The following is a 57,671-nucleotide window of genomic DNA, read 5'->3' on the forward strand; positions in this document are numbered from 1 at the left end:
GACCGGGGCGGCGCCGCCACAGCGCCGGTTCCAATTCCGTCTGGCCGACGGGGGAGCGACCAGTCCCTTTGTCGCCATGGTCACGTCCGTCGTCGACGTGTTGCACGATGCCGACCGGTTGCGCTTCAGCATCCGCGCGAGCCGCCCTCTGCGGGTGTCCGTTCAGGTTCGCCTCAAAGGCCGGGCCGTTGATCGACGCTGGGCGCGATCGGTGTATGCGGAGCCGGCGGCGCGCATCGTCACGGTCTCGCTGGCTGATATGCGCGTGGCTGGAACAGGCGAGCGGGCACCGCTCGACCGCAGCCAGATCGACTCGTTGCTGTTCGTCATCGACACGGTCAACAGCAGACCCGGCGACGAAGGCACGATCTGGATTGAGGCGCTCGGCACGGAGCGCGGGGATCAGGTCCGCACGGTGAGCAGCAAGTAGATGGCGACTGCGGCGAACAGGATATTGGCGGACCATGCCGCCAGCATCGGCATGATCAAACCGCCGGTTCCGAGCGCCCCGAACACGCTGTCGGCGATGCGGTAGACGACCGCGAGGGCGATACCCAACCCGATGCCGTACATCGCGCCACGTCGGCCGGTTGTCACGGCAAACGGCACCGCGATGAGCATCATGATCAGCGTGACCCACGGGAACGACACCTTGCGATGCAGGGCCACCTCGTCCTTCACGACATTGAAGCCGACGGTCCGCATCTCGGCGATGTAGCGCTTGAGTTGACCGTACGTCATCCGGTCCGCGTCCACTGGCTCGGTGACGAAGAACTGGGGCGGTTCCATCTGGAAGCTGGCGGAGGGTACCGGCCTGAAACTGCGTTCCTCGACGCGGCGATCGAACTCGCGCGTCCAGCCGTCCTTGCCATCCCAGGCCACCAGGTCCTCGCGTCCCGTGGCGTGCCCACTGAAGGACGCCGTCCGGAAGAAGGAACGGCTCTGTATCCTCCAGGCCTTGCCAGCGAAGCGAAACACTGACAGGACATCGAGCTCGTTCCGCTGCGCATCGAAGAAGACGTAGTTGTAGATGTCGCCGTTCTTGGCCACCAGCCACTTGCGATTGCCTATGTCGAAGGTGAGTGGCGACCCGCCCCGAATCACGTGCAGCAGCGCGTCCGCGCGTTTGTTCGACGGGGCGAGAACCCGTTCCTCGAGCAGGAACAGCGCCCCGCCCGCCAGCAGCGCGAACAACGCCAGCGGAACCGTCGTGCGGTACAGGCTGATCCCGCACGCCCGCATCACGACAAGTTCACTGCTGCGTGTGAGCAGGCCAATGGTCACGAGCCCGCCGATCAGCACGGCCAGTGGGATGCAGAAGTACACGAACTGGGGCGTGGCCCAGTAGAGGTACTCGATCAACGTCTGGACCGTGGCCTGGCCCTTGAACAGTTTTTCTGAGAGCTCAATGAAGGTCGACACGTAGAAGATCGCCACCAACCCGGAAAACGTGACCGCAAACACGCCAAGGTACGTGCGACCCAGGTACGCATCCAGGATCGTCGCGCCGCGCGGAGTCCATCCCCGCGCCGACCGTTTGGCCCGCGGCACCCATCCTCCGGAGTCGTCAGCCTCGGGTCGTCGGCCAGAAAGCACAGCCAGCCACCGGAACGAACCGAGCCGACCAGCCAGCCGCGTCAGCTTCCCGACGATGGATCTCCAGCGGCGCAAGGTCGCGCCCCGCGCCAGCAGGAGCGCGATCCCCGCGCCTCCCAGGACGATATTCGGCACCCACGGCGCCAGCCAGGCCGCCATCAGCTTGCCCTTCACGGCAGACTGCGCCGTCGTCAACAAGAGGTAGTAGACGAAGATGACCGCAATCCCGAGAACGAATCCAGCCAGCTTGCCATCGCGCCTGGTGGTGAGGCCGAGAGCCACGCCCATCATCGCGAACACAAGGCACGCCACTGGTATCGAGAACTTCTGCTGGATGGCCATGACCTCAGCATGGGTCGAAATCCCCCGGCGAGCCAGTTCCTCGACCTGTTGCCGCAGTTCGGTGATGGTCATTTCCTGGGCACCTTTTTGGGGACCGTTACGCGGAAAGACCGTTTCCGGATCAAGAGTCAGGTGCAACTGCTGAAATCGGGAGATATCGTATTCCTCTGGTGCGCCGGCTTTGCCGGTGTGCGTACTGCCGTCCTCCAAGTAGAGCTCGACCATGCGTTTCTCGCGGTCGACGAAGAGCCGGCCACGCGAAGCAATGTAGACCACTGGGTTGGCGGCTACCGTGGTGTCGGCGAGGAACACGTCCCGCCAGCCGGAACCGTCCTTGGGGATGTCGCGGACGTAGAGGACGCGATTCGGGAAATCCTCAAAGAAGACACGGGGCTTGACCTCACTTTCGGTGCGCTGCGCCACGATCCGGAAGGTAATCTCCCTCGACGCCTGGTTCGCGTCCGGCAGCGCTTTGATGATGACCCAGGAGGTCACAGCCCAGCCAGCAAGGGCCAGGATGATGACCGGGCGCGCGACCCGGAAGATGCTCACGCCGCACGCCTGCACAGCCACCCATTCGCGGTCGGCGGAGAAGCGCCCGAGGCCGACCAGCACGCCGACCAGCAGCGCCATCGGGATCGTTACCGAGAGCGCCTGTGGAAGCAGCGTCACCATCAACCGCACGATCGTGCCGGCCGCGACGCCCTTGGCGATGAGCGGCTCGGCCAGCTTGACCAGGAACGGCATGATCAGGATGAAGGTGAAGACGAGCAGCGAAATCAGAAACGGGCTGACGATGCTGCGGATGATGTAGCGGTCGATGAGTCGCGGCATGAATGTGTTAGAAGAACGATACCACAGGCTGGACCAGCGGCGGTTCAGCGGGGTGGTTTAGGTGGTTCAACAGAAAGAGGGCGTGATTTCATCAACAGAGCATCAACAGGCCTGTTTGTCTAGTCATTTCCGCAACGTCCGATAATGTATGTTATGTTAACTAGGCGACGTGGTAATCCGGGTTCGGCTCGACACGCACTCCCCAACAATCCCAGTCGCTATTGGTCGCTCCCTTTCAATCCGGCCTCGCGCCACTGGTGGGATTCGTCACTCCGGCGAACGCCGGAATCCAGGCGGCAACGACTACTTGGTGTTTCGCAGTTCGTCGAGAATGCGTTCGAGCGCGCTAATGATCTCTGAACGTTCAACCGCATGCTTCGAAAACGTCATCCTCAGTTTGAACGCCTTGGTGGGCGCCTTGTAGTTGAAGGTAAACGCCCTGGGACGACCGCGCTTCGGTTTGGCGACCGCCTCGCGGGCTCGCTGACGCGTGGGTGCGGCGCCGTCGCGGGTAATCCGCTCGACAAGCGCCATCATTTTTCTCGGGTCTGACTCTCTAACTATCTGTAATAACAATGACTTAGACGTAATGTCTGCCAGCCGACACAGCGTCTTGACCTCTTCTGGCATCTTGTTGATGGCTAGCGTCTCGGTAATGGCCGTCCGAGACTTCCCCAGCCTCCTCGCAAGGTCCTCGTGCGTCAATCCCTGTTTGTCGGCGACCGCGTGCAGAGCCTCCGCCTCCTCAAACGGCGTCAGATCCTTCCGTTGGAGGTTCTCGACGAGCGCCAGTTCGATGACCTCGTCCTCGTCTACGTCTCGGATGACGACGGGCAACTCGGCGAGGCCAACCTGCACCGCCGCCTGATAGCGTCGCTCGCCGGCGATGATTTGATATCGCCCGCCCCTGGCCCGGACAATCAGCGGCTCCAGAATCCCCTTCTCGGCAATCGACGCCATCAACTCCGAGAGATCGCCCATGGTCTGCCGCGGCTGGTCAGGATTGGGATCAATCTGGTCGATGGCAACGAGGCGGCCGATCGGCGTTCCCGCGGGCGCCGACAACGTCTCGACGTAGTGTTCGTCGTGGCGCATCCGAATGGTCTCGGGCAGACCCGATCGCTTAGACACGGTCAATGACCTCCTCACACAGCCGGTAGTATTCGGTCGCCCCGGACGAATCCGGCGCGAAGCTGAAGATAGGCTCCTTGTAGGCCGGGCTCTCCTCGAGTCGGACGCTCTTGCTGATCACCGTCGCAAACACCTTCTCTCCAAACACCTGGTTGATCTGCTTCCGGATGTCCCGGGCCAGCGCCGTGCGCTTATCGTGCATCGTGATCAACACGCCGAGCAACCGCAAGTCTGGGTTCGCGCGGCTCCGCACCTTCTCGACAGTCTCGAGCAGGTCGTCGGTGCCTTCGAGAGCGAAGTAGGACGATTGAATAGGCACCAGCAGGTGTGTCGAGGCAACCAACGCGTTGACCGTCAGCAGCCCGAGCGTCGGCGGACAGTCGATGACGATGGCGTCGTAATCGGTCCGGATGGGCTCGATCCTGTCCTTCAGCCGGAAATGGGCGTCAAGTTCGCCGACCAGTTTGGCTTCGAGTTTGGCTAAGGCAATCCGGGCGGGTGCCACCGAGAGATTGGGGACGGTTGAGGCTTGGATGATCGACGCCAGCGGACACCCATTGTCGGCCATCACGTCGTACAGACTGAGCTCGGTGTGGCGCACGTCGAGATACGACATGCTGCTGTTGGCCTGCGGGTCCATGTCCACCAGCAGCGTTCGCTTGCCGCGGAGCGCGAGCGCCGCCGCCAGATTGATGGCAGTCGTCGTTTTTCCGACTCCGCCTTTCTGGTTGGCGATCGATACAATCATGTGGACTGGCCAGTCGAAAACGGCTTCATTCTAGGCGGGCCACGGAAAGGGTGTCAAGCAATGTACGAATTGGGCCTGCTTTCGGCGCGTACACTACATCTTGTACTTGCCGAGTTCCTCTGGATCCAGACTCTCGAGCCAGCGCTGGAGCCGGTTCGAGTCGGTCTTGTCTGGCGAAAAGTCGATGGCCTTGGCGTGGTCGATGACGTACTCCTCGACATAGATCGGTGCCTGTGTCCGGAGGGCTAGCGCGATGGCATCGCTCGGCCTGGCATCGATGGCGACGACCTCCCCTCCGCACTGCACGTAGATCAACGCGTAGAAGGTATTGTCCTTGAGGTCGGAGACGACAATCCGCTGCACGGCGGCATTCAGGTCCTTCAGCACGTTGCGCAGCAGGTCGTGGGTCATCGGCCTGGGCGTCGCGATGTTCTCGATTTGCAGAGCGATCGCATTGGCCTCGAACACGCCAACCCAGATGGGCAAAACCCGCTCTCCGTCCCGGTCTCGCAGGATGATGATAGGCATGCTGGTGATGGGGTCGACCATCAGTCCTTTGATCACCATTTCAATCTGCATGGAGTCTCCTGCGGCCACGCCGCTGACCACGTATCTCACGCTGACACAACGTAGGCTTCAGATTCTGCCCTGTCAAGATGTCTTTGACACCGCGCGGCCCCACAGGCTGTGCGGGCCAGCGCGCTCAATCAGCACCGACATCGTGGAACCCAACTGCTCCGGCGTCCCCGGGAGGTTCACCACGGTATTCCCCGTGGTTCGCCCGGATACCTCGGTGTCGCGCCGCCGGCTGACACTGTCGATGAGCACCTCGAAGATCCGGCCAACCTGGCTGTCGTGGATCGACTGCTGTATCCCCTTCTGCAGGCTTTGCAGTTCGCGAAGGCGCCGCGACTTGACGTCATCGGGCACATCGTCCTGCAGACGTTTCGCGGCCAACGTGCCCGGGCGTTCGGAGTAGCTGAAGGAGAACATGGAGTGGAATCGCACGCGTTCCACGAGCGAGAGCGTGTCGGCGTGGTCCGACTCAGTCTCGCCGGGAAACCCGACAATCATATCTGTCGAAAGCTGAATCCCTGGCGCCTTCGAACGGAGCTGGTCAACCAAGGTGAGGTAGTCGTCGCGGGTGTGCCGCCTGCGCATCGCCGTCAGCACGCGAGTGGAACCCGATTGCGCCGGCAGGTGCAGGTGCTTGCAGACCTTTGGAAGCGTCGCGATCGCATCGACGAGCCGGAGCGTCACGTGCCGCGGGTGCGGGCTGGCAAACCGGATTCGTTCCACGCCGGTCACGTCGCTGACGGCGGCCAACAGGCCCGCGAAGTCACAGGCCGGGTCGTCTGGTGCTTGATAGTGGTTCACGATCTGGCCTAATAACTGGACCTCTTTTCGGCCACTCGCGGCGGCTTGCGCCACCTCGGCGAGGATGTCCGCTTTCGGCCTCATTCGCTCGTGTCCGCGGGTGTACGGCACCACACAGAACGCGCAAAAATCGTTGCACCCTTCAATGGCCGTCACATAGGCCTTCACCGCGTCTGACCGACGCGCGATCCCCAGCGGAAACGACACGTCGTCGTACGGATTGATATCGATCTGCCGGTGCGAGGTCGCGATCGCCTGGTCCACCAGGATTGGAAGGCGCTTCTCGGCTTGCGTGCCGACGACCACATCGACGTAGGGCGCCCGCTTGAAGAGCGCCGATCCCTCCTGCTGCGCCAGGCACCCGGCGACAGCCACTAGCGGTTCGCGGCCCAGATGTTCCGATTCGGCGCGAATCTCGCCGATGCGGCTCACGACCTTGTCCGCGGCCTTTTCGCGGACGGTGCACGTGTTCAGGATCACGACATCCGCATCGGCCACGTCCGACGCGGGCTCGTAACCAGCCGATTCCAGGAGTCCGGCCATGCGCTCGGAATCGTGGAAGTTCATCTGGCAGCCGAAGGTTTCGATCAAGTACCGTCGCGACATCTATTTTCGCTTTCGCCTTTCGCCTTTCGCTCCACGTTCGCTTTCGCCCCCGCGAGCGGCAATCATCTCCCGCGCTGCCGAGCGCGCGCCGTCGGTGACGACCGCGCCGGCCATCATCCGGGCCAGCTCGTCGACACGGGCCTCCTCGCCGAGGTGCTCGATCGACGTGACGGTTCTCCCCTGCCGGACGAGCTTGGCCACACGGTAGTGACTGCCCCCGGCGGCGGCGATCTGCGGAAGGTGGGTGATACAGAGCACCTGGAACTCGCGGCCCAGCGACTGGAGCCGCTGCCCCACAACGTCGGCCACTCTCCCCCCGATGCCGGCATCCACCTCATCAAAGATCAACGTCTTGCCCGGCGAATCGGTCGAGGCCAGTGTCTTCAACGCGAGCATCATCCTCGACAGCTCACCTCCTGACGCGATTCGCGCAAGAGGCCGCAATTCCTCACCCGGGTTCGGCGAGACAAAAAACTGGGCCTGGTCGATGCCTCGCGCCGTCCACCCATCGTCGGTCGGGTCTGGAGGTTCGAAGCGAACCTCGAATCTGGCGCACTCCATCGCCAGTTCCGCCAATTCCTTTTCGAGGGCCGATGCAAAGGCAGCCGCTCGGGCGCGGCGAGCGCGAGACAACGACTCCGCCAATGCGCGGTACGCGTTGGCCGCAGAATCAAGACGACCTTCCAGCCGTTGCACCTGCTCGGCTGCCGACTCGAGCATGGTCAGTTCCTGTGCGCACTGGGTCTGTCGGGCGACAACCTCCCCTACCGTCGGTCCGTACTTACGCTTGAGACGCTCCAACGCCGCCAAGCGGTCCTCGACCTCGCCGAGTCTATCGGGCGAAGCATCAATGTGCGCGCCATATTCGCGAACGAACCCCGCCAATTCGTCGAGCTGCGCATCGATCGCATCGCGACTGTCGAGGAACGGCTGGAATCGCGGATCAAACTGCGCCAGCTCCCCTACTCGCTTCCACACGACGGCGATCGAGGTCACCACCGACAAGTCGTCGTCGTACAACCGGAGGTAGGTCTCGTCGCACAAACGCTTCAGCTTCTCGGCATTCGCGAGAAGCCGCTTGGATGTCTCGAGTTCCTCGTCTTCTCCGATGACCGGCTTGACGCGGTCAATCTCGCTCAACTGGAAGCGCAGGAACTCGGCACGGGCCTCTTTGTCACGCTCGACCCGACGCAACTGCTCGAGTTGAGTTCCCGCCGCGGTCCACTCATCAAACGCCTGCCGCACAGCCTCGCGCTCACTGGCGAGTCCGGCATAGCGATCGAGCAGATCAAGATGGACGTCCGGATCGAGCAGCGCCTGGTGTTCGTGCTGACCGTGGAGGTCGACGAGCGTGGCTCCCAGTTCCTTGAGTGCCGAGGCCGTCACCAGGACCCCATCGACGAAGCTCCGGCTGCGGCCCTGGGCGTTGACCTCTCGCCTGACAATGACCTCGCGACCCGAATGCTCGAATACCGCCTGGATGATCGCTATTTCTTCGCCAGTACGAATCACGTCCGCAGAAGCGCGGTCGCCGAGCAGGAGTCCAACCGCGCCAACCACAATCGACTTGCCGGCGCCGGTTTCGCCCGTCATGACGTTCAGTCCCGGCTGAAGTGTGACCTCCAGCGACTCGATGACAGCGAGGTTCCGGATGTTCAGATATCGCAGCATATGGGCCGCCGACTGGAGGGAGCCCGTCGCGGAACTCCCATGATATCACGGGTTTGACAGGGTTCGACTGCCATGGTACGCTTCATCGAGTTTGCTGTCGGCGCCCGCTCGCGGGCCGGTCGCCTGCACATTTGCCACCCGTGGCCGCAACCGGACATCCGGGAGGGGTACGAAAGCGTGACTGCCAATTCCATTGCCGGCGACGGCGTCATCGAACTGGTGCTTCGGTCGGGAGCCGTCGCGAAATTCGTCCTGCTCATCCTGGCCGCGTTCTCGGTCGTCTCCTGGGGGATTATCCTCCACAAGCTATGGCATTTCTATCGGATCCAGACACAGACCGCCCGATTCCTGGTTGTCTTCCGGCGCAGTTCGAAGTTCTCCGAGGTCCATGCCGTCTGCCAGAGTTTCGCGGCCAGCCCGTTGGTCGGGATTTTTCAGGCCGGCTACGCCGAGTTGAACACCCAGTTGAGGCAGTCCGCACAGCCTCCGGCCAGTCCTGGAGGGCCTCCCGCTCGTCCAATGCTGAAGAGCCTGTCTGCCGTTGATCGTGCGCTGCTGAGAGCGGCTGCCGTGGAAGTGACCAGGATCGAACGCAATCTGTCGGTGCTGGCGACGACGGCCAGCATCTCACCGTTTATCGGGTTGTTTGGAACCGTGTGGGGCATCATGACGTCGTTCCAGCGGATTGCCAGCGTCGGCTCCACCAACCTCGGTGTGGTGGCGCCGGGGATCGCGGAGGCCCTCATTGCGACAGCCGCGGGGCTGTTCGCCGCCATCCCGGCTGTGTACTTCTACAACCACTTCGTGGCGGACGTGAAGCGATTGACGTCGAGCATGGATGATTTTTCGCTCGAGTTCCTGAACATCGCGGAACGCAACTTCACATAGGTCGGGTCGCCCGGGGGGCGGCGCGCCATGGCAAATGTCAGTCCAACTGAGAGTGTCTCGATCGGACGCGGCGGAAGAGTTCGCCGTGTATCCTCGTCGCTCGCCGAGATCAACGTCGTCCCGCTGGTCGACGTAATGCTCGTCCTGCTCATCATCTTCATGGTCACCGCGCCGATGCTGCAGCGTGGTGTCGACGTCAATCTGCCTGTGTCGCGGCGGTCAGCGGCCATTACCGACGAACGCATCTTCGTGACGGTGCCTCTCAGCTACCGCCAGAATCACACGGTCAGACTTGGCGACGAGCCCGTCCGCGTTGAGCTGCTCGCCGAACGCATCCGGCAGGCGACCGATGGGCGCGCCGATCGCGATGTGTTTCTGCGCGGCGACGGCGGCATCCTGCTGCAGGAACTGATCGAAGTGATGGACCGGCTCAAGGAAGCCGGCGTGGAGAAGATCGGCATCGTGCTGAGGCTGCCGGAGGAACGCTAGCGATGGAGCCCGTCACCAGCGTGCTCATCGAGCGCGCGCACGATGTGCAGGGGCTGCCGCGCATGGTCACGGTCTCCCTGGTGGCGCACGGTGCGTTGATCGCCGTGCTCCTCCTCTTCCCGGTGCTTGGTCCTCCCCGCTCCGCGCAGGATCTTCAGCCTGTCATGACGATCTCGCTCGGCGGCGTCCCAGGTCCACGGGCGGGCGGGATGACGATGATGAGCAGGCCATCGCAAGGCATCGCCACATTGCCTGAGCCGGTGAAGCCGGCGAACGTCATCATGCCTCCGACAGCCAAGCCACCGGCGATGGTGTTGCCTGAGCGGGCGACCAAGCCGGTGAAGCCGACGCCGCGTCCACCCACGCGGCCGACCATTGAGGCGCCGCCTTCTGCGGCGATCACACCCCCGCGAGTGCCGTTCGGGGGAGATGCGGCGCAGACGAGTCCGAATCCGAACCGCGGCCTTGGGTTTGGTGGACTCTCGACAGGCGGAGGAGCCGGACAAGGTGGGTACCTCGACGTCGCCAACTTCTGCTGCCCTGACTACCTGGTGACGATGGTGCAACTGGTGCAGGGCAATTGGAATGCGCGCCAGGAAGTGGCCGGTGAGACGCTCGTGAAGTTCCGCGTTCTGCGAGACGGACGCCTCACCGAGATTGAGCTTGAACGGTCCAGCGGGTACGCGGCGCTCGATCTGACCGCGCAGCGGGCGTTGTTCCTGACGCAGCGGTTGCCGCCGCTGCCCTCGGCGTTTCCTGAGGATCACCTGACGGTCCACCTTCGTTTTCCCTATCAGCGGTGATGATGCGCCATCGAACCTCTTCACTCGTTGCGTGCGCGGCTGGCGTGGCCCTGTTCATCCTGGCCGCGACCACGCCGTTCCCCGCGGCTTCGCGCCTGGAGTCGCTCCAGACACCGCCTCCGCAGGCGCAGCCGCCCCAGCAGCAGTCCGAGATCGTGCTGAGCCTGAGCGGCGAGCCTGGCGCACGGCCGCGTTATGCCGTTCCTGATTTCATTGCGCGCACGGCCGATGCGGAGACCGCCGATGCCGCCAGACTGCTGGGCGCCGTGCTGTGGGACGATCTCGCCTTCGAGCGCGAGTTCTACATGGTCCCGCGTGACACGTACCGATCCATCCCGGCGGCAACCTCGATGCAGACCGTGCCGTTTGATCGATGGCGTGAGCTGGGTGCTGACGCGCTGGTGATGGGCAGCGTCGAAAAGACCGGCCCCACCACCTTCCGTGTTGAGGTTCGGCTGCTTGAGGTGCGATCCGGCCGGTCGGCCATGGCTCGCGAGTACAGTGGGTCGACATCGAACCCGCGTGTGTACGCGCACACCGCGGCCGACGAGATTCACCAAGCGCAGCGGGCGCTGCGTGGCGTCGCGCGCACGAAGCTCGCGTTCTCGTCCGATCGTGATGGCGATCGGATGGCGGGCACCGTGCAACAGCGTGGGGTCAAAGAGATCTACATTTCCGACTACGATGGCGCGAATCAGCGGCGCGTCACCGTCTCGAAGACCCTGAATCTCTATCCGACCTGGTCTCCCGATGCCCGGACGATCGCATACACGTCGTATCGCACGGGATTCCCCGACATCTATCTGTCGCTGATCTATCAGGGAGTCCTCGAGACGCCCACCGGGGGGAAATATCAGAACTGGCTGTCGGCGTGGTCGCCGGATGGCACCAAGCTGTGCTTTACGTCGACGCGCGATGGGCACCCCGAGTTGTACGTGATGAACCGGGACGGCTCAAGTCTCCGGCGCCTCACCAACAACCCGGCCAACAATACGACGCCCACGTGGTCTCCGAGCGGCACCCAGATCGCGTTCACGTCCGATCGCGGCGGGACGCCGCAGATCTACGTCATCGACGTCGACGGCCTGAATGTCCGCAAACTGACGAACGAATCCTATTGCGACCGTCCCACGTGGTCGCCCGCACCGTTCAACGAAATCGCGTATGCATCGCGGACAGGCTCGGGGTACGATATCAAGGTCTACACGCTGGCGACCCAGGAGGTCAGACAGTTGACGTCCGGCGAAGGCAGTAACGAAAGCCCGAGTTACGCGCCCAATGGCCGGCACGTGGCGTTCTCGTCCACGCGCGGCGGGAAACGACAGATCTTCACAATTGGCCGGGACGGCCAGGGACTGAAACAAGTGACCACGGTCGGCAATAATCAGACGCCCGATTGGTCCAGGTAGCGGGACCGTAGGTACGGAGATGAAATCAATGCATAGCCGATGGGTGTCGAACGGCGGGTGGCTTGTCGCGGTGACCGTGGCCCTAGTGCTGAGTGGAGCGTGCGGCGCCAAGAAGCCCCCGGTCGCACAGCCGGTTCAGCCTCCGACAACCACGACACCGATGACAGACGTCGTCCCGCTGACGCCGCCCGCGCCGACGCCGGTTTCTGTCACCGAGTCGCCCCTGGTGACGCCGAGGATGACTGACGATCCCATGGCGTCGCGATCGATTGACGACCTCAATCGCGAATCGCCTCTGCAACCCGCGTTCTTTGAGTACGACAGCGCTGAGGTGAGCGCGGCCGCACGCACGGCGCTCGATGCCAATGCCGCCGTGCTGCGCAAGTATCCGGCGTGGGCCGTCACGGTCGAAGGCCACTGCGACGAGCGTGGGACGGCCGAATACAATAGCGCGCTCGGCGAACGGCGCGCCGCCGCGGCACGGACATACCTGGTATCGCTCGGCATCTCGGCCGAACGCCTGCACATTGTCAGTTACGGCAAGGAATTCCCGTTCGATCCCGCCCATGCCGAATCGGCGTGGGCGAAGAATCGTCGGGCCCATTTCGTGATTACGACGAAGTAACGGTTCGACAAGCGAGATGACATCATGAAGCAACCAGTCCGCCTGCTGACTCTGGGAATCGTGCTGCTGACCGTCGCCACCTCGGTGCCGCTCGAGGCTGCCAACAAAGAGCATCTGCAGATGATGGCTGATCTCCGCATCCTCCAGCAGCAAACACAAATGCTCCAGGCAAACCTGACGGCCCTGACCGACGCGCTCAAGACGGTATCGGCGCGCCTGGACGAACAGGCCGGCACCGCCCGCAAGGCATTTGCGGATCAAAAGTTGATTGTGGAGGGGGTCGCAACTGACCTCCGCGTGGTTCGCGAAAGGGTCGACGAGAACAACGTCCGGCTCGGGTCGCTATCGCAGGAGGTCGACGCGGTTCGGGTGGCCCAGGCGGCCAACCCGCCCGCGTCCGTGCCAGCGGCGGTGCCCCCGGTCGTCGACCCGTCGGCCGCGGCGCAGAACCCGCCCACGACACCGCCCGCCAACCCCGGCGTATCGCCGCAGCGCCTGTTCGAATCGGCTCGGGCCGACTACTATGCGGGCCAGTGGAGTCTCGCCATTTATGGCTTCGAAACCTACATCAAGACGTTTCCGAAAAGCGATCTGGTCGACGACGCGCAGTACTACATCGGCGAGACGTACTATAGCTCGGGCCGATTCCGCGAGGCGGTGGCCGCCTACGATCGGGTGATCTCGAACTACGTGTCGAGCAATACGCTGCCCGATACGTACTACAAGCGTGGGCTTGCGCTGAAGACGCTCGGCCAGATTCCGCAGGCCCGCGAGTCATTCGATTTTGTGGTGAAGAACTACCCGGACAGTGATGCGGGCCGGCTGGCCAAACAGGCCCTCGATCAACTGAGTCGATCAGGGAAGTAACCGCTGATCAGATCCGCTTCCGCAATCGCGGGCGGGCCGGAAGGAACAGGCATGGCGAACAGCTACAACAAGATCATTCTCGTCGGCAATCTGGGCAGGGACGCCGAATTGCGGGCAACCCCGCAGGGCAAACAGGTGGCGTCGGCCAGCCTGGCCGTCGAGGACTGGCAGAAGAAGGACGAACGCGGGAAGCCGGGAACCGAGTGGTACCGGATCAAGATCTGGGGTCGGCAGGCTGAGACCTTGTCGCCGCACCTCTTGAAGGGCAAGACGATCCTGGTCGAGGGGCGCCTGTCGATTCAGACGTGGACCGACCGCGAGGGAAAAACCCGGTACACGCCGGAGGTCTCAGCCGACCGGGTGGTCCTGCTCGGCAGCCCCGGCCAGGGATCGTCGATGCCGGCCCGCACGGAAAGTCCGGTGGATGACGAACTTGGCCAGTCGCCGGACGTCAACGCCGACGATATTCCGTTCTAGGAGAAGCAGCCGGCGGGCGCAATTGATTGCGCCCTTATTTGTCCGCTCTGCCGTACCGGTCCTCGAGTCTCACGACGTCGTCCAGCTCTGGCGTGGAGACCTCGAAGATGTCGACGTCGTCGACGGCGGTCATGCGATGCACCGTTCCGGCAGGTACGTGGATCCGGTCACCCGGGTGCATCTGGCGGCCGACCAGCTTGTCTCCCTCCTGGATCTCGAATAGGAGCCTGCCTGAGTGGAGATAGATCGTCTCGGTCTTCTTGTTGTGGTACTGCAGGCTCAAGGCATGGCCTGCCGCCACGTGAATGACCTTTCCGACATACTGTTCTGTCTTCGCCCACAGCAGCTCGTAGCCCCACGGCTTCTCGACTCTTGTGACGCCCGGCCGAATCTCACCGCTCACCGTTGTCTCCTTCCACGCCGGATTGGGTAGTCCGGCCATTGCTCCGCTTGATGATGCCCGGGTAGGCCGACAACAGATGTGCCGCAATCTGCTGGGCTGACGCGAGCCTGAGCGCTCGTGCAACGACGCGCCGTACGTCGCTGAGCGACACCTCTCGCACGATCTGGCGCGCCGCGGGAATCAGCGCTGGACTCATGCTGAAGCTGGTCACGCCAAGTCCCAGCAACGCGATCAGGGCTGCGGGATCGGAGGCCATCTCTCCGCACACCGCAACGGGCCTTCCCCATCGCCCAGCTGCGCGCGTCACGGCGCGCACGAGTCGCAGGACCGCAGGATGCAGGGGCTCATAGAGCCGCGCCACCCGGCCATCGGTGCGATCCACGGCGAGCGTGTACTGGATGAGGTCATTGGTGCCGATGCTGAAGAAATCCGCTTCGGCCGCCAGCAGGTCCACCGTCATGGCGGCGGAGGGCACCTCGATCATGGCGCCGACCGCGATAGAAGGGGCCTGGTCGCCCCGGCCGGACGCCACAGCAAGGCCAGCGTCGAACAGCGCGACCCTGGCCTGCCGCAGTTCGTCGACCGACGCCACAAACGGAAACAGCACTCTGAGTGGCCCGTGGCGGGCGGCGCGCGCGAGCGCCCGCAGCTGCGTGCCGAACACATCCGGCCTGCTGAGGCACAGGCGGATCGCCCTCAAGCCTAGCGGTCCTCGAGAAGGCTCCGCGCTGCCCTCAGGTGGACGATCCCCTGGACGGCCAGCCATCCGGCTCTCATCGACATCGAACGTGCGAATGGTGACGGGGTGGGGCGCCATCCGTTCGACCAGATTTCTGTATGCCTCGTATTGCTCCTGTTCGCCGACCGAGTCGAGGGTCCGCCCGCCCAGCATGAACTCCGAGCGAAACAAACCGACACCTTCGGCGCCGTTGGCACGAGCGACGTCGATCTCATCCGGCAGTTCGATGTTGGCGTCGAAGCGAATGGCCACCCCGTCAGCGGTTGAGGCCGGCTGAACCAGGTGCCGGGCCACGGGCACCGACACCCACTTGCGCTCGGCCTTGGCCCGGGCGCGATCGATCATCGCGTGATCGGGATCGATCACGACGTCGCCGGAATATCCGTCCAGCAGAATGAGGACGCCCGGGCTCGCCAGTTGCGTCGCCACCCGGAGACTAGCCACGGTCGGCAATCGCAACGACCGGGCGAGGATCGCCGAGTGATCCGTCCGGCTTCCGGCATCCATCGCCAGGCCGATCACGCGGTTGCGGTCCAACTGGCCCGCGACCGACGGCGGCAGTTCGCCGGCCACCAGGATGGACGGCTCGTCCAGATTCAGACTCAACTCACCCGTCCGCCGTGGCATCGGCACGAGGTTCCGGCGCAGCCGGCCGATCACATCAGCGACGTCGCCCCGGCGCTCGCGAAGGTAGCCGTCCTCGACGTCCATGAAGATCGCGGAGAATTCCTCGAACGCGCGCTCCACCGCCCACTCGGCATTGAGGCGCTCGGCCGACACGATCGCCTGCGCCCGCGGCACCAGGAGCTGGTCATCGAGCATGAGGAGCTGCGCCTGAAACAGGTACGCGAGGTCCGGTCCGGCCGATGCCAGCACCCGGGCATGAATGCGTTCCAGTTGCCGGCGGGTCGCTTCCCGTGCGGCGTCCAGCCGGGCGATCTCCCGCGCGACGTGCGCCGGCGTGATGACATACCGCAGCGTCACGGAGTCCTGCACCAGCAGGGCCGCCGGCCCCCAGACGATTCCTGGCGAAACGGCGATGCCAGTCAGCGCGTTCACGCGGACTCCCCGAACCCCGCCTCGACCAGCCCGCAGAGCGCGTCGAGCGCGGCGTGCTCGTCGGGACCCTCCACGCTCAGAGCGATGGCGGTGCCCCGCGACGCCGCCAGCAGCAGGATGCCGAGAATGCTCTTGCCGTCCACCGCGCGCGCGCCGCGCGTGACGGTCACACGTGCCTGGAAGGTTCCAGCCAGGTGCACGAACCGGGCAGCCGCCCTGGCGTGCAGGCCCAGCAGGTTGTTGACCACAACGGTCCTGGCCACCATGTCAGATCTTGGTCTCCCCTCGCATCAGATCGGAGGCGACATGGATGGCACTCCGGCCCGTTTCTCGGAGCTCGCGTGCGACGGCAAGCAGATCCTTCGACTGACGCAGCCCGGCGAGTTTAATGAGCATGGGCAGGTTGACACCGGTCACGATCTCGACCTTGTCGGTTTCCAGAAACGTCAGACTCAGGTTCGTCGGCGTGCCGCCGAACATGTCTGTGAGGACGAGCACCCCGCCGTCACTCTGAAAACGGGCGATCGCCCGGCTGATCTCCTCGCGCGCGTCATCCGTGTTGTCGTGCCAGCCGATCGAGACGGCCGCGAACTGCGGCAGGTCTCCGATAATCGCCTCGGCGGCATTCAACAACTCTGTCGCGAGCTGCCCATGCGTGACCACCACTACGCCAATCACCGTTGTCTCCTTGTGACGCGCCTTTGCACCTGTGCGCGCCTCACCCGCCCAACCCCATGTCGCGATGCCGCACGTGGTACCGCGCGCCCTCAATCGGCCCAATCGTCTTCCGCAGGATCTCGGCCACGTAGACGGACCGATGGCGGCCGCCCGTGCACCCAATCGACACCGTCAGATAACTCTTGCCTTCGTGCGCATAGAGGGGAATGAGGAACTTCAGCAGCGTCGTGAACCGCACGATGGTATCAAGCGTCACGGGATGGCTGTTCATGAAGCTCACGACACCGTCATCACGGCCGCTCATCCGCCGGAACCGGGGTACGAAATGCGGATTCGGCAGGAACCGCACGTCGAAGACCAGGTCGCTCTCGGGGGGCACCCCGTGCTTGAACCCGAAGCTCAGGAACGTGACCTGCATCCGCGAGGCGCGGCCACTCTGGCGCGACATCGACAGGAACGCCTCGCGCAGTTCGTGCACGGTGAACGCGCTGGTGTCAATGATCTCGTCGGCCAGCCTGCGGATCGGCCGCAGCAACCGCCGCTCTTCGCGAATGCCCTGGAGGATCGGCCGGTCGTGCGCGAGCGGGTGCGGCCGGCGCGTCTCGCTGAAGCGACGAACCAGGGTGTCGTCGTTCGCGTCCAGGTAGATCAGCACCGGCTTCAGACCCCGAATCCGGCGCACCCGTCGAAACACGCTCGGGAACTCCGACAGCTGGACCCCTTCCCGGACGTCCACCACGATCGCCACCTTCTCGAGGTCTGACCCGGCCCGGCTCGCCAGCGACGCCATCGTGGCGACCAGCGTCATCGGCAGGTTGTCGACGCAGAAATAGCCGAGGTCCTCGAGCGCGCGAATCGCATGCGACTTCCCGGAGCCGGACAACCCTGTCAGAATGACAAAACGCGCCTCCGCCACACGCGCGCCCACGCCGTTCGCCCGCTTCCCCGCCTTCATGTGTCGATGTCTCCATCGCCCAGGCCGTCGACATCCTCGTCGGGGTCCGCCGTGCCTTCCTTCCCGTCCTTCAACTGCCGGTCAAGGCGATCGGCAAGGCGCTGCGCCGCGTTCAACCCGCGCGAGCGCAGCAGCTGGTTCCGCGCCGCGACCTCGACCAGGTTTCCCACGCTTCGCCCCGGCGCGACCGGCATACGGATCAGCGGCACTCTCAGGCCCAGGATGTCGAAGAACTCGTCGTCGAGGCCGAGGCGGTCGTACTGGCGGCCCACCTCCCAGCGCTCCAGCTGCACCACCAGTTCCACACGCTTCGACGAACGGGTGGACGCCACGCCAAACAGATCCTTGACGTTGACGACGCCGAGCCCCCGAATCTCCATGTGGAAGCGGGTCAGATCCGGGCACGTCCCAATCAGCACCGACTCGGCGCGACGCCTCACCTCCACCGTATCGTCGGCGACGAGGCGGTGCCCCCGCAGAATCAGGTCCATGGCGCACTCGCTCTTGCCGATGCCGCTCTCGCCGACGATGAGCACGCCCAGACCAAGCAGGTCCATGAGCACGGCGTGAAGGATCGTGCGCTCCGCGAGAATGTCCTCGAGATAGCTGGTCAGTTTGGCGATGGCGATGGGTGTAGAGAGCCGGGTGCGCAGCACCGGCACCGCCGCCCGCTCGGCCTCGATCGGCAGCTCGTCTGGCACGGCGTTGCCGCCGGTGACCATCACGCACGGAATGTCATGCCGCAGCGTCCGTGCAAGGCTCAGCACGCGGGCCTCGGGCGCGAGGCTGGCGAGATAGCCGATCTCGCTCGCGCCGAACACGAGCACACGGCCAGGCTGAAGATAGGCGTCGAAGCCGGCGAGCGCGAGGCCGGTCTTTAACACATACGGACTGAGGATGGGTCGTCCCAGCCCCTCGCGACCAGCCAGGAGTTCGAGGCCGAGGTTGAACCCGTCCGACCGGATGCGAAGCAACCCGCCGACTGTCACGCTGTGACCTGCCGAAGGCATCGGCGGAGGGTCCGCGGCCATGATGGTCAGGCCTGCGGCTCGATCAGGCCGAGATCGCCATCCTTGCGTCGGTACAGCACGCTGATGGCATCAGTGCCCAGGTTTCTGAACACGACGAAGGCATCGGCCGACGGCCCCACTTCCTGTGCCGCCTCTTCGAGCGTGAGCGCCCGCACCTCGTAGCGCCGCGCGCGCACGATGCGCCGCACCTGGGCGGCAGGCATCGCCGTGTCGGCGAGCCGCCGAGCGGGCCGTGCATCCCGCTTGCGTTCCTGCCATTTTCCCTTCAGTTTCTGGACCTGTTGCACGATTTTGTCTGCCGCCTCGGCCAGCGAGATCTCCCAGGTGGTCGCCGCCGCGGTGGCCTGGAACAGGTGCCCGCCGCGAACGTGCACGTGCAGCTCGCTCACGCGTCGGAACTTCTCGAGCCGCAGTTCGACCTGGCCGGACACGCCCTTGTCGTTCACCACGCGCTCCAGCCGGGCGAGCTTTCGCTTCACCAACGTGCGCAATTCCGGCGTGATGTCCACGCCTCTACCCGTCAGTGCGAGTCGCATGATGGCCTCAATAGAGCATCTTGCGCTGATTGGATGTGGGGATCTTCAATTCCTCGCGGTACTTCGCAATCGTCCGGCGGGCCAGGACCAGGCCCTCCTTCTGCAGGATGCTGACGATCTTCGAATCGCTCAACGGCTTCCGCAAGTCCTCGGCCTCGATGATCTTCCTGATCCGCTGTTTGATCGTCACCGACGATACGCTCTCGCCATAGGAACTGCTGATCCCGCTGTGGAAGAAGTATTTCATCTCGAACACGCCCTGAGGCGTGTGCATGTACTTGTTGGTGACCACCCGGCTCACCGTCGACTCGTGCATGCCGATGTCGTTGGCCACATCGCGCAGGACCAACGGCCGGAGGAACTCGATCCCCTGGTCGAGAAAATCCCGCTGGAACGTGATGATGCTGGTCGCGACCTTGTGAATCGTCTTCTGCCGCTGCTCGACCGACTTGATGAGCCACAGCGCCGAACGGAACTTGTCTTTCACATACGCCCGTGTCTCGTCGGTGTTCTCGGCGCTCTTGTCGAGCAGCCGCCGATAGACCGGACTGATCCGCAGCTGCGGCAATCCCTCTTCGTTCAACACCGCCACATACTGATCCTCGACCTTGACGACGTACACGTCGGGAATCACGTAATGGGAATCCGGCCGGTTGAACCGGCTGCCGGGCTTGGGATCGAGGTGGCGAATCAGCTCGACGTGTACCTTGACCTCGTCGATTGTCAGGCCGAGCTTCTTGGCGATTTCCGGCACCTGGTGGTTCTGCAGCTGCCGCAGGTACTCGGTCACGATCTTCTCGGCCACCACCGTGCCGTGACCGATGTGCTGCAACTGGAGCCCGAGGCACTCCTGAAGATCACGCGCGGCGACACCCACCGGATCGAATCGCTGCACGATCCGCAGGGCCTTCTCGACCTCCTCGATGCTCCATCCCCCCATCGTCGAGATCTCATCGACCGACGCCACCAGGTACCCATCGTCGTCGAGGTTGCCGATAATTGCGTCGCCAATCGCCCGCATCGTCTCGTCGGTCTCCTGCAGGGACAGCTGCCACTGGAGGTGGTCGGAGAGCGAGGTGCTCGTCGACAACGTATTCTCGATGGGCGGCAGCTCCTTGACTTCCTGCTGCGTCCGGGGACGGTAGCCATCGTCGAGGTAGTCGCCGAAGAAATAGGCGTAGTCGCTGTCGTCCCAGTTGTCGACTTTCGGCGTCGCCGCCTCAGCGTCGCCCTCCGTCTTCTCGGCGGACGCGTTGTCCGACGACTGGGTGTCGTCGGACGACACTTCCTCCAGCATGGGATTCTCGACGACTTCCTGGTTGAGGAGATCCGCCAGTTCCAGCGTGGACATCGGCAACAGCTTGATGGCCTGCTGCAACGACGGCGTCAGGATCAGCTTTTGAACGAGTTTGGTGTGCAGTTTCTGCTGGATCGCCATGGCGGTTCGTACCGAAGTGTAGTGCTTCGGGTACCGTCAGTCCAGCCGGAAATCCGCGCCCAGATAGATGCGCCGGACTTCTTCGTCCGCGGCGAGGCTCTCGGGGGTTCCACTTCTGAAAATCACACCGTCGTTGACGATGTACGCACGGTCGGTGATGCGCAGCGTCTCCCGCACGTTATGGTCGGTGATGAGCACGCCGATGCCGCGTTCCTTGAGGTGGAAGATGATTTTCTGAATGTCCGAGACGGCAATCGGATCGATGCCGGCAAACGGTTCGTCGAGCAGGATGAACTGCGGCGAGATGACCAGCGCCCGGGTGATCTCCACGCGCCGGCGCTCACCGCCCGACAACGTGTAGGCCGGCGCATCCGCCAGCGGCGTCAGGTTCAGCTCGGCCAGCAGCGCGCGGAGGCGAGCCCGCCGCTCGGCACCCTTGATATGGAGCGTCTCGAGAATCGCGTAGATATTCTGCTGAACCGTGAGGCCGCGAAACACCGACGGTTCCTGCGGCAGGTACCCGATGCCCTTGCGGGCCCGGATGTACATCGGGTCGTCAGTGACGTCCTTCCCGTTCAGCAGCACCCGGCCCGAATCAGGCGCCGTCAGGCCGACCGTCATGTAGAACGTCGTCGTCTTGCCCGCGCCGTTGGGTCCAAGCAGGCCGACCACTTCGCCCGAGGCGACATCGACACTCACGCCCTTGACGACCGTGCGGCCGCCGTAGGATTTGGTGAGGGCGTCAGTGCGGAGCGTGGCCATTCAGTCTTTTCGTGGCTCTCCGCACTTCGCGCCACTTTTCATCTGCGTGCGGTGTTCCTCGTTCCCGTCGACGGTGATCGTATTCGAATCCTTGGAGAAACTCAATTTCCAGCCGGTGGTTTCCCGGGAGTCCGCGCACACCTTGACGGGCGCGCCGAGCATCAGGTATTTGCCGTCGTCAGCAAAGTACGTCAACCGGTCGCCTGTGGCGAAGCGCATCCCATCCTGCGTGGTGACGTTCGCATACGCCTCCACCCGATCGAGCTCGCTGCCAGACACCTTGAGGTACATCTCGATCTTGTCGGCGTGAAGATCTCCCTGCGGTCCCGATGCGTGGGCGTTGGTCGTATACGTGGCGCGGCGCTGCGCGTCCTCGTAGTGCATCGTGTCGGCCACCGCGATGCTCGACATCCGATCCACGCGCTTGGTCTTGGGGTCGGTCTGCTCGAGCATCAGCGTCGATCGGGCGTTGCCCTTCGAACTCAGGTTGCCTCTGGCATCGTCGACGGTGACGGTATCCCCGGAGATGGCCGTATCGCCCTGCCAGAGCCGCGCATCCTTCGTATACACCGCCAGATGTTTCAGACCGTCGTACGCCAGCTGATCAGCGGTGGCGTACACCGGCTGATCCTGCTTCAACATCGCGGCACGGTGCACGGTCGCGGCCGTTCCTTTGGTCGACGCCGGCACCATCACGCTTCGCACATCCTGCTTCGCCGTCACCTGGCGCGTGTCGACTGTCATCTCGATCGTCTTGGCGTCAATGGTCACCTGACCGTCCGAGACCCGCGGCATCCGTCCCGTCGACTCGTCATTGCCATCCAACTCGACGACGCTCCGCTTCACCAGATACCGCGCCATGCCCGACGATGACCGCAACTGGTCCTCATCAAACCGCACCCCTCCGGCGAACTTCGCCTCGTCGATATCGCCCAGCCCCGGCTGCGTGGCAAGGTCCAGCACACGCCCGGTGACCCGCCGGATGACCGGACCAGACGCGGCTAGCCGGGTCTCGCGGTACACCACATTGCCGACGAACTTCGCCGATGTCAGCCCCTTGCCCGGCTCCCCCTTCGACGTCAGCGAACCAGCCGTGATCACCCTCTCGGGCTCCTCCTTGCTGGCCGGCAGCGTGAGCGTCATGTTGTCGCGGGCGGTCAATCCAGCAGCCGTGTTGCCGTCTGGCGAGAGGCGGATATCAATCCAGTCCGCCGTGATGCGACGTCCGCCGGCCGAGGCGTCCACCATGTCGACCGCGGCGTTGCGCGACAGGGTCGCGCCCTGCAGTGTCCGCCCATCGTCGCCGAACTCGAGGTTCACATCGTCGGCCTGCATACCCTTGACCGCGCCCGCCCCTTCGCCCATGCCGCTGATTCGGGAATTCCCGCGCATCTCCAGAGACGTGACCTTGGCGTCGTCATCGGTCAGGTACGCCGTCGCCGTATCGCTCTCCAGCACGCGCGTGCCATTGACCAGCTTGAATCCGCGCTCGAATCTCGCGTAGTGATCGCCGCGTGCCAGACTGGCCGCTCCCGCGTCGATCGTCGTCACAGCGCCGCCCGCCTTCTCCGGTGCCATCTTCAGCACCGCGCTCTCGAGGAACCAGATGACCTCACGATTCCGGTCGTACGTCATCCCGGTCGACGATCCGGACAGCCGGTTCCGCCTGAAGTAGAAGTGCTGGGGCGCCCTGAGCACACCCTCCTTCTGATTGAACGAGGCTTCGTCGGTCTGCGCCACCAGTCCATCGCTCGACGTCCATTCGATGGCTCCGCGCATCACGAGTTGTTCCCGGTTCGGACCAGCCTCGGCTTCGTTCCCCTTGAGCCGGAAGTCGCGCCCGTCGCGCTGAGGCACAAACACGCGTGGGGCGACCAATTTCTGGCGGCCGTCCTCGTAGGTGAGACTATGGTCGAAATCGATCTGATAATTCTCCTGTTGGGCGCCCAGGCTCCGCACCGACCCCTTCGTGACTTCAGCGATGGCCGTGCGGTCGAGGCGGCCTACACTCTGCGTATTCACGACGGGCGGCTTCGACCCGCGAATCGCAAAGAAGAGGACCGCGGCAAAGCCCACGCCGAACACGGCGATGGCTGCACGAAGCCATTGTTGCCATCGACTCATCGGTCGCCTCGTTCGGCCGCCCGCACATCCGCCAACGACACTTCGATCCGGGTGGTCCCGTTGAACGTATTCTGCTCGACCGAGAACGCCACGTCCAGTGCCGCACGGGCCTGTTCGATTTCAGATGCCCGCTCCGCGCTGCGCCAGAACACGCCGCGAAGTGCCACGCCATCCTGACGCAGACTCAGGCTCAGGTGTCGGTCCTTCAGCCGGCGGGGACCATCAGCCACCACGACGTCGCGCGCGCAGAAGAGCGGTTTCGCGTTGCCGGCCCCATACGGCGCCAAGGCCGACAGCGCCTCCACCAGGCCCGCGTTGATCTCCGGAAACCGCAACGCCGCGTCGAGTCTCAACCTGGGACGCACATCGTCAGGCCCGAGGCGCTCGTCGGCCCACCCGGTCACCGCCTGTCGAAACGCCTTGATCTTCCCCGACTCCATGGTCAGACCGGCCGCCGCGCGATGCCCTCCGAACTTCTCGAGAAATCCGGCGTGCGCCTCGAGCGCGCCGAGCATGTCGAATCCCGGAATACTCCGGCACGACCCATGGGCAGCGTCCCCATCAATGGATATGACGATGGACGGCCGGTGAAAGACGTCGACCAGCTTCGACGCCACGATACCGATGACGCCGCGATGCCACCCGTCCCCGGCGACCACGAGCACCGAACGCGCACCGATATCCGGATCGTTTTCCACCAGGCGCCGCGCCTCGGCGACGATGGCGCGCTCCTCCTGCTGACGCCGTTCGTTCTCGTGGTTGAGTTGCGAAGCCAGCTCGCGCGCCTCGGCGGCCTCGCTCTCGGCAGACGCCAGCAGCAGGCGCATGGCGATGTCCGGCGTGCTCATGCGGCCGGCGGCGTTGATCCGCGGCGCAATCATGAACGCCACGTGATAGCTGTCGATGGTCTTGCCCGTCAGTCCCGACGCCTCGATCAGCGCCCGCAGGCCGACCTTGTTGGGGCCGCGCGACAACGCCTCGAGTCCGAGCTTGGCAATCACCCGGTTCTCACCAACCAGCGGGACCACATCAGCCAGGGTCCCGATCGCGGCAATCTTCACGCACGCGGGCAGCCACCGATCGTGCCCGGTTCGCGCGCACAGCGCCTGCACCAGTTTCAGCGCGACACCGACACCGGCCAGGTTCTTGTCGGGATACGTGCACGACGGTTGCCTGGGATTGATGATCGCCACGGCAGCCGGTAACTCATCGTCTGGCTCATGATGATCCGTGATGATCAGATCGACGCCCAGTTCGCGCGCCCGGCGGCCCGCATCCATCCCGCGGATGCCGCAATCCACCGAGACGATGAGCCGAACGCCCTCGGCGTGGAGGCGCTCGATCGCCGGCGTATTCAGACCGTACCCGTCTCGAAGACGTTCGGGCACGAAGTGCCCCACGTTGGCGCCAAGCATATCGAGCGTCCGGCGCAGGATGACGGTGGAGGTGATGCCGTCGACGTCGTAGTCGCCGTGAATGACGATCCGCTCCCCGTTGGCAATGGCTCCCAGCAGGCGGTCAACCGCCGCGTGCATGCCATCCAGGCGAAACGGATCGTGGAGATGATCGAGTGAAGGATGGAGAAAACGCTCAGCCGCGTCCGGAGTCGTCAGGCCACGCAGACACAGCAGCCGGGCGAGCACTGGCGATATCCCGAGGGCCTCGGTCAACAGGCGAACCGGCGCATCCTCGCAAGAGAGTTCCTCCCAGACGTAGGACACCATCAGCGGGATCGTGATTCCGGCTGAGCACCTGCAGCCACGGCGCCGTCGACGAAATCCACGCCGAGCCGTCCCATGCCGCGGAACTTGTCGTAGCGGCGGGCGAGCCGTTCCTCCGATGACCATCCGCTGATCTCGGTCAACGTCCGCATGATCGCCCCATCAAGCAGTTCGGCGGCCTCCGCGGGATTCTGATGGGCCCCGCCGAGCGGTTCGGGCACGATCTCGTCCACGATCCCGAGACCGATGAGGTCCGGCGCCGTGAGCTTGAGCGCCTGGGCCGCCTCGACCTTCCGTGCGGAGTCCCGCCACAGGATGGCCGAGCAGCCTTCCGGCGGAATGACGCTGTAGATGGCGAACTGCTGGATGATCACGCGGTCGCCGATCGCAATCCCCAGCGCGCCGCCGCTGCCGCCCTCGCCGCATATCGCGATCACGATGGGTACGTCGAGCACGGCCATCTCCCGGAGGTTGTACGCGATGGCCTCGGCCACGCCCCGCTCTTCGGATTCGATCCCGGGAAAGGCCGCCGGCGTGTCCACGAACACGATCACCGGCCGGGCGAACTTCTCGGCCATCCGCATCGTCCGGATGGCCTTGCGATAGCCTTCCGGCCGCGCATACCCGAAGTTACGCACGATCTTTTCCTTCGTCGTGCCGCCTTTCTGGTGCCCGACCACGAGCACGTGCTGACCGTGATACCTGGCCGACCCACAGACAATGGCCTTGTCGTCGGCGAAACGACGATCGCCGTGGATTTCGGTAAAATCCGTAAAGAGACTCTCGATGTAATCCAACGTGCCGGGCCGGCCGGCGTGCCGGGCCACCAGCACACATTGCCAGGGCGTCAGGTTCGCGAAGATCTCGGCCCGCAGGCTCTCGGCGCGCCCCTTGAGCCGATCAATATCCTCGCCGCGTCTCTCGGTGCGCGGCATCAGGCTCAGCGCTTCGATCTCCTTCAGGAGGATCCCGACGGGTTCTTCGAATTCCAGCAGCTCAACAGCCATGACACTCCCCCAGGTGAGATCCTACCGCAGCGTGACCGTGCCCGGACCGCAGATCCGCTCGAGGTCGGCCACCAGGGCGTCCGAGGGTCGGACGCGCATCTGCCCCGACAGTTCGGCGCGCACCCGAAGATCGCGCTCGCCAGAGAGCACGTCGATCTCCAGGGCGACCCGGCACTCGCCCTTGTGACGCGCCAGGACATCCGACACGCTGCCCAACACGCGCTTGTCGTTGGCCGACGCCGCCAGACGAATCACGACTTGCTGTGTGACCTGCGCCCGCACAACTTCGATCGGCTGAATCTCAGAGGCGAGAATCCGCATCGTCTCGTCGTCTCGCTCGAACCGGCCCCGAACGAGCACGACGGCGTCATTTTGCAAGAGCGCCGCGGCCTTGCTGAACGCGTCCGGGAAGACCACCACCTCGATGGTCCCGTGCGGATCGTCCAGCATGAACGCCGCCATCCGGTCGCCCTTCTTCGTCTTGAGGGGACGCAGGGCGGCCACGATCCCGCCAACCGCCACGTCTTCGGAGGTACGGTGTGTCGCACCCGGGCCATCCGGCCCGTGTTCGTCATCGTCCTGCGCCTCAGGTTTCTCCTGCGCCGCAGTCAGTTCGCCGATGGTCCGGGCCCCGAACGTCCTGAGATCGTCGGCAAAGCGATCGATCGGGTGCCCACTCAAGTACAAGCCGAGGGCCTCTTTCTCGTAGGCCAGTTGCTGAGCATCGCTCCAGGGCGACGCGGCCGGCAGCGGAACAACGGTGTCTCCGCCAGCCTGTCCGTCGCCGCCGCCAAACAACTGCGTCTGCCCCTTGTCCCGATCGCGCTGATGCCGACTGCCGTACTCGACGGCGGCATCGAGCGCCGCTATCAGGCGGGGCCTGAACACGTGCGGCCGCTCGGTCGGCGCCGCCCCACCAAGCCCGGCCAGCGAATCGAACGCCCCTGCCTTCGCCAGACTCTCGAACACCCGCTTGTTGACGAGGCGCAGGTCGACGTCTTCACACAGGCGGTGCAGTGACTGGATCCGCCCCTGCTGTGTGCGAACCTGCAGCAGAGAGGCGATCGCGCCTTCGCCGACGTTCTTGACCGCGCCCAAGCCGAAGCGGACACCGGCAGGCGTCACCGTGAACGCCAGGTTGCTCTCGTTGATATCTGGAGGCAGGATGGGCACGCCCAGCTCGCGGCACTCGTGCAGGTAGGTGGCGAGTTTTGCCGTGTTCTGCGACTCGATGGTCAGCAGCGCCGCCATGAAGTGTTGAGGATAGGTCGCCTTCAAGTAGGCCGTGTGGTACGCCAACAGCGCGTACGTCGTGGAATGCGACTTGTTGAAGCCGTAGCCGGCAAACTGCTGGATGAGGTCGAAGACGCGAGTCGCTTTCTTTTCGGCGATGCCGCGCTCGATCGCCCGCGTCGTGAAGGCCTCCCGCTGGGCCTCCATCAGCGCGAGGTCCTTCTTCCCCATGGCCTTGCGCAGCAGGTCGGCCTGGCCCAGACTGAACCCGGCCAACTCGCTGGCGACCAGCATGACCTGCTCCTGATAGGCCATGACCCCGTACGTTTCCTTCAGGATGGGCTCGAGCTGGGGCAGCTCGTATTTGATCTCGACACGCCCGTGCTTGCGGGCGATGAAATCGTCGATCATGCCGCCTTTGATCGGACCGGGGCGGTAGAGGGCGTTCAGCGCGATCAGGTCCTCGAATCGGCGCGGCTTCGCCTTCCTCAGGATATCGCGCATACCCGAGCTTTCGAACTGGAAGACGCCAAGCGTCTGACCTTCGCAGAACAGATCGAACGTGCGCGTATCCTCCAACGGCAGCGTCTCGAGATCCAACCGCTCACCCGTCGTCGATTCGATCTGGTCCAGGGCGTCGCGGATCAAGGTGAGCGTGCTCAGGCCCAGAAAGTCGATTTTCAGCAGGCCGATCCGCTCGATCTCCTTCATCCCCCACTGCGTGGTGATTTCGTCGCGGGCGCCCTTGTAGAGCGGAGCAAACTCGGTCACCGGTCGCGGTGTGATCACGACCCCCGCTGCGTGCACCGAGGCGTGCCGCGCTATGCCTTCGAGCCGCTTCGCGACGCCGAGCAGTTCCGACACCCGCGTGTCATTGCGCTCGAGGTCGCGCAGCGCCGGGTTCTCCTCGAGCGCCTTGTCCAGGGTCATCTCGAGCACCGCCGGGATCTGCTTGGCGACCCGGTCCACCTCGGCGTACGACATGTCCAGCACACGGCCGACGTCGCGCACCACGGCCTTGGCCCTCATCGTGCCGAAGGTGATGATTTGCGCCACGTTCTCCCGGCCGTACTTGCGGGTCACGTACTCGATCACCTCGCCGCGCCGCCGTTCGCAGAAGTCGATGTCGATATCCGGAAGCGAGACGCGCTCCGGATTGAGGAAGCGCTCGAACAGCAGGTCGTACTGCAGCGGATCGATGTCGGTGATCTTCAGGCAATACGCCACCAGACTGCCGGCGGCCGATCCCCGGCCGGGTCCCACCGGGATGCCCTGCTCGCGGGCGTAGCGGATGAAGTCCCACACGATCAGGAAGTACCCGGGATACTTCATCCGCTTGATGACATCGACTTCGTATTGCAGTCGGGCGCGGTACTCCTCGATCGAGTGCCTCAGCCGCCCCTGCGCCGCCAGGGCCTGTAGACGCGGGAGGCGCACCTCGAAGCCTTCCCGCAATATGTGATCGAAGTAGCCTTCCACCGAATACGTGTCGGGCACCTGAAAGTTCGGCAGGTGCGGCCCGGCGTCGCTGAGGTCGACGTTGCACCGCTCGGCGATCTCGACGGTCCGACGCATCGCATCCGGATAGTCCCCGAACACCGCCGCCATCTCCTCCGGGGTCTTCAGGAAGAACTGGTCGCCGAAGTACTTCAGGCGCCCCGCGTCGTTGACCGACTTGCCGGTGCCGATACAGAGCAGGATGTCGTGAGGCTTGAAATCTTCCTGCCGCAGGTAGTGCACATCATTGGTGCAGACCAGCGGCACGCCGATATCGCGCGAAATCTCGACGAGGCCCCGATTGACGCCTACCTGATCGGGCAGCCCTTGGTTCTGCATTTCGAGGAAGAAATTGCCCGGCCCGAGCAGGTCCCGATAGGTCGCCGCCGCGTCGGTCGCCCGCTGCATCTGATCGGCCCGCAGGTGACTTGGCACCTCCCCCTTGAGACAACTGCTGAGGCCGATGATGCCCTTCGCGTGCCGGGCCAGCAGGTCCTTGTCGATTCTCGGCCGGTAGTAGAACCCTTCCGTGTAGCCGGACGAGACCAGTGTGATGAGATTGCGAAAGCCCTCGTTGGTCTCGGCGAGCAGTACCAGATGGTTGGCCGTCTCACCGATCGCGCCGCTCTTGGTCAGGCGACTGCCAGGCGCGACATACACCTCGCATCCCAGAATCGGCTTGATGCCGTGCGCGCGAGCCTTGTCGTGGAACGAAATCGCCGAGAACAGGTTCCCGTGCTCGGTGACGGCCAGCGCCGGCATCTTGAACCGTTCGGCCAGGCCGAGCAGTTCCTCGATGCGGCACGCCCCGTCGAGCAGCGAGTACTCCGTGTGCAGGTGCAGATGAACGAACTCGGCCATGTCACTCCCAGCCACAACGCGACGACACTGCGCCCCGGTGGGTCGACAGCCGTCGGGCTCTGGGGCTTTGACGTATTATACCGGTGTGGTGCGACCAATGACGGTGGGCCCGGCAACCCTCGCGGCACGTGTGTCTCTGCGTGGAGCCGCACGCGTGGTCCTGACGACCCTCGTCGTCTCGGCGCTGGTGCTGGCTCCCGGGGCACACCTCGCCTTCGGCGCGCCCAAGCGGCCTCCCGTGCCCGCGTTCTGGTCGCCGATCTATCCAATCTGGAACTTCGCGTTTGATGGGATCCCGGTGGGTCAGCCCGCCTTCGACCGCACCAACGCCTACGTGGGTCTTCGCGACGGTCGACTGGCCGCGGTATCCCTCATGACGGGCGAGGTGCTCTGGTCAACCAACCACGGCGTCACGGCACCTCCCGCCGCGATCGAAGGCCTGGTGCTGGCCGTCAAGGGTGCCACGATCATCGGTCTCGATAGCACCAAAGGCGAAATGCGCTGGCAGCAGGCGCTGGGCGCCCCGAGCGTGCTGGCTCCGACCGTCGGTCCGAACTGGATCGCCGTGATCACGACGAAGCCGGAACTGCTCCTGCTCCGCCCAGACGACGGCAGTCTCCTGTGGCGGCAGACACTCGCCGCCCCGGCGCGCGCCCTGCCGACCGGTGACACCGACCGCATCTTCATCGGTCTGACCAATGGCCAGGTGATCGCACTCTCCGCAAAAGACGGCGCGGCTCAGTGGACCCGCAAAGTCGGCGGCGAACCGCTGGTGCTGACGCTCAACAGGGACAGGGTCTTTGTCGGAACGTCAGACAACTTCCTGTGCGCGCTCATTGCCGACAATGGAAGGCAGAAGTGGCGGTGGCGGACCGGAGGCGACGTTGGTGGCGCCGTCGCGGCCGACGACAAGCGCGTGTACTTCGCATCGCTCGACAATTCACTGGTCGCGCTCGGCAGAGGCGGCGGCGACTTGAAGTGGGAGCAGCGCCTGCCATCGAGGCCTGTCGGAGGCCCCATCCTGGTCGGCGATACGCTCATCCTGGTGACCGTCGCCAGTGAGTTGAAGACATTTGCCGTCGACCGCGGCACGCTGATGGATTCTGTGGCGCTCGCCGGAAGGCCGCTGCACCAGCCACATCTGGTCCCCTGGGCCGGCCCGGTCCCGCCACGTGCAATTGTGTTGACGGCTGGAGGCCAGCTCTTCGCGATGGGCCCCACCGTCGAGCCGCCGCTCGAGCCGCTCGATCCGATGCCGGGCAATCTCGTGCTGCCGCCGGAGACGCTCGACCCGATCGAGCCGCCGCTCGTGCCGATGATCTACCCTCCCGGCAAGCTGCTGCTGCCGGAAACGCTGCCATCTGCAGTCATCAAGACGATCCCGCCAAGGCAGCCTTGACCACGCGCGCCAGGCGTCCCACACCTTCCGTGATGCGATCGATCGGCGGCAGCGAGAACGACAAGCGGATGAAATGCTGCCCGGTGCCATCGACGAAGAACGCGGCACCAGCCACATAGATGACCTTCTCTTGAGTAGCCCGCGCCAGCAGTGCCTCTCCACTCAGGTGCGTCGGCAGCGCCACCCACAGAAAGAAACCGCCCCGAGGCTCCTGCCAGGCCGCCACATCCCCCAGATGCTGGCGCATCGCCGATTCCATCGCCGTCTTCTTCTCGCGGTAGTGTGTCCGCAAGCCCGGCATCCGGGCGGCCAACACGCCACGCTTCCACGCCTCGAACACGATACGTTGATCGAGCGACCCGGTGCAGAGGTCCGCCGCCTGTTTGGCCAAATCGAGCCTGGCGACAAGCGATTCGGGCGCCACCACCCACGCGACACGGAAACCCGGCGCCAGGGTCTTCGAGAAACTGCTCAGATACACGACGCGGCCTTCCGTATCGTCTGCCTTGATCGGCCGGGTCAGGTGCGCCTCGTTCTCACCGAAGTAGAGGTCACCGTACGGATCGTCCTCGATGATGAGCAGGTTGTGTCGTTCCGCCAGCGCCAGCAGGCCCCGCCGCTTCTCCAACGAAATCAACTGCCCCGTGGGATTCTGAAAATTCGGCACGACATAGATCACGTTGACCCGCTTGCCGGCGGCGCGTTCCCGCACGAGCACCAGCTCGAGATCGTGCAGATCGATGCCATCCGCCTCCTGCCGCACGCCGACCAGATCGGCCTGCACATTGCGAAACGCCGCAATCGCCCCGGTATAGGCCGGCAACTCGACCAGCACGACATCGCCCGGATCGCAGAGCACTCGCGCGAGCAGGTCCAGCCCCTGCTGCGACCCGGTGGTCATCAGCACCTGGTCGGTGGTCGCCGCGATACCCCGGCCGGTCACGATCTCGGGAAGCGCGTCAACCAACGGCCGAAATCCCCTCGTGGGGCCGTACTGCAGGGCGTTTGGATCACTCCCGCTCAACAGCGACGACGCGATTTCGCGGAACTCAGCCCACGCGAATGCCTTCGGATCCGGATACCCGGGCGCGAACGAAATGATGTCGGGAATGCCCGCCGCCACCACCCCCATTTTGCGGATGGCCGAGCCTTGCATCTTCTCGCCGGCGCTGGACAGATAGGTGTCGTAGTTGATCATAATGGCGTCACCGTTCGAGGGGCTCGAGTCGGGTCGGGTTCACATCCACGGTCTCGGGCGCCGGGGATGTATGGCGTCGGTATAAGGACAGATAGGCTCCGAGCGCACTGAGCCCAAGATACTGGAACACGATGCCCCGGAACATCCAAGCCAGCAGCTGCAACGGAATCACCGCAAGACCGGCGAGCGGCACAAACGCGATCAGTCCGAGGCTGGTTGTGGCAATCAGCGACACGAACGTCGCGCCAATCACCAACCCCAGCACCACGCCCAGCACGCTGAAGGCCAGGCGGGGTTCGGCGCGCAGGAAGCCGAAGACCCGGCGCGCGCCGTTCCTGACGCTGCAATTCTCGACCACGATCACCGCCTGGATCAGCAGGTAGATAAAATTGATCAACGTGATCCAGACCACCATCGCCGCCGACAGCGCCACCGCGGCAAGCGTCCAGTCGAGACCGCTCTCGAGGTTGCCGCCGTACCGCCCAAACAGGATGCCCAGATACGCGCCTGCCGAGAGGACGTAGATCACGCCGAGCAGCAGCGCCAACCGAAGATAGCGCCGAAACACGGTCACACACCCGGTCTGGTAGCGCTCAATCGAGAACTTGGCCGCCGTCCAGAACGGGCGCAGCAGAAGCGGCGGCTCCTCAACCGCCACGGCCTCCCGTTCGCCCTGGGCGAGGATCACGACGCTCCCGCCTTTGACCAGCACCATGAAAGTCGCCCCGGTCGTGGCCACCAGCGCCACCGCGACCAGGAATGCCGCCAGCGCGTAGGGTTCGGCCAGCAGCGCCGACGCCACAAAGGCCATGCTCGTCCTCAGGTCTCCGCCCACCAGTTCGGGCAGATCCCGCCCGAGCACCAGGGCGACCAGCAACACGCCCCCGACAACGGGCACGCTGACCAGCATCTTGAACGTGGAATCCGCCACAAAATGAATGGCCGTCAACTGCCAGTTGGCCGCGGCGATGAGCGCGCCACGCTTGATGACGGTCTTGACCGTGACGTGTTGGATCATCGCGCGAGCCCGGATTATCCGCGAAAGGAGGGCCAGTGTCAGCCGCCTCCTCTTATAGCACGCTTTGCCGCGAGCCGTGCGCGCACGCCCGATCGGGCGGCCGCCTTGTCCCCGACCTCCGCCACGGTTATGCTGCTGGTGATCAGAACCGATGCGAATCCCGCCACCATACCGACGCGTGCTCACCTGGTTTGCCGCGCTGCAGCTGACCGTTGGTGTGGGCGGCCTCGGATGGGAAGTGCACCAGCTCGGGTGGAGCGATCGCGAGGCGATCGCCCGTGTCGGCGCGGGTGTCAAGACGTCGTTCGCGGCGATTGTCGCGGCGCTCGATGCCACCACATCGGACATCGCGGCCCGGCGCGATCTGATCAGCCGCGCGGCGACCGATCTGACCGCGAGCCGTGAGCTGTTCGCCGCCCTGGCCTCTCGCGTCGACGCCGACGCGGCGGTGACGGTCTACTCCGCCCAGGACACGCCACTGGCGTGGGCCGGTCGGCCGTCCGACCTCGGATGGCTGCGCGCCCGGGTGATCGGCCCTGCGGCCGTGTTTGTCGCGCCGGGTCCGTCAGGGACGCGCATCGTCAAGGTCCAACCGATCACTGAGCAGACAGCCGGGGCGACGACCCGCAGAATCGGGACCATCGTTTCCGAGCGGGATTTACCCTCCGCAGCGGCCGCCGGCCCGACAACCGACGCACTCCTGTGGCCGTCGGCGTTGGTTCCCGTGCACCTGCGTACCCGATACGAGGGCGCAGGCGAATCGCGGCACCCGAACGCGTTTCTGCTCGCCGCGACGTCGGGTGAACCTCTGCTGGAAGGGACCGTACTCGCCACCGATGTCGCATCGGCGAGGACCCGCCTGCGCCGAACGACCGGGGCAGCCGCCATCGGCCTTTGCGCCCTGCTCTGTGGGTGGCTGGCGCTGCCGTTGATGGCCCGATCGGCGCGGCGCCGATCGGGGATGGTTGCCGCGACTTGCGTCATCGGCGCCGTGTGCGCGATCGTCGGGGCCCGCGTGCTGGCCCGAGTGGCGGCCTCTTTGGCGGCCATCACGCCGACGCTGGATGTGACAGGGATCGTGGCTGGTGCGATCACACCGTACCTCGCCACGCCGGTCGATCTGCTCGCGACGGCCCTGGCCGTCCTGGCCATGGCCGCGATTGCGGGAGAGGCGGTGACTCGTCTTCGGATTGCGTCGAGACGCCATCGTCGAGTCGTCCAGCCAGGCACCGCATCGTTCGCGCTCTTTGTCGCGTCCCAGTGTGCGGCCGCCACCGCCGTCACCACCCTCCTGGCAAAGTACGACGCCGCGCTCCACGCGCTGGCGGAGGTTCCGGGCCTCGATCTCCTCAGCTTCTCCGTGCATCCCTGGGAACCGCGACGACTGGCCTTATCGGTCGCAATCCTTGGCCTTCACGCGGCGGTCGTGTGGGGAGCCGTCACGCTGCTGCGCTTCGGACTACTGTGGTTCAACCCCGGCAAAACGCTCCCCGTCCGCGCCGCCTGGACGCTCTGCTGGCTTGGACCGCTCGCCATCTGGGTCGTGGCCACCAGACTGACTCCGACCGACACACCAGGGTGGACCATCGTGCCGCCGGCCCTGCTTGCCATCGTCCTGGCCTGGGGATCGGTTCGCTTCGCGCATTGGCGGCGCCGGGCCTCGCAAAGCGCATCGATGTCTGCCCTGTTTCTCGCGCTGGCGTTGCCGTCGTACGCCTTCTACCCCGCAGCATTCGTCCACGCCACCAGCGCCAACCACTCGGTGGTCGAAACCCAGCTGGCCCCGCAGGTCATGCGACAGCGAGCCGAATTGCAGGTGCGGGTGCGCAGTGCCTGGAACCAGATTGATCGAGTGCCCGGCCTCGCCGAGTTGGCCGCCACGCAAGCTCCGCCGCGGACGGCGTCGCCGCCGACCGAATCGGCATTTCTGGTCTGGTCCCAAACCGATCTTGGCATCTATCGTCTGACCTCGGCTGTCGAGCTGTACTCCGCCGACGGTACGCTGGTCAGCCGCTTTGCCCTCAATCTGCCCGAGTACACGTCCACCCAGGAGAAATGGCAGGAGGCGTCGTGCGGCTGGGACATGGTCGAGGAGGTCTCTCCCTTCGGCTCTGAAGAGCGCCGGCTCCTGCACGCCGGGCGCGCCCTGTGCGCTGATGGGCCCACTGGCCGGCACATGGTCGGGGCGATCGTCATCCACGCGATGCTCGACTACGCCGCATTGCCGTTTCTCAGTTCGCAGAATCCGTACGTGGAGCTGTTCCGGACCGGCAGGAGCGCGGGGCCCGACAAGACGCACGCGCGGGAGACCGAGTTCGCCGTCTATGGCTGGAGTCGCCGGCCCCTGTTCGAGTCCGCCTCGGGGGCGTCCAGTCTCGACGACGAGACGTTCCGCCGCGTCTACGCATCCCGGACGCCGTTCTGGACGAAGCAGGTTTCGGCCGGACGCTCCTACGACGTCTATCTCTCCAACGACCGGGGGGGCATCTACGCGCTCCGCCTGCCGAGCCTCGATGCATTGGGGCATCTCGTGGTGTTGGCCGAACTCGCAACGCTCGCCGGAGTCGTGTATGTGCTCTGGCTGCTGCTCGGTGCGTTCGCCAGCGCGCTGGGTCTCTCGGCAGCCGACCGCGGCCGCGATCTGTTCAACGAGATCAGGGCGAGCTTCTACCGCAAGCTCGCCCTCGCGGTGGTCGCCGCAGCCGTTGTGCCGGTGTTGTTTCTCGCGGCCCTCGCCCAGAATTACATGTCGGGGCAGCTGCGCGCCGGCATTGAAGAGGCCGCCATCCGGACCGCGACCGTGGCGCAACGCGTGGTCGAGGACTACGACCGGCTCCAGGAACGCACTGACAGCCCTGGCCAGCCGCTAACCGACGACATCATGGTCTGGATCGCGCGGGTGATCGATCAGGATGTCAACGTCTACGACGGCGCCCTGCTGGCCGCCACCAGCGAGCGGGATTTATTCGCGTCCGGACTCCTGCCCACGCGCACATCAGCGAACGTCTTCCGGGCCATTGCACTCGACCGGCGCGCGACATTTGTCGGTGAGGAACGCGCGGGATCGTTCTCATATCTGGTAGCGGCCGCACCAGCCCGTCTTTCCGGCCACGACGCCATCCTGACGGTTCCTCTGACGCTGCGGCAGCAGGCGATTGAGCGCGAGATCGATGACTTGAACCGGCGGATCCTGCTGGCCGTGGTCTTCTTCGTCCTGCTTGGCTCAGGACTCGGATGGTGGATGGCGGAGCGCATCGCCGATCCGGTGCGCGCCCTCCAGCGGGCCACCAGGAAGCTGTCACAGGGCGATCTCGATGTCCGGCTCGTGATGACCTCGTCGAACGAGCTGAGCCGCCTGGTTGACGCGTTCAATGCGATGGCGGTCGACCTCAAGCGCCACCAGGCATCGGCCGAACGCACCCACAAGCTCGAGGCGTGGGCGGACATGGCCCGCCAGGTTGCTCACGAAATCAAGAACCCTCTGACGCCCATCCAGCTCTCGGCCGAGCATCTGCGGCGGGTGCACCAGGATCGTGGATCGCCGCTGGGCCCGGTGCTGGAGAACTGCATCGATTCGATCCTGACGCAGGTGCGGATGCTTCGGCAGATAGCCGGGGACTTCTCGAGTTTCGCGTCGTCTCCGACGCCCCGGCCGGTACAGATTACGCCGGCCGACCTGGTGGCCGAAGTGATCGCCCCCTACCGCACGGGGCTTCCGTCAGGCATCCACCTGTCGGTTGATGTGCCGCCGACGCTTCCGGCCATCTCGGTGGATCGGTCGCTGGTCGGCCGGGCCCTCGCCAACGTCGTCGAGAACGCCCTGCACGCGATGCCGGGCGGAGGCTCCCTGACGATCAGCGCCCGCCTGTCGACCGACCTCCACCGCCTCGAATTCAGTGTCCGCGACACGGGCGTCGGTATGGAACGCTCCGCACTCGGCCGCATCTTCGAGCCCTACTTCTCAACCAAGGCGATTGGCACCGGGCTGGGGCTCACCATCGTCAAACGCAATGTCGAACTCCACGGCGGTACCGTCGTCGTCGACAGCGAGCCCGGCGTCGGCACGCTGGTGACGCTGTCCCTGCCGGTTGTCGACAGACCATCCCCTGAGGAGTCGGTAGACGGTAGGAATCCATAGGGGCGGGCCCCTACGGGACTGTCGGTCGGGGCGTGTCGGCCTTGGGAGTTAGCGTTCGCCGGCGGCGGAGTCGTCCCCACAACAGGCCAACGAATCCAGAAAGCAGGTACGTGTAGGCGATCACGATAAACAACACCTGCGGGCGAATCGTGAGTGCGGCGTACGCGATCGCCACAAGCCCCAGCACCTTGTACGAGCGGCGTGCGTGCAAATCGAACGTCTTGAAGCTCCAGAAGCGAATGGTGCTGACCATCAGGAACGCCGGGACCAAGACAACGGCGAGCGCGATCAGCGCGCTATGGGGCTGCTTGAACCCTTCAGAGTAGAAGAACACGGTCGTGGCGGGAATCGCCGCCGCCGCGGGGCTGGGCAATCCGACGAAATAGCGCTTGTCGACATTGCTACCGGTCTGGATGTTGAATCGCGCGAGCCGGATCGCGGTCGCCGCCACGTAGATAAACCCGACGGCCCAGCCCAGGCGCTGCAGCGGTTCCAAGCCCCACATGAAGGCGAGCACGGCCGGCGCAATCCCAAACGAGATCACATCAGCGAGCGAGTCGAACTCGACCCCGAACGCGCTTTCGGTCTTCGTCATCCGCGCGATGCGCCCATCCAGCATGTCGAGCACAACCGCCAATCCGATAAACGGAGCGGCCACCTCGAACTCGCCGCGAATCGCATAGAGGATGCACAGATACCCGCAGAACATGTTGCCGAGGGTGAACAGGCTCGGCAACAGGTAGACTCCGCGCCGGAGCCGCTGACGCCGCTGGGCGGGATCACGCCTGAATCGCGAGCGCGCTCGGAACCGGTAGGCTTCCTGTTCGTCGAACGAACTGTCGCCGTTTGGTTGGTCGTCTACCGGGTTCACCATGAGGCCACCACGGTTTCTCCACCCCGGATGCGGTCGCCCTTGCCAACACGCAGCCGAACATGGCGGGGCAGGAACAAGTCAATGCGCGAACCGAACTTCATCAGACCGTACCGATCCCCAGTCCGAACCTCGTCGCCGACACGGGTCCGACAGACCAGACGTCGCGCCAGCACGCCGACCACCTGCCGGCACACCACCATCTCTCCAGCGTGGTCAATCCAGATGTCGTTGCGCTCATTGGCCGACGCCGCCTCCCATCGGTAGGCAGCCAGAAACCGGCCAGGCTTGTACTCGATCTTCGCCACCCGCCCGCCGACAGGAATCCGGTTGATGTGCACGTCAATCGGCGAAAGGAACACGCTGACCTGGGTCCAGACGCCCGGTGGAGCGACGGTGGGATCGGCGTCGCCGGCTATCAGCACCCGCCCGTCAGCCGGCGCGATGACCAGGCCTTGCTCACCGGGCACCAGCCGATCGGGGTCCCGGAAGAAAAACACCATGAACGACGCCAGCGCGACCAGCACCACCGCCGGAACCCAGAATCCCGTGGCAGCCGAGACACTCCCAATCAATACGGGCGTCAGAATAAACGGCCAGCCCGCCCGGTCAATGCTCATGTCGTGTTCATTGTACTTCGCGGCGGCCCCGTCAACGCTCAACCACCCCCAAAACGACCGCAGCCAGCGTCCGCTTTGAACGCTGGCTGCGTGGATCGAATCTGCTCGTTCCGGGCTTCGAGACCGCCCGGAGGTCATGTCGCGAATCTAGGCCGTCAACGCCTGTGCGTCGCTCTGCCCGCGAAGCCGCCGGGTGATATCTTCCATCCGGTCCTTCAGCTGGAGCTTCCGCTTCTTGATGGTGGCCTGCTCGACTTGTTCGGGTTCCGAAAGGTAGGTCTTGTGCGCGAGTTCAGAAAGGCGATGTTCCAGTTCCTTGTGTTTCGTGGTGAGTTGACGGAACTCATCGTCATTCTGGAGCAAGGTGGACGTCAAGTCCGGTGCGTCTGCCGTCATGCGGTTCGCCTCCTTCCATAGGGGCCGGTCAGAAGCGCGTGGGTGAGTCGGTGGAGCAACATAGGCTGGACCCCGCAGGGCCCCGATCGCGGTTGCGATCGGGTGTCGTCAGGGGTGTACGGGCAAGTTACCACAAGGCCATAGCGCGTTCAAGTATTCGGATTTGATTCAATATTCTGGAGTTCTCTCGCAAGAACCAGGGCATCCTCCACTGGCTCCCTGTAGTAAGCCTGGCGCACGCCGATGGTCGTAAACCCCAGGTTTTCGTAGAGTTGCCTGGCCGCCGCGTTACCGCGCCGCACCTCGAGCAACGCCCGGATGGCGCCCCGGTTTCGACCCTCCCGGAGCACGTATTCGACGAGGCACCGTCCAAAACCCCGGCCGCGGTACTCCGGCCTGACGGCGACGTTGTTGATGTGCACTTCGTCGACCACCAGCCAATGCGAACAGTACCCGGCGACCCGGCACTCCGGAGTCCGCAAGACGACGATGAAGGAGATTCCGCTATTTTGGAGTTCTGCCTCGTACATCTCCCGCGACCACGGAGTGGCGAAGCTTGACCGATCGACCTCCATCACGCCAGTCAGGTCGTCTTGACCGCCCAAGGCTTCAACAAGCGGCACCATCACGCGCCGCCAGCCCGCTGTCGATCACGCGCCAGTTCGGCATCTGACCGGCGAACGTAGATCGGTTTGACCGCGTGCGGCGGCAGCGCCTTTCCGGCTCCCGCCCGCTGCTCGGCCAGCCGTCCGATTGCGGGTGCCAGCAAAGGGGTCGGGGCAATGACGCGCAGCCCCGTGCCCAGGCGTTCCGACAGGATGTCCCGATAGGTCAGCGCCCCATCGCCTGCGAAGGTCACATGTCCCCACCAGGCCTCTCCTATCCACCGTTCCAGAACGACAGATGGCGTCGCCACCGACGGATCGTCCACGTACTCGAATTCCGGTCCCGTTCCCGCAGCGCGCGTTCCGATCATTCGCAGCACCGCGGCAAACACCTCGTGACGCTGTGCATCGAGCCAGATGGCCAACGAGGCGTCGGCGAGAGCCGGCTGGTCGGCCCAGACGGCCGCCGCCACCGCCTCGAACGCGGATACGCCGACGACCGGCTTGCCGCTGGCGAAGGCGAGTCCCTGGACCGCAGCCAGCCCAATCCTGAGACCCGTGAACGAGCCGGGGCCGGCGGCCACCCCGAACACGTCCACATCAGACACGGCCAGGCCCTGGTCGCCAAGCAGATCGAGCAGGTCGCCGGGAAGCCGTGTCGCATGCGGACGGGTGCCATCACCAACACGTGTGGCCAGGACGCGCTGGTCGCGCACGATGGCGAGGCTCCCCAGGCGGGTCGTCGTGTCAAGAGCGGCCACGAGCATGGTCTGATTGTGCCCCAGCATGGCGGGGAGATGCTATATTCCAGAGGCGTGTCACCTTCCGATTCATCTCCCTCACCCAAGGGTCTGGCCACCGCCAGCCCGGCGATGCGGCAGTACCTGGACGCCAAGCGCCAGTACCGTGACGCTATCGTTTTCTTTCGCATGGGTGACTTCTACGAGATGTTCTACGAGGACGCGCTGACGGCCTCCCGGGCGCTCGACCTGACGCTGACCTCGCGTTCGAAGGACGCCGAAGGCGGCAACATCCCGATGTGCGGCTTGCCCTATCACGCGGCCGAATCGTACTTGGCGCGCCTGGTGAAGAAGGGCTTTCGCGTGGCGATCTGCGAACAGGTTGAGGACCCGCGCAAGGCGAAGGGCCTCGTGCGGCGCGAGGTGGTTCGCGTGGTGTCGCCTGGAACCTTTGCGGAAGCCGGCTACCTCGACGCGCGCGAATCGGCCTTCCTTCTCGCGGTGGCCCCCGCTGCGTCGTCCTCGCCCGAGGCCCCGCCGACCGTCACCCAGGCCCGAGGCGCGGCCGACCCGTCATCCGCCAGCGTTCCGGTCACCGGCGCAGCGCTGCTGGACCTGTCGACCGGAGAGTTCATGGCGGCCGAGTATGCAGGTCGGGACGGCCTTCGGCAACTCGCCGACGAGATTGCGGTGCTGCGTCCTCGGGAGATCCTGCTCGGGACGAGCGTCGATGCCACCGCCATCCTGCCCCCGTCCGTGTTGTCGGGTGCCGTCATCACCAGGGTCGATGACTGGCTGTTCGATCACGACACCGCCCGGCGAACATTGCTGACGCAGCTTCGCACACAGGCGCTCGACGGCTTCGGTCTCGAACCCCACCCGGCCGCCGTGCGCGCGGCCGGCGCGCTCGTGCATCACCTTCAGGACACGCAGAAAGCGGAACTCACGCATATCCGCGGCATTACGTTCAAGGAGCAGGCGGACCGGCTCGTCCTCGATCCGTTGACCCTCAAGCACCTCGAAGTCATCGACTCGCTCGACGGCGGGCGTGCCGGTTCACTGCTGCACGAGATCGACCGGACCATCTCCGCCATGGGGGCGCGTCTGCTGCGCGCCTGGCTCCTGCGCCCACTGGTCTCGCTGGAGCGCATTCGCGACCGGCTCGACGCCGTGGAGGATTTCGCGTTCCGCACAACCGAGCGCGGAAAGTTCCGTGATGCCCTTCACGCGGTCCATGACCTCGAACGGCTCGTGTCGCGGGCGGCCCTCGGCACGGCAGGGCCCCGCGACCTGGTCGCGCTCAAGACCTCGCTTGGCGCCATCCCCCGCCTGCGTACCTTGCTGGACTCGTTTCAGGCTCCGGTCGTTTCCAGTCTGGTTGCGCAGTTGGACGATGTGCCGGAGGTCAGGGACGCGATTGAACGAACCATCGTCGACGAACCGTCCGTGCTGGCGCGTGATGGCGGTTGTGTGCGCGACGGGGTCGACGAGGAACTCGACCAGTTGCGCCTCATCTCGCGGTCGGGCAAGCAGGTGATCGCCGAGATGGAAGAACAGGAGCGCACGCGGACCGGCATCGCGTCGCTCAAGGTGCGCTACAACCGCGTGTTCGGGTACTACATCGAAGTCTCGAAGTCGAACCTGCACGCGGTGCCCGCCGACTATCAACGCAAGCAGACGATCGCGGGCGGCGAGCGATTCGTGACGCCGGCGCTCAAGGACTACGAAGAAAAGGTCCTGGGGGCCGACGAGCGGATTCTGGAGCGGGAAATCGAGATGTTCGAGGTGTTGCGCGCCCAGGTCGCCGCCGAGGCGCCGCGCATCCAGGATACGGCGCGCGCCGTCGCCACGCTCGACGTGCTGGCCGCGCTCGCCGACGCGGCCGCGCTCCATAATTTCGTCAAGCCTCACGTCCATGACGGTGACGACATCACGATTATCGACGGCCGGCACCCGGTGGTCGAGCGCTATTCGCCCGATCCGTTTGTCCCGAATGACACCGTCCTCGACGGGTTGACCCGCCAGTTGGTGATCCTCACGGGGCCGAACATGGGCGGAAAGTCCACCTACCTCCGGCAGATTGCGCTCATCTGCCTGATGGCCCAGGCCGGATCGTTTGTCCCTGCCCGCGAAGCCAAACTCGGCCTGGTGGACCGGATCTTTGCGCGCGTCGGCGCCTCGGACAACATCGCACGCGGCCAATCGACCTTCATGGTCGAGATGCAGGAGACCGCCAACATCCTGCACTCGGCCACGTCCCGGAGCCTCGTCATCCTCGATGAGATTGGGCGGGGCACCTCGACATTCGACGGTCTCAGTATCGCGTGGGCGGTGGCGGAGTATCTGGCGACCACCAGCCGTGCGCGTCCCAAGACCGTGTTTGCCACGCACTATCACGAACTGACCGACCTGGCCGATACCGTGCCCGGGGTCGTCAATGCGCATGTCGCAGCCCGCGAATGGAAGGACGACATCGTCTTTCTGCGCAAGGTCGTGCCAGGCCGGTCGGACCGCAGCTACGGCATCCAGGTGGCGAGACTGGCCGGATTGCCACCCGAGATCATCGCGAGGGCGCGCAGCATTCTCGGGGCGCTCGAGCAGGATGCACTCGCGCGCGGCGGACGGCCGTCGGCGACGGGCGCAGGGGCGGATCCCCGCCTGCAACTGGGGCTGTTCGAAGCGCACACGCCGGTGGATGCCCTGGCGAAGAGAGTGCGGGAGATCGACGTCGACCGCTTGACGCCGCTCGAGGCGCTGACCCTGATCGCCGACCTCAAGCGGGAACTCGAAGAATGAGGCGATGGGCTGCGGCAGCCGCCGGTGTCCTGGTTCTGGTCTGGTGCGCCGGCTGCAGTCGCCCGACTCCCCCGCCCCCCGAGATCATCCGCGTCGCCATTGTCAGTTCGCCAAACAACCTGGATCCGCGCATCGGCACCGATGAGGTCTCGCAGCGCCTGCACCAGTTGATCTACGACCAGCTGTTTCGCATCGACGACCAGCTCCGTGTGTCGCCGGGGCTGGCCACCGACTGGACCCAACCCGATTCGACGACCTACGTCGTGCACCTCAGACGTGGCGTGCGCTTCCACGATGGCCACGAACTGACATCGGCGGATGTCGCATACACGTTCAACAGCTTCCTGGACCCGGCGTTCGCGTCACCGCGCAAGGGCGCGTATCGCCTGCTGAAGCGTGTCAGCGCCGTGGATCGCTATACCGTCGAATTCGTGTTGCAGGAGCCGTTTGGATCGTTTCCGGTCAACCTTGTCATGCCGGTCGTACCGGCCGGCGCTGGCACCGCGTTGAAGCAGCAGCCCATCGGCACGGGCCCGTATCGGTTCGTCCGCCACGTCGCCGACGATTATGTCGAGCTGACGGCCTTCGATGCCTACTTTGAAGGCGCGCCCCGCAACAAGGGACTCCTGCTTCGCGTCGTCCCCGACGACATGATGCGCGGCCTCGAGTTGCAGCAGGGATCGGTCGATCTGGTCGTGAACGATCTCGCCCCAGACCTGGTTCATCAACTTCGGACGAGTAGCACGCTCCGCGTTATCACGTCGCCAGGCACCGACTACGCCTACGTGGGCATCAACCTGCGCGATCCGGCGCTCCGCGACCGGCGAGTCCGTCAGGCTCTCTGCTACGCCATCGATCGGCAGGCCATCGTTGATCACCTGCGCCGGGGCCTCGCTCTTCCCGCATCGGGAGTGCTGCCGCCCATGTCGTGGGCGTTCGAGTCGGCCGTGCGTCAGTACCCGTTCGACCCCGCTCGCGCCATGGCGCTGCTCGACGAGGCGGGCTACCGCGACCCCGATGGCGAGGCCCCAGCCCCCCGGCTGTCGTTGACGTTGAAGGTCTCGTCGACCGAATTCAACCGCCTGCAGTCATCCGTCATCCAGGAGAGCCTCCGGCGAGTGGGCATCGCGCTCGACGTCAGGACGTACGAGTTCGCGACGCTCTACAACGACGTCCTGCGTGGGAATTTCCAGTTGTTCACGCTGCAATGGGTCGGCGTGTCCGATCCGGACATGCTGCGGCGCGTCTTCCATTCGAAACAGATGCCGCCAAGCGGATTTAATCGCGGCTTTTTCTCGAATCCTGCCGTCGATGATCTGATTGACCGGGCGACCCGGTCGACCGACGACACCGAGCGCCGCACGCTGTACGGCGATGTTCAGAGGCTGGTAGCCGAAGAGGTGCCGTACGTCAGCCTCTGGTACAAGACCAACGCCGTGGTCGCCCAGCGCAACCTGCAGGGCATTGACCTCGGTCCAGCGGCCGACTTCCGATTTCTTCGCCACGTGTGGCGCGGTGTGAACGGAACGCCCGCGACATTGCCAGCGAGCGGTCAGTGATGATCCGGTTGGGTCGATGGGTAGCGTGGGGATTCGCGATCGGGCTCTGTCTCTGGGCGGCCGAGGCACAGGGACAGACCAGGTACGACTCCCGCCTTCACTTCCGCGTCATCCACACCGATCATTTCGTCATCTACTTTCATCAGGGTGAGGAACGGATCGCCAGCCGTCTGGCGGGCATGGTTGAGGCGGTTCGCCGGGATGTCGCCGCCCAACTGGTCCTTGATGCACCTGACCAGATCCACGTGGTGCTCGTCGATCAGACCGACGTCTCCAATGGATGGTCCACGCCCCTCCCGTACAACACCATCGAGATCGCTGCGACCCCGCCGCCGTTGACGTCGCTGCTCGGCAACTATGACGACTGGCTCAGGCTGGTGCTCGTGCACGAGTACACGCACATCGTCCATCTGGATCGCGTGGGCGGTTGGATGCGGATCTTCCGGCGGACACTCGGCCGGCATCCGATGTCGTTCCCGAACCTGTTCCTGCCGACCTGGCAGGTGGAAGGGGTGGCCACCTACGTCGAAAGCGCGCTCACGGGCCGCGGACGCGTTGGTGCTGCCGAGACCCGAGCCATCCAGGACGAGATCGCCGCATCCAGGGGACTGATGCCGATAGACCGTGCCGGAGGCGGACTGGTGGCCTGGCCCGGCGGAAACACTCCGTACTTCTACGGCGGAGCGTTCAGCGACTACCTGGCGAGCCGCGACGGACCGGATCGTCTCGGCCAACTGGCACGCGCCACGTCGTCTCGCCTGCCGTTTCTCGGTGAGGGCGCCTTCACGTCCGTCTTCGGGGCCTCTTCGCAGACACTGTGGCATCAATTCCAGGCCCAGCGGGCCTCGGCCTCGCACGACATGCCGCCACCCACAGACGCTCGGCGGTTGACCCAGGATGGGTTCATGACGTCGGGGCCAAGATACTCGCCTGGGTGTGGGAATGGTGCTCCGCGAGTCCTCTATTCGACACTCACGCCCGAGCGATTTCCGAACATCAAGGAGATCGCGGCCGATCGACGCGTGGCCAGAACGGTCACCACGAGATACCTGGGAGAATCACTCTCGACCGACGGTCGCTGGGTGTTCTTCGATCAAATTGAATTCGACGGACCGGTGTCCCGGTTCCGCGATGTCTACGCGGCGGATTTGAACACGACCAGACTCGTGCGCCTCTCGCACGGTGCACGCATGTCCGATCCAGAGGTGTCTACGGATGGGACGCGCCTCGCGGTCGTCGTTCAACGCGCGGGCGACAGCGTGCTGGCCGTCTACCGACTCTCACGGCCCAGCATGGACACGCCGCCCGTCATGGACCGCCCCGCCGTGCTGACCGTCGCTGAAGACGGATGTCATTTCGCGACGCCGCGATGGTCGCCCGATCTGACACGCCTTGCGGCCACACGACAGTGCGAGGGGCGTCCTCCGGAGATCGTCGTCATCGACGGCACCAATGGAGGCGTGACACCGGTCGTCTCCGATCGTCGGTCTCGCAGCATCACGCCGGCGTGGTCGCCTGATGGTCAGGCGCTCTACTTTGCGTCAGACAGAGACGGCTCCCGATTCCAGATCTTTACAATTGGGACGGGAGGCACGTCGCCAGGGGCTCCACGACAGGTCGTCTCCGCAACTGGCGGCGCCACCGCTCCGGACGTGTCGCCGGACGGACGTTCGCTCCTCTTCGTGGGCGTGACAGCGGCCGGATACGACATCTTCGAAGCGTCGCTGACTTCAACGCCTGCCGCGAGTGCATCCCGTGGAGACACGCCATCGGTGCCAGTCGAGCAAGACAGGCCGTCCCCACAACCGTCGCGCGACGTCCCGGAGCCGATCAAGGGCGATCGGTCGTACTCCCCGTGGTCCACGTTATGGCCCCGGGCATGGTCCCCGGCCTTCACGACATCGAACCAACGGACCGACGTTGGGGCGACCGTCGAGGGAAGCGACGTGCTGGGACGCCATGCCTATCTGGCGACGGTGACGTGGACGGTCGCCAGACCGACAACGGACATGCCGATGGCGTCGTCCGCACGCCCGAATATTGACGTCAGCTACGTGTACGGCCGCTGGCGCCAGACCCTCCTGCTGTCGGCGTCGGACACGCTCGAGTCGGTCGCCTTCATCGATCGGGCATCGGGCCGTGTCGTTCGTGCCGACGCGTGGGATCGACAACTGTTCGCCGGCGTACTCGTCGCTTGGCGCCGGGTACGTCTGTCACAGTCGTGGCTCTCAGGCGTGGTGCTTGATCACGAACGCTTCGCCAGCGCGACCGTCATTCCCGCCCGGAACCGCAATGCGCTCCGCTCCGCCTGGACCCTGAACTCCTCACGGTTGTACGGCTACTCCATCAGTTCTGAAGAGGGGATTCGATCGACCGCCACGATTGAGCGGGTCACGCCGGCCCTCGGCGCCGATGGCTCGGCGACGGCAGCGACAGTGGACCTTCGCGCATACCTGCCCGGTGGTCCACTCCATTCCGTTGTCGCGGTGAGATTCGCCTCGGGCGTCAGCACCGGCGATCCGGGCGAGCGCCGAGTCTTCAGCCTAGGCGCGTCCACCATCCCGTCGTCACCTTTCGATTTCGGTCAGCGAGCCGTCGGCATGATGCGCGGTATTCCCATCGACTCCCGGGTTGGAACCGCGGTCGCGGTGACCAACCTGGACTATCGATTTCCCCTCGCGAGGATTGAACGCGGATTCCGGACGTGGCCGATCTTCCTGAACGGGTTGCACGGTGCCATCTTTGCCGACGTGGGCGCGGCCGGCGCCACGCTCGGTTCCATGGGTTCGCCGCTCGTTTCAACAGGCGTCGAGATCGCGTCCGACGTCACGCTCGGGTATTTCCTGCCACTCACCGTCGCGCTTGGCGCCGCGTGGACGCACGATGCCCGTGAGGCGCCTGCGAACCGGCTGGCCGTGTTCCTGCGCCTCGGGCGCGCGTTCTAGTCCCGGCCATCGATCGCAAGACAGGCGAGATCAGGGTATAAGATCGATCGTATGATGCCGAAACTCCCCTACCATCCAGGTCTGCCCTTTACATTCGGCGGCCTCGAGCAGGGACCCGACTCGTTCGACCGCGCGAAGGCTGTGGTCCTTCCCATCCCGTTTGAGCGCACCACGTCGTTCGTGTCGGGCACCAAGAATGGACCGCGCGAGATCATCGCCGCGTCGAGCCAGGTTGAGTTGTACGACGAGGAGCTTGGGAAAGAGATCTCCGACGTCGGCATCTACACGCTACCAGCCATGGAGCTGCCGTTTGCCCGCACCGAGCAGGCGTTTGCCGAGATCCAGCGCACCGCCTCATGGCTGGCGGCATCGGACAAGTTCTTCGTGGCGCTCGGAGGCGAGCACGCGCTGACCGCCCCACTGGTGGCGGGCGTCGCCGAGCAGCATGCCGGCCTCAGCGTCCTGCACATTGACGCCCATGCCGACCTGCGCGACAGCTACCTGGGCGATCCGCACAGCCACGCGAGCGCCATGCGCCGGGTGCTTGAACACGCGCCGGCCGTCCAGGTGGCCATCCGGAATCTGTCGGCGCCGGAAGCGCAGGCTCTCCCGTCACTCAACACGACGGTCTTCTTCGACTGGAATATGCGGGACGACCCTCAGTGGATGGAGCGCGCGGTCGAGAAGCTCAGCCCGAAGGTTTACGTCACCATCGACTGTGACGGTCTTGATCCGGCCATCATGCCGGCGGTTGGCACGCCCGAACCCGGCGGATTGAGCTGGCGCGAACTGCTCACGCTGCTCAAGCTCGTGATGGCTCGGCGCACCGTCGTTGCCTGTGATGTCGTCGAACTCTGCCCGCTCCCAGGCGTCGTGGCGCCCAACTTCCTCGCGGCGCGCCTGGTCTACAAGCTGGTGGGATATCGATTCCTGGCCCGCTAAGTCCTTCGATTCACAGCTTCGGCGGCGAACCGACTCACTCAGGACTTAGTGCTGAGCGAGCGTCTTCCGCTGGATCTCCTCGCACCGATACCCATCCGCAATTGCGAGTCGAAGCACTGACCGAACAGGCTCTTACCGGGTCGCCGCCGGGGCGATGTCCAGTGCGTCCATCTCCCGCCGCGCGATCTGCGCATACGGGGACTGCGGAAACTCGTCGGCCACACGACGAAACGTCTTGCGCGCTTCGTCATTCTTTCCCGCCAGCCGGTACCCGCGCGCCAACTGCATCAGCACGCCATCAACCGGGACTTCGTCGGTGGTCTGCTGCGCGATCTCCTTGAGCGACGCCAGCGCCGGTTCGTACTGCCCAATCGTGAGCTGCGCATCGGCAATGCCCAGTTTCGCCATCACCTGGTAGACGCCTTTTGCCTTCGCCACGACTTCGCGGTAGCGTTCGATCCCATCGGCTGTGCGGCCGACTGCCACCAGCGCCGCTGCTGCCCGGTAGCGCGCCATCACGCCTGGCTCCAGGTTCGGATACGAGTCAGCCACGGCCAACAGACTCGGCAGCGCCGCTTCGAGCCGCGCCTTGTCGCTCGCATACGTCCCGGTCGCCTGCATCGGCGGCTTACCCGCCTCGCCGGCCGTGGGCGGCATCACGGGAGCCTCGGCAATCACCATCGCCTCAGCCAGCATCCGGGTGGCCGTCGACGCGGTGTTCTGGCGGACGATGACCGTCGCCACCACGCCTATCGCCACGATGATGATGGCCAGGCCGCCGTAGATCACGAGGTTCCGGTTCGCCCCGTACCATTCCCTCGCGCCGAGCAGCCACTCGGCGAATTCGTTTTCCTTCAGGTGATGCCGTTCAGTTCGCTTCATGATGCCTCAGGCAAGTTCCCGACGCTGTCGACACGAGTGGGAGCCGTCGGTCGGCTCCCGCCCAATCAATCCAGTCGTCCATTATAGCGGCGAAATGCACCGTGACGACGCGCGAATCAGGCTTCGCGCATAAACGGATAGTCGAACTCCGTCGCCGGCGCAAACGTCTCCTTGATCGTGCGCGGACTCGTCCAGCGCAGCAGGTTGAGTGGACCGCCTGCCTTGTCATTGGTGCCCGACCCTCTCGCGCCGCCAAACGGCTGCCGGCCCACCATCGCTCCGGTTGGCTTGTCGTTGAGGTAGAAATTGCCGGCGGCGTACCGAAGCACGCGGCACGCCTCAATGTACGCGTAGCGATCGTTCGAGAAGATTGCGCCCGTGAGGGCGTACGGCGACGTGGTGTCGCACAGTCTCAGCGTCTCTGCATACTTCTCGTCCTCGTAGACGTAGATCGTGAGGACCGGCCCGAAGATCTCCTCCGCCATGGTGACGAACCGGGGATTCAAGGCCTGAATGACCGTGGGTTCGATGAAGAAGCCCTTCGACTTGTCGCCCCGGCCGCCCAGGATGACCTCCGCCTCGCTCGAGGCCCTGGCTCGATCGATGTAACTCATGATGTTGCTGAACGAGGCTTCGTCTATCACCGCGTTCACGAAATTCGTGAAGTCCCGGACATCGCCGGTCTTCACGCGCGCGAGCATCTCGCTCATGCGATGCTGCACCTCCGGCCACATCGACGCCGGGATGTACGCCCGCGAGGCCGCTGAGCACTTCTGACCCTGATACTCGAACGCGCCGCGCACCAGGGCGGTGGCCACTTCCTGCGCGTCCGCCGAGTTGTGCACGAACACGAAGCCCTTGCCTCCCGTCTCGCCGACAATCCGAGGATAGCTCCTGTAGGTGTCGAGCTTGCTTGCAACCGTTCGCCACAGGGAGTTGAACGTGGAGTTCGAACCCGTGAAGTGCAGTCCGGCGAACATCGGATGCGCCAGCACCAGTTCGCTCACGAGCGAGCCCTGCCCGGGAACGAAGTTGATCACGCCCGGCGGGAAGCCGGCCTCCATGAACACCTGCATCAAGACGTAACTGGAGAGCAACGACGTGCTCGCCGGTTTCCACACCGTCGTGTTGCCCATCAGGGCAACCGACGTATTCAGATTCGAGGCAATGGCCGTGAAGTTGAACGGGGTGACGGTGAAGACGAAGCCCTCGAGCGGCCGGTACTCCATCCGGTTCAGCTCATCGGGCGCGGAGTGCGGCTGGTCGGAGTAAATCTGCGACGCAAAGTAGACGTTGTGCCGGAGGTAGTCGATCACCTCACACACCCCGTCGACCTCGGCCTGATAGGCGCTCTTCGCCTGGCCGAGCATCGTCGCGGCGCCAATCTTGTACCGGTAACGGCCGGCCAGTAGCTCCGCGGCGCGCAAGATGACCGAAGCACGTTCAATCCACGACAGGGTCGCCCACGCCTCGTGCGCGCTCAGCGCGGCGTCGATTGCCAATCGCACTTCGGCTTCGCCGGCCTGGTGACAGCGCGCGAGCACGTGACCGTGATCGCAGGGCATCACCACGTCGCGGGTCCGGCCCGTGCGGATTTCACGGCCACCAATGACGAGCGGGATATCGACGACCGTGCTGGCCATCAGGTCCAGTTCCCGTTTCAACGAGACGCGGCTGACCGAGCCGGGGGCGAAGTCGCTGACGGGTTCGTGGCGGGGCTCAGGAAAACTGAATACGCTGTTGTTCATGGAAGTCTCCTCGACCCGAGAACCGGTTTCAAAACCCGTTCTGGCGGCTCGCCAGCGGACCGCCTACGCAGGTTTTCAAACCGTCACCAATGAAGATAGCGCGATTGGCGGCGGAAGTGGTGCCCCTGGCCCGACTCGAACGGGCGGCCTACGGTTTAGGAAACCGTTGCTCTATCCTGCTGAGCTACAGGGGCATCAGCCTCATTATCCTACACGCTCGCGTATCGCAAAGGCGAGACCGCGCTCGACCTGGGCTTGGGCAATTCTGAGCGGCCAGTTAGTCAGACCGATATCGAGTTACCGGTATGCTTCGCTACGGTGAGCGACCCTTACGACCGTGACGGACGTCTCGACGTCGTCGATGAGGTACAGGATCCGGTAGTCCCCCTGCCGGATTCGGTACTTTTCCTGGCCGGACAGTTTCTCGGCGCCGACAGGCCTGGGTTCGGCGGCGAGACGTTGGATCATTGATACCGTGCGTCGGCGATCCCGCAGCGGAAGACCTTCGAGTTCCTTCGCCGCGGAGGGCTTGATCTGCAGGCTATAGCTTGCCACGTCGCTTCAGGTCCTTGAGCACATCCTCGAAGGCGAGGTTCGGTTCCTTGGATCGCGCATCGAACGCGGCCAGATCATCGGCGTCCTCGGCCAGGCTCCGGCGAACGGCCCGGTTGACCAGGTCAGATATGCTGTGGTCCGTTTCAGCCGCCTTGACCCGCAGGGCCTTGTGGATGCCCGGATCGAAGTACACGGTGGCACGTGTGAGGTCAGCCATGTTGGTATGGTGACACTATGGCACTATAACGTCAAGACGTTGTAACGTTAACCGGTAGCGGTTTGACCACATATCATTTCGTCAGCAGCACGAAATGCGCCCGTCGGTTCCTCTGCCAGCATTCCTCGGTCTGCTCGGTGCAGACCAGAGACGGAGTTCGGCCGAATCTGCGCGCTTCCCGGATATGCTCAGTATTGCAGGACGCTCTCGACGCGCTGCCCCGCCAGTTGGTCTCGTCCCTTGAGGAACACCAGCTCTATCAGGAACGCCAGCGCGTGGAGATTGCCGCCAAGCTGTCGAACCAGCGACGCCGCCGCGCGCGCCGTACCGCCGGTGGCGAGGACGTCATCAACCACCAGCACCCGCTGGCCCGGCGTCACGGCGTCATGGTGCAGCTCGAGCGAATCCGATCCGTATTCCAGCTGGAAGGACTCGCGGATGCTCCTTGCCGGCAGCTTGCCGGGCTTCCGAATCGGGACGAAACCCGCGCCGAGCCGATCGGCCACCGCCCCGCCCAGGATGAACCCCCGGCTCTCGATGCCAACCACCAGGTCAATCCCGGCCCCGGCAAACGGCGCCACCAGGTGGTCGATGACGGCCTTGAATCCCTGCGGATCGCTCAACAGCGTGGTGATGTCGTAGAACAGGATGCCCGGCTTGGGAAAGTCCGGCACGTGACGGATTTTCGCCTTCAAGAACTCCGGGCCGAACGCGCTGTTGGCTGCCATGGTCGTGTTATCCCCTTATTGAGAAGTCCGCATAATGGCCGCTGGCGGGGCCAATCTCCCGGTCGACTGCATCGACGCGTGCGCCGGCCGGACCGCGCCGAATCGCGGCCTCGAACCGTTCGAGAGCCATCCGATCGCCTTCCACCATCACTTCCACGCTGCCGTCCGGCTCGTTCCCGACGACGCCGACCAATCCCTCGCGCCTGGCCGCGTCGTAGGTAAACCAGCGAAAACCGACGCCCTGGACACGGCCGACGACGCGATAGGTGCGTGATTCGAGCATGGTCATGTCGCCCAGGGGAATCGACGGGCGATTATATATGGGTTCGCGCGTTATCCACTCCCGGAGTGATTGACGCTCCGTCAAGTTCCGCACTACGTTGGTAGGAATATGACGCAACCGCCCCACCCGCCCGTGCTGGACATCGGTGTGCCCGGCTTCAGCTACGCCGATCTCCACGAGCCGTCCCGCCTGCGCGATCTCTACGAGGTGTTCGCGCGCGAGGTCGAACGGGACGACCCCGAGTTGTGGCGTCAGTGGGACGGGTATCGGGCGAACCCGGCCGCAGCGAGGCCCGCCACCGAGGTGTCTCTGCTGCTCGTGAGAATGGCGCCGTTTGTCAGCCGGTTTGTCGGGCGGTTGTTCCGCGTCGAAAAGGAACTCGAAGCGTTGGCGGCCGCGACCAATGCCCAGCAGGCGATCTTCCGGTTCAAGGCCGATTTCGTGCGCCGCCGGGTGCTCCCTCTGCTCAAGAGTTCAGCCACACCCGCGGTCAGCGCGGACGACGAACGGGTGGTTCGGGGCTTGCTCGCAGGCCAGTTTCCGAACGACGGCGAGATGGCGCTCGCCCACGCCGGCTGCCTGCTTCTCGATCGCGAAGCCGCGGCCGCACAGTCCAACGATCCGGTAGAGAAGGCCTCGGTCGCTGAATCGATTGACGCCCTGAAGCGCTGGTGCGCGGTGCACCTCCACGATCCGGCGCACAAGTCGTGGGTGATCTTCCGACTCCCCCGGGGGGTGGATTTCTTCAAACTTGTCCACGTCGAACACCACGATCCGGCGCTTCCCGCGGCGCTCACGGGCCCGGCATCGCAGTTGCGGCGTCGCGACGGCTTCACCCTGACCGATCCACGCATGACGGGCCGCGAGGCGCTTGGCGAGATCCACTACTGCATCCTCTGCCACGAACGCGACAAGGATTCGTGTGCGAAGGGACTCTTCGGCAAGGACGGCAAGATCACGTCCAACCCGTTGGGTATTCCTCTCGACGGATGTCCGCTCGACGAGAAGATCTCAGAAATGCACGTGCTCCGCAAACGCGGCGACGCGCTGGGCGCGCTCGCCCTGGTGACGCTCGACAACCCGATGTGTCCGGGCACGGGCCACCGCATCTGCAACGACTGCATGAAGGCCTGCATCTATCAGAAACAGGATCCGGTCAACATCCCGCAGGTGGAATCCGGCGTGCTCACCGACGTGCTCCGCATTCCGTGGGGCGTCGAGATCTACGGCCTGCTCACCCGCTGGAATCCGCTCAACGTCGGTCGCCCCTATCCGCTCCCGTACAACGGCCGAAAGGTGCTCATCGTCGGCCTCGGCCCTGCCGGGTACACGCTCGCCCACTACCTCGTCAACGAGGGCTTCGGCGTCGTCGGCCTCGACGGTCTGAAGATCGAGCCACTGCCGGAGGCGATCACGGGAACCGACGATGACCCGCCGCAGCCGGTGCGTGACTGGAGCGCCATCTACAGCCCGCTCGACCAGCGGCCGCTCGAAGGGTTTGGAGGCGTCTCCGAATACGGCATCACGGTCCGCTGGGACAAGAACTTTCTGACGCTGCTCCACCTGACGCTGGCGCGCCGCCGCATGTTGAAGACGTACGGCGGGGTCCGATTCGGCGGAACCCTGCCGATTGGCGAGGCGTGGGATCTGGGCTTCGATCACATCGCCATCGCGGCCGGCGCTGGCCGTCCAACGATTCTGGACATGAAGAACAACCTGCTGCGTGGCATCCGCCAGGCCAGCGATCTGCTCATGGCCCTGCAGCTCACCGGCGCCTTCAAGCGGCAGGCGCTTGCCAATCTCCAGGTGCACATGCCGGCCGTCGTCATCGGTGGTGGACTGACGGCGATCGACACCGCCACCGAAGTGATGGCGTTCTACCCGCAGCAGGTTGAGAAGACGCTCGACCGGTACGAGGCGCTGTGCGCGACGATCGGTGAAACCGGCGTGCGCAAGGTCTACGACCCCGAAGAACTGCAACTGCTCGACGAGTTCCTCGCGCACGGCCGCGAGGTGCGCCACGAGCGTCAGCATGCCTCGGCCGCTGGTGTTCGGCCGAACTTCGTGCCGCTGATGCAGCAATGGGGCGGCGTGTCGCTCGTCTACCGCAAGGGGATGGTGGATTCTCCCGCCTACAGGCTGAACCATGAGGAAATCACCAAGTCGCTCGAGGAGGGCATCCGCTTCGTCGAACGGATGAACCCGGAAGAGGCACTGCCTGATGAATTCGGCCATGTGGCCGCCGTGCGATTCCGCGAGCAGATCAACGAGAACGGCAAGTGGCGAAACGGTGATGCGACCGTCACACTCCCAGCGCGTTCCGTGTTCGTCGCCGCCGGTACGACGCCAAATGTGACCTACGAACGAGAGCACCCGGGCACATTTGCGCTCGACGAACGGAAGAGGTTCTTCAAGGCCCACGATATCGAGCGGGGCGAGGATGGACGATTCCGGCTCGTGCCGGCCCGGGAAGGCTTCTTCACCTCGCACGAGCGCGACGGCCGTTTCGTCACCTACTACGGCGACAACCACCCGAAGTACGCCGGTAACGTGGTCAAGGCGATGGCGTCGGCGCGGGATGGCTTTCACCAGATCGTCAGGCTCTTTGCTGACGACTCCCCCACTGTTGATGCCGCCACAAAGCACAACCGCGATGCCGCCTGGCGGAGGTTCACGGCGGACCTGGATGAGCAGTTCCTCGCCCGCGTCGTGTCGATCACGCGCCTGACGCCGAACATCGTGGACGTGCTCGTGAAGGCGCCGGCCGCCGCACGCCGTTTCGAGCCCGGCCAGTTCTTCCGGCTTCAGAATTTCGAAACCCTTTCACCAATGCTGGGCGTGGGGCCAGACGCCGCGCGGATGCTGATGGAGGGTCTTGCCCTGACAGGCGCCGCCGTCGACAAGGAGAAGGGACTCCTGTCGATGATCGCGCTCGAAATGGGCGTTTCGAGCCGGCTGTGTGCGTATCTGAAGCCGGGCGATCCGGTGCTCGTGATGGGACCGACGGGCGCGCCCACCGAGATTCCGAGGGGCGAACACGTGCTGCTGGCCGGCGGCGGCCTGGGCAACGCCGTGCTGTTCTCAATTGGCAAGGCCATGCGCGACAAGGGCTGCCGTGTCCTCTATTTCGCGGGCTACAAGCGGGGCGAGGATCTGTTCAAGCGCGATGATGTCGAGGCCTCAGCCGACCAGTTGATCTGGACCACCGATGCCGGATATCCAATTGAACCCAGCCGACCGCAAGACTCCCACTTCCGCGGCAACATCGTCCAGGCCATGGTGGCGTACGCGAAGGGCGAGCTTGGCGCTGCACTGGTCCCGATGCCGTCGGTCGATCGGATTATCGCCATCGGATCGGATCGGATGATGGCGGCCGTCAAGGCGGCCCGCCTGACGGTGCTCGATCCGTACCTCAAGGACGACCACATCGCCATCGCGAGCATCAACTCGCCGATGCAATGCATGATGAAGGAAGTCTGCGCCCAGTGCCTGCAGCGCCAAGTCGACCCCAAGACGGGTCAGGAGACCATCGTCTTCACGTGCTTCAACCAGGATCAACTCATGGATCGCGTGGACTTCCCGAACCTGCAGGGCCGTCTCAGACAGAATACCGTGCAGGAGAAGCTCGCCAGCCTGTGGCTCGACAAGCTGCTGGCCGAGCATCCCCTGCCGCACGTGTAGAGGGTGGGCACGGGGGCCCGCCACGAAGGGCCACCCTGGTGTGGGGCCTCACTCCGATTTCCCCGAACGCTCGGTGACGCGCACGAGCCGTTTCGGCTGCTCCACCAGCTCCCAACGGCACGGAGCCACGCGGCATATGGCGTCGAAAGCCTGCCGTAACGTCGCGCCCTTGACGCTCAGCGCAACCTTCCGGTCGCTCAACGCTGGTGCCACCTCGACCTGGGCATCGTACATCCGGGCCAGCATGACGAAGGCCACCTGGACGTCCACCGGAGACCAGGCGACGTCGAACGGGAGGGGATCGTTCACGCTGCGCACACCGGCGTTGAACAGGTTGCCGCCGCCGCGCAGGAACTGCTCGCCGGTCGGCGTGGCCTGCAACGTCGAGAACGTCTCCGTGCGGGTCTCGACGACGAGACGGGCGCCGTCGCGGCGCCAGCGGC

48 protein-coding genes and 1 tRNA gene (2 of these 49 cut by a window edge) are annotated in these 57,671 nt (G+C 64.7%); 15 read left to right on the plus strand and 34 right to left on the minus strand.

What is annotated here, in order from left to right:
- Nucleotides 1-430, plus strand: the final stretch of a protein-coding gene (locus NT151_10970; GenBank protein ID MCX6539435.1) for a hypothetical protein. The gene continues 1,289 nt to the left of window position 1, outside the view; the window shows 430 of its 1,719 coding nt (coding positions 1,290-1,719); the start codon falls outside the window, past its left edge; the stop codon is at nt 428-430.
- Here NT151_10970 and lptF read toward each other — a convergent pair.
- From lptF to recN, 6 genes are all read right to left on the minus strand, one after another.
- The gene (gene lptF, locus NT151_10975; protein ID MCX6539436.1) at nt 403-2,772 is read right to left on the minus strand and encodes an LPS export ABC transporter permease LptF; all 2,370 of its coding nucleotides are present in this window, start codon (nt 2,770-2,772) and stop codon (nt 403-405) included. The two genes, NT151_10970 and lptF, sit on opposite strands and share 28 nt — an antisense overlap.
- A 303-nt stretch (nt 2,773-3,075) precedes the next feature.
- A complete protein-coding gene (locus NT151_10980; GenBank protein ID MCX6539437.1) occupies nt 3,076-3,903 on the minus strand; it encodes a ParB/RepB/Spo0J family partition protein in 828 nt (275 codons plus the stop codon).
- Nucleotides 3,896-4,651 (minus strand): ParA family protein, encoded by a 756-nt coding sequence (locus tag NT151_10985; protein MCX6539438.1) that lies wholly within the window; start codon nt 4,649-4,651, stop codon nt 3,896-3,898. Before NT151_10985 ends, NT151_10980 begins: the two co-directional genes overlap by 8 nt.
- A 93-nt stretch (nt 4,652-4,744) precedes the next feature.
- Nucleotides 4,745-5,230 carry a bifunctional nuclease family protein gene (locus NT151_10990; protein MCX6539439.1) on the minus strand — a complete coding sequence of 162 codons (486 nt, stop codon included), beginning with the start codon at nt 5,228-5,230 and terminating at the stop codon, nt 4,745-4,747.
- A gap of 72 nt (nt 5,231-5,302) precedes the next feature.
- Nucleotides 5,303-6,634: a tRNA (N6-isopentenyl adenosine(37)-C2)-methylthiotransferase MiaB gene (miaB, locus tag NT151_10995; protein MCX6539440.1), complete on the minus strand. Its 1,332-nt coding sequence runs from the start codon at nt 6,632-6,634 to the stop codon at nt 5,303-5,305.
- Nucleotides 6,635-8,305 carry a DNA repair protein RecN gene (gene recN, locus NT151_11000; GenBank protein ID MCX6539441.1) on the minus strand — a complete coding sequence of 557 codons (1,671 nt, stop codon included), beginning with the start codon at nt 8,303-8,305 and terminating at the stop codon, nt 6,635-6,637.
- Between the two features lie 177 nt (nt 8,306-8,482).
- Between recN and NT151_11005 the strand changes: the two genes are divergently transcribed.
- From NT151_11005 to ssb, 7 genes are read left to right on the plus strand one after another with little or no spacing between them, the layout of a single operon-like run.
- Nucleotides 8,483-9,193 (plus strand): MotA/TolQ/ExbB proton channel family protein, encoded by a 711-nt coding sequence (locus tag NT151_11005; GenBank protein ID MCX6539442.1) that lies wholly within the window; start codon nt 8,483-8,485, stop codon nt 9,191-9,193.
- Between the two features lie 27 nt (nt 9,194-9,220).
- Complete coding sequence (locus NT151_11010; GenBank protein ID MCX6539443.1) at nt 9,221-9,682, plus strand: biopolymer transporter ExbD; 462 nt, start codon at nt 9,221-9,223, stop codon at nt 9,680-9,682.
- Between the two features lie 2 nt (nt 9,683-9,684).
- On the plus strand, nt 9,685-10,485 hold the full coding sequence (locus NT151_11015; protein ID MCX6539444.1) for a TonB family protein: 801 nt from the start codon (nt 9,685-9,687) through the stop codon (nt 10,483-10,485).
- Nucleotides 10,485-11,894, plus strand: coding sequence for a hypothetical protein (locus tag NT151_11020; protein ID MCX6539445.1), 1,410 nt, complete (start codon nt 10,485-10,487; stop codon nt 11,892-11,894). Before NT151_11015 ends, NT151_11020 begins: the two co-directional genes overlap by 1 nt.
- 28 nt (nt 11,895-11,922) lie before the next feature.
- Complete coding sequence (pal, locus tag NT151_11025; protein ID MCX6539446.1) at nt 11,923-12,519, plus strand: peptidoglycan-associated lipoprotein Pal; 597 nt, start codon at nt 11,923-11,925, stop codon at nt 12,517-12,519.
- Between the two features lie 24 nt (nt 12,520-12,543).
- Entirely contained in the window at nt 12,544-13,386 is an 843-nt protein-coding gene (gene ybgF / locus NT151_11030) for a tol-pal system protein YbgF (GenBank protein MCX6539447.1), read from the plus strand.
- A gap of 51 nt (nt 13,387-13,437) precedes the next feature.
- Nucleotides 13,438-13,863, plus strand: a complete 426-nt coding sequence (gene ssb, locus NT151_11035) for a single-stranded DNA-binding protein (GenBank protein MCX6539448.1) — start codon at nt 13,438-13,440, stop codon at nt 13,861-13,863.
- A gap of 34 nt (nt 13,864-13,897) precedes the next feature.
- Here the strand turns inward: ssb and NT151_11040 are convergent, their stop codons facing one another.
- The 13 genes from NT151_11040 to NT151_11100 are packed head-to-tail and all read right to left on the minus strand — an operon-like array spanning nt 13,898 to nt 29,907.
- Complete coding sequence (locus NT151_11040) at nt 13,898-14,266, minus strand: cupin domain-containing protein (protein MCX6539449.1); 369 nt, start codon at nt 14,264-14,266, stop codon at nt 13,898-13,900.
- Nucleotides 14,256-16,064, minus strand: coding sequence for a phosphoenolpyruvate--protein phosphotransferase (gene ptsP / locus NT151_11045; protein ID MCX6539450.1), 1,809 nt, complete (start codon nt 16,062-16,064; stop codon nt 14,256-14,258). Before ptsP ends, NT151_11040 begins: the two co-directional genes overlap by 11 nt.
- On the minus strand, nt 16,061-16,330 hold the full coding sequence (locus tag NT151_11050) for an HPr family phosphocarrier protein (GenBank protein ID MCX6539451.1): 270 nt from the start codon (nt 16,328-16,330) through the stop codon (nt 16,061-16,063). The genes ptsP and NT151_11050 overlap by 4 nt, the downstream gene beginning before the upstream one ends.
- 1 nt (nt 16,331) lies before the next feature.
- Nucleotides 16,332-16,742, minus strand: a complete 411-nt coding sequence (locus NT151_11055) for a PTS sugar transporter subunit IIA (GenBank protein MCX6539452.1) — start codon at nt 16,740-16,742, stop codon at nt 16,332-16,334.
- 40 nt (nt 16,743-16,782) lie between these two features.
- Nucleotides 16,783-17,697 carry an RNase adapter RapZ gene (gene rapZ, locus NT151_11060; protein MCX6539453.1) on the minus strand — a complete coding sequence of 305 codons (915 nt, stop codon included), beginning with the start codon at nt 17,695-17,697 and terminating at the stop codon, nt 16,783-16,785.
- Nucleotides 17,694-18,728 carry an HPr(Ser) kinase/phosphatase gene (hprK, locus tag NT151_11065; protein MCX6539454.1) on the minus strand — a complete coding sequence of 345 codons (1,035 nt, stop codon included), beginning with the start codon at nt 18,726-18,728 and terminating at the stop codon, nt 17,694-17,696. The genes rapZ and hprK overlap by 4 nt, the downstream gene beginning before the upstream one ends.
- Nucleotides 18,729-18,733: 5 nt before the next feature.
- Nucleotides 18,734-19,264, minus strand: a complete 531-nt coding sequence (gene raiA, locus NT151_11070; protein ID MCX6539455.1) for a ribosome-associated translation inhibitor RaiA — start codon at nt 19,262-19,264, stop codon at nt 18,734-18,736.
- 7 nt (nt 19,265-19,271) lie between these two features.
- On the minus strand, nt 19,272-20,702 hold the full coding sequence (gene rpoN / locus NT151_11075; GenBank protein ID MCX6539456.1) for an RNA polymerase factor sigma-54: 1,431 nt from the start codon (nt 20,700-20,702) through the stop codon (nt 19,272-19,274).
- Between the two features lie 36 nt (nt 20,703-20,738).
- Nucleotides 20,739-21,464: an LPS export ABC transporter ATP-binding protein gene (lptB, locus tag NT151_11080; GenBank protein MCX6539457.1), complete on the minus strand. Its 726-nt coding sequence runs from the start codon at nt 21,462-21,464 to the stop codon at nt 20,739-20,741.
- Nucleotides 21,465-23,588 carry a hypothetical protein gene (locus tag NT151_11085; protein MCX6539458.1) on the minus strand — a complete coding sequence of 708 codons (2,124 nt, stop codon included), beginning with the start codon at nt 23,586-23,588 and terminating at the stop codon, nt 21,465-21,467.
- Nucleotides 23,585-25,312 (minus strand): single-stranded-DNA-specific exonuclease RecJ, encoded by a 1,728-nt coding sequence (gene recJ / locus NT151_11090; GenBank protein MCX6539459.1) that lies wholly within the window; start codon nt 25,310-25,312, stop codon nt 23,585-23,587. The genes NT151_11085 and recJ overlap by 4 nt, the downstream gene beginning before the upstream one ends.
- A complete protein-coding gene (locus NT151_11095; GenBank protein ID MCX6539460.1) occupies nt 25,312-26,316 on the minus strand; it encodes an acetyl-CoA carboxylase carboxyltransferase subunit alpha in 1,005 nt (334 codons plus the stop codon). The genes recJ and NT151_11095 overlap by 1 nt, the downstream gene beginning before the upstream one ends.
- Before the next feature lie 21 nt (nt 26,317-26,337).
- Nucleotides 26,338-29,907 (minus strand): DNA polymerase III subunit alpha, encoded by a 3,570-nt coding sequence (locus tag NT151_11100; GenBank protein MCX6539461.1) that lies wholly within the window; start codon nt 29,905-29,907, stop codon nt 26,338-26,340.
- Between the two features lie 154 nt (nt 29,908-30,061).
- Here NT151_11100 and NT151_11105 point away from each other — a divergent pair, with 154 nt between their 5' ends.
- Nucleotides 30,062-31,306 carry a PQQ-binding-like beta-propeller repeat protein gene (locus NT151_11105; GenBank protein ID MCX6539462.1) on the plus strand — a complete coding sequence of 415 codons (1,245 nt, stop codon included), beginning with the start codon at nt 30,062-30,064 and terminating at the stop codon, nt 31,304-31,306.
- Here the strand turns inward: NT151_11105 and NT151_11110 are convergent.
- Together NT151_11110 and NT151_11115 are read right to left on the minus strand one after the other, a co-directional pair.
- Nucleotides 31,278-32,504: a PLP-dependent aminotransferase family protein gene (locus NT151_11110; GenBank protein ID MCX6539463.1), complete on the minus strand. Its 1,227-nt coding sequence runs from the start codon at nt 32,502-32,504 to the stop codon at nt 31,278-31,280. The genes NT151_11105 and NT151_11110 overlap by 29 nt on opposite strands.
- A gap of 7 nt (nt 32,505-32,511) precedes the next feature.
- A complete protein-coding gene (locus tag NT151_11115) occupies nt 32,512-33,522 on the minus strand; it encodes a hypothetical protein (GenBank protein ID MCX6539464.1) in 1,011 nt (336 codons plus the stop codon).
- A gap of 151 nt (nt 33,523-33,673) precedes the next feature.
- Here NT151_11115 and NT151_11120 point away from each other — a divergent pair, with 151 nt between their 5' ends.
- Nucleotides 33,674-37,660: a HAMP domain-containing sensor histidine kinase gene (locus NT151_11120; protein MCX6539465.1), complete on the plus strand. Its 3,987-nt coding sequence runs from the start codon at nt 33,674-33,676 to the stop codon at nt 37,658-37,660.
- Nucleotides 37,661-37,670: 10 nt separating this feature from the next.
- Here the strand turns inward: NT151_11120 and pssA are convergent, their stop codons facing one another.
- From pssA to tsaB, 5 genes are all read right to left on the minus strand, one after another.
- The gene (pssA, locus tag NT151_11125; protein MCX6539466.1) at nt 37,671-38,534 is read right to left on the minus strand and encodes a CDP-diacylglycerol--serine O-phosphatidyltransferase; all 864 of its coding nucleotides are present in this window, start codon (nt 38,532-38,534) and stop codon (nt 37,671-37,673) included.
- Nucleotides 38,528-39,151 carry a phosphatidylserine decarboxylase gene (locus tag NT151_11130; protein MCX6539467.1) on the minus strand — a complete coding sequence of 208 codons (624 nt, stop codon included), beginning with the start codon at nt 39,149-39,151 and terminating at the stop codon, nt 38,528-38,530. The genes pssA and NT151_11130 overlap by 7 nt, the downstream gene beginning before the upstream one ends.
- Before the next feature lie 147 nt (nt 39,152-39,298).
- A complete protein-coding gene (locus NT151_11135; protein MCX6539468.1) occupies nt 39,299-39,547 on the minus strand; it encodes a DUF465 domain-containing protein in 249 nt (82 codons plus the stop codon).
- Between the two features lie 149 nt (nt 39,548-39,696).
- Nucleotides 39,697-40,173, minus strand: coding sequence for a ribosomal protein S18-alanine N-acetyltransferase (gene rimI / locus NT151_11140; protein ID MCX6539469.1), 477 nt, complete (start codon nt 40,171-40,173; stop codon nt 39,697-39,699).
- Nucleotides 40,173-40,940, minus strand: coding sequence for a tRNA (adenosine(37)-N6)-threonylcarbamoyltransferase complex dimerization subunit type 1 TsaB (gene tsaB, locus NT151_11145; protein MCX6539470.1), 768 nt, complete (start codon nt 40,938-40,940; stop codon nt 40,173-40,175). Before tsaB ends, rimI begins: the two co-directional genes overlap by 1 nt.
- Before the next feature lie 84 nt (nt 40,941-41,024).
- Here tsaB and mutS point away from each other — a divergent pair, with 84 nt between their 5' ends.
- The 4 genes from mutS to speB are packed head-to-tail and all read left to right on the plus strand — an operon-like array spanning nt 41,025 to nt 49,134.
- Nucleotides 41,025-43,688 (plus strand): DNA mismatch repair protein MutS, encoded by a 2,664-nt coding sequence (gene mutS, locus NT151_11150; protein MCX6539471.1) that lies wholly within the window; start codon nt 41,025-41,027, stop codon nt 43,686-43,688.
- On the plus strand, nt 43,685-45,247 hold the full coding sequence (locus NT151_11155) for an ABC transporter substrate-binding protein (protein ID MCX6539472.1): 1,563 nt from the start codon (nt 43,685-43,687) through the stop codon (nt 45,245-45,247). Before mutS ends, NT151_11155 begins: the two co-directional genes overlap by 4 nt.
- Entirely contained in the window at nt 45,247-48,192 is a 2,946-nt protein-coding gene (locus tag NT151_11160) for a hypothetical protein (protein ID MCX6539473.1), read from the plus strand. The genes NT151_11155 and NT151_11160 overlap by 1 nt, the downstream gene beginning before the upstream one ends.
- 51 nt (nt 48,193-48,243) lie before the next feature.
- On the plus strand, nt 48,244-49,134 hold the full coding sequence (speB, locus tag NT151_11165; GenBank protein MCX6539474.1) for an agmatinase: 891 nt from the start codon (nt 48,244-48,246) through the stop codon (nt 49,132-49,134).
- 132 nt (nt 49,135-49,266) lie between these two features.
- Here speB and NT151_11170 read toward each other — a convergent pair whose 3' ends face one another.
- The 7 genes from NT151_11170 to NT151_11200 form a co-directional block, all read right to left on the minus strand.
- Nucleotides 49,267-50,016: a tetratricopeptide repeat protein gene (locus tag NT151_11170; GenBank protein ID MCX6539475.1), complete on the minus strand. Its 750-nt coding sequence runs from the start codon at nt 50,014-50,016 to the stop codon at nt 49,267-49,269.
- A 116-nt stretch (nt 50,017-50,132) separates the two neighbouring features.
- The gene (gene pruA / locus NT151_11175; GenBank protein ID MCX6539476.1) at nt 50,133-51,764 is read right to left on the minus strand and encodes an L-glutamate gamma-semialdehyde dehydrogenase; all 1,632 of its coding nucleotides are present in this window, start codon (nt 51,762-51,764) and stop codon (nt 50,133-50,135) included.
- Nucleotides 51,765-51,881: 117 nt separating this feature from the next.
- Nucleotides 51,882-51,958, minus strand: a tRNA-Arg gene (locus tag NT151_11180).
- 103 nt (nt 51,959-52,061) lie between these two features.
- Nucleotides 52,062-52,319 (minus strand): type II toxin-antitoxin system RelE/ParE family toxin, encoded by a 258-nt coding sequence (locus tag NT151_11185; protein MCX6539477.1) that lies wholly within the window; start codon nt 52,317-52,319, stop codon nt 52,062-52,064.
- Entirely contained in the window at nt 52,306-52,536 is a 231-nt protein-coding gene (locus NT151_11190) for a CopG family transcriptional regulator (GenBank protein MCX6539478.1), read from the minus strand. The genes NT151_11185 and NT151_11190 overlap by 14 nt, the downstream gene beginning before the upstream one ends.
- Nucleotides 52,537-52,724: 188 nt before the next feature.
- Nucleotides 52,725-53,264, minus strand: a complete 540-nt coding sequence (locus NT151_11195) for an adenine phosphoribosyltransferase (protein MCX6539479.1) — start codon at nt 53,262-53,264, stop codon at nt 52,725-52,727.
- A gap of 7 nt (nt 53,265-53,271) precedes the next feature.
- Nucleotides 53,272-53,553 carry an acylphosphatase gene (locus NT151_11200; protein MCX6539480.1) on the minus strand — a complete coding sequence of 94 codons (282 nt, stop codon included), beginning with the start codon at nt 53,551-53,553 and terminating at the stop codon, nt 53,272-53,274.
- 102 nt (nt 53,554-53,655) lie between these two features.
- Here NT151_11200 and NT151_11205 point away from each other — a divergent pair, with 102 nt between their 5' ends.
- Complete coding sequence (locus NT151_11205; GenBank protein MCX6539481.1) at nt 53,656-57,228, plus strand: FAD-dependent oxidoreductase; 3,573 nt, start codon at nt 53,656-53,658, stop codon at nt 57,226-57,228.
- A gap of 48 nt (nt 57,229-57,276) precedes the next feature.
- On the opposite strand, the gene NT151_11210 is transcribed toward NT151_11205, so the two are convergent.
- A protein-coding gene (locus tag NT151_11210; protein MCX6539482.1) for a hypothetical protein crosses the window boundary here: on the minus strand, nt 57,277-57,671 show its 3' portion. The gene runs 268 nt beyond the window's last position; 395 of the gene's 663 nt are visible here — the last part of the coding sequence; the start codon falls outside the window, past its right edge; the stop codon is at nt 57,277-57,279.

It is taken from the genome of Acidobacteriota bacterium (assembly GCA_026393675.1).
In the GTDB taxonomy this organism is placed as follows: domain Bacteria; phylum Acidobacteriota; class Vicinamibacteria; order Vicinamibacterales; family JAKQTR01; genus JBAXOX01.

Bases quoted from the DNA above. Each gene is read 5' to 3' on its own strand.
- lptF (MCX6539436.1), bottom strand. From the start codon at position 2,772: ATGCCGCGACTCATCGACCGCTACATCATCCGCAGCATCGTCAGCCCG.
- NT151_10985 (MCX6539438.1), bottom strand. From the start codon at position 4,651: ATGATTGTATCGATCGCCAACCAGAAAGGCGGAGTCGGAAAAACGACG.
- NT151_10990 (MCX6539439.1), bottom strand. From the start codon at position 5,230: ATGCAGATTGAAATGGTGATCAAAGGACTGATGGTCGACCCCATCACC.
- miaB (MCX6539440.1), bottom strand. From the start codon at position 6,634: ATGTCGCGACGGTACTTGATCGAAACCTTCGGCTGCCAGATGAACTTC.
- recN (MCX6539441.1), bottom strand. From the start codon at position 8,305: ATGCTGCGATATCTGAACATCCGGAACCTCGCTGTCATCGAGTCGCTG.
- NT151_11010 (MCX6539443.1), top strand. From the start codon at position 9,221: ATGGCAAATGTCAGTCCAACTGAGAGTGTCTCGATCGGACGCGGCGGA.
- NT151_11015 (MCX6539444.1), top strand. From the start codon at position 9,685: ATGGAGCCCGTCACCAGCGTGCTCATCGAGCGCGCGCACGATGTGCAG.
- NT151_11020 (MCX6539445.1), top strand. From the start codon at position 10,485: ATGATGCGCCATCGAACCTCTTCACTCGTTGCGTGCGCGGCTGGCGTG.
- pal (MCX6539446.1), top strand. From the start codon at position 11,923: ATGCATAGCCGATGGGTGTCGAACGGCGGGTGGCTTGTCGCGGTGACC.
- ybgF (MCX6539447.1), top strand. From the start codon at position 12,544: ATGAAGCAACCAGTCCGCCTGCTGACTCTGGGAATCGTGCTGCTGACC.
- ssb (MCX6539448.1), top strand. From the start codon at position 13,438: ATGGCGAACAGCTACAACAAGATCATTCTCGTCGGCAATCTGGGCAGG.
- NT151_11050 (MCX6539451.1), bottom strand. From the start codon at position 16,330: ATGGTGGCCAGGACCGTTGTGGTCAACAACCTGCTGGGCCTGCACGCC.
- rapZ (MCX6539453.1), bottom strand. From the start codon at position 17,697: ATGAAGGCGGGGAAGCGGGCGAACGGCGTGGGCGCGCGTGTGGCGGAG.
- hprK (MCX6539454.1), bottom strand. From the start codon at position 18,728: ATGGCCGCGGACCCTCCGCCGATGCCTTCGGCAGGTCACAGCGTGACA.
- raiA (MCX6539455.1), bottom strand. From the start codon at position 19,264: ATGCGACTCGCACTGACGGGTAGAGGCGTGGACATCACGCCGGAATTG.
- rpoN (MCX6539456.1), bottom strand. From the start codon at position 20,702: ATGGCGATCCAGCAGAAACTGCACACCAAACTCGTTCAAAAGCTGATC.
- lptB (MCX6539457.1), bottom strand. From the start codon at position 21,464: ATGGCCACGCTCCGCACTGACGCCCTCACCAAATCCTACGGCGGCCGC.
- NT151_11085 (MCX6539458.1), bottom strand. From the start codon at position 23,588: ATGAGTCGATGGCAACAATGGCTTCGTGCAGCCATCGCCGTGTTCGGC.
- recJ (MCX6539459.1), bottom strand. From the start codon at position 25,312: ATGGTGTCCTACGTCTGGGAGGAACTCTCTTGCGAGGATGCGCCGGTT.
- NT151_11095 (MCX6539460.1), bottom strand. From the start codon at position 26,316: ATGGCTGTTGAGCTGCTGGAATTCGAAGAACCCGTCGGGATCCTCCTG.
- NT151_11100 (MCX6539461.1), bottom strand. From the start codon at position 29,907: ATGGCCGAGTTCGTTCATCTGCACCTGCACACGGAGTACTCGCTGCTC.
- NT151_11110 (MCX6539463.1), bottom strand. From the start codon at position 32,504: ATGATCAACTACGACACCTATCTGTCCAGCGCCGGCGAGAAGATGCAA.
- NT151_11115 (MCX6539464.1), bottom strand. From the start codon at position 33,522: ATGATCCAACACGTCACGGTCAAGACCGTCATCAAGCGTGGCGCGCTC.
- NT151_11120 (MCX6539465.1), top strand. From the start codon at position 33,674: ATGCGAATCCCGCCACCATACCGACGCGTGCTCACCTGGTTTGCCGCG.
- pssA (MCX6539466.1), bottom strand. From the start codon at position 38,534: ATGGTGAACCCGGTAGACGACCAACCAAACGGCGACAGTTCGTTCGAC.
- NT151_11130 (MCX6539467.1), bottom strand. From the start codon at position 39,151: ATGAGCATTGACCGGGCGGGCTGGCCGTTTATTCTGACGCCCGTATTG.
- NT151_11135 (MCX6539468.1), bottom strand. From the start codon at position 39,547: ATGACGGCAGACGCACCGGACTTGACGTCCACCTTGCTCCAGAATGAC.
- rimI (MCX6539469.1), bottom strand. From the start codon at position 40,173: ATGGTGCCGCTTGTTGAAGCCTTGGGCGGTCAAGACGACCTGACTGGC.
- tsaB (MCX6539470.1), bottom strand. From the start codon at position 40,940: ATGCTGGGGCACAATCAGACCATGCTCGTGGCCGCTCTTGACACGACG.
- mutS (MCX6539471.1), top strand. From the start codon at position 41,025: ATGCGGCAGTACCTGGACGCCAAGCGCCAGTACCGTGACGCTATCGTT.
- NT151_11155 (MCX6539472.1), top strand. From the start codon at position 43,685: ATGAGGCGATGGGCTGCGGCAGCCGCCGGTGTCCTGGTTCTGGTCTGG.
- NT151_11160 (MCX6539473.1), top strand. From the start codon at position 45,247: ATGATCCGGTTGGGTCGATGGGTAGCGTGGGGATTCGCGATCGGGCTC.
- speB (MCX6539474.1), top strand. From the start codon at position 48,244: ATGATGCCGAAACTCCCCTACCATCCAGGTCTGCCCTTTACATTCGGC.
- NT151_11170 (MCX6539475.1), bottom strand. From the start codon at position 50,016: ATGAAGCGAACTGAACGGCATCACCTGAAGGAAAACGAATTCGCCGAG.
- pruA (MCX6539476.1), bottom strand. From the start codon at position 51,764: ATGAACAACAGCGTATTCAGTTTTCCTGAGCCCCGCCACGAACCCGTC.
- NT151_11190 (MCX6539478.1), bottom strand. From the start codon at position 52,536: ATGGCTGACCTCACACGTGCCACCGTGTACTTCGATCCGGGCATCCAC.
- NT151_11195 (MCX6539479.1), bottom strand. From the start codon at position 53,264: ATGGCAGCCAACAGCGCGTTCGGCCCGGAGTTCTTGAAGGCGAAAATC.
- NT151_11200 (MCX6539480.1), bottom strand. From the start codon at position 53,553: ATGACCATGCTCGAATCACGCACCTATCGCGTCGTCGGCCGTGTCCAG.
- NT151_11205 (MCX6539481.1), top strand. From the start codon at position 53,656: ATGACGCAACCGCCCCACCCGCCCGTGCTGGACATCGGTGTGCCCGGC.